Source organism: Angustibacter luteus (genome assembly GCF_039541115.1).
GTDB classification, from domain to species: domain Bacteria; phylum Actinomycetota; class Actinomycetes; order Actinomycetales; family Angustibacteraceae; genus Angustibacter; species Angustibacter luteus.
The window spans coordinates 224,856-281,361 of the sequence record NZ_BAABFP010000004.1; the positions used below are offsets into that span (position 1 = coordinate 224,856).

The window sequence follows — 56,506 nt, forward strand, 5'->3', positions numbered from 1 at the left end:
CCCCAGGGGCTGCTCGCGACCCCGCAGGGCGTGGCCGGCTGCCTGTCCGCCCTGGGCGCGCCGAACGTGACCCCGCTGCTGGTCGACGTCGCCACCTTCGAGGGCAAGCCGGCCGCCGTCCTGGTGCTGCCCGGTGACGGCGGCGGCCGCGAGATCTGGGTCGTGTCGACGACCTGCCGTCCCGACCAGGACGGCATGAAGTACTTCACCACCACTCGCTGACCGCGCCGTTCCCGTCGGGGAACAACCCGGCCGTACGATGGCTTGAATCAGGTGCACCACGCACCCGCACCACCATTGGAAGGCGTTACGTGAGCGACGACGTCCGCGACGTGATCATCATCGGCTCCGGGCCCGCCGGCTACACCGCAGCGGTGTACGCAGCACGGGCGAACCTCAACCCGCTGGTCTTCGAAGGGTCCGTCACGTTCGGTGGCGCCCTGATGAACACCACCGAGGTCGAGAACTACCCCGGCTTCCGCGACGGCATCCTGGGCCCCGAGCTCATGGAGAGCATGCGCGCGCAGGCCGAGCGCTTCGGCGCCGAGCTCGTCACGGACGACGTCGTCGAGGCGCACCTGGACGGTCCGGTGAAGACCGTGGTGACCGGCCGCGGCACCACGCACCAGGCCCGCGCCGTCATCCTGGCCACCGGCTCCGCCTACCGCGAGATCGGCCTGGAGAACGAGAAGCGGCTGTCCGGCCGCGGGGTCTCCTGGTGCGCGACGTGCGACGGCTTCTTCTTCCGCGACCAGGACATCGTGGTCGTCGGTGGCGGCGACTCGGCGATGGAGGAGGCGACGTTCCTGACCAAGTTCGCCAAGTCCGTCACTGTCGTGCACCGCCGCGACGAGCTGCGCGCCTCGAAGGTCATGCAGGACCGTGCGGTCGCCAACGACAAGATCAGCTTCCGCTGGAACAGCGAGGTCACGGACGTGCTCGGCGACGCCAAGGTGTCGGCGCTGCAGGTGCGTGACACGGTGACCGGCGACGAGGACCAGCTGGACGTGACCGGCCTGTTCGTGGCCATCGGTCACGACCCGCGCACCGAGCTGTTCGCCGACCAGATCGACCTGACCCCCGAAGGGTTCGTCTCCGTCGACGGGCGCAGCTCGCGCACCTCGCTGCCCGGCGTCTTCGCCTGCGGTGACGTGGTGGACCACGAGTACATGCAGGCGGTCACGGCCGCCGGGTCGGGTTGTGTCGCGGCGCTGGACGCCGAGCGCTACCTGGCCGACCTCGCCGACCACGCGGTTCCCGAGCGCGAGGAAGTTTCCGCCGGCGTCTGACTGTCGGCCCCACCACCTATCGTCGTTCCCCAGCCAGCCCAGCCCAGCACTACGAGCAGCACCGACCGAGAGGAATCCGCCATGGCGGCCCGCGAGACCACCGACGCGACCTTCGACCAGGACGTCCTGGCCAACGACAAGCCCGTGCTGGTCGACTTCTGGGCTCCCTGGTGCGGCCCGTGCCGTGCGGTGTCCCCGATCCTGGACGAGATCGCTGGCGAGCACGCCGACCGCATCGACATCGTCAAGATCAACACGGACGAGAACCCGCAGGTCGCGGCCCGGTACGGCGTCACCGGCCTGCCGACGATGAACGTCTACGTCAAGGGCGAGCTGGTGAAGTCGATCACCGGCGCCAAGCCCAAGCCGATGATCGTGCGTGAGCTCGCCGACTTCATCGGCTGAGCCATCCCCGCGTCGCCCGGCTACCATCGGGCGAATGCTGTGCGCGACCTACGAGCGAGCAGGGGGTTGACGATGGCGCTGCCCTCGATGCGCGTCGGCGACGTGGGGCCGCAGGTCACGGCGGTTCGCGAGCGCCTGGTGGCGACCGGTGACCTCCCCGGCTCGGCCGCCACCGCGGACACCTTCGACACCGAGGTGGAGCGTGCGGTCCGCGCCTTCCAGCAGCGTCGAGGCATGCTGGTGGACGGCGTGGTTGGCTCGCAGACCTACCGCGCGCTGGACGGCGCGCGCTGGCTGCTCGGCGACCGCATCCTCATGCACACGCCCGGTCACCTGATGGCCGGCGACGACGTGGGAGCGCTCCAGGAGCGCCTGCTCGGTCTCGGGTACCCGTGCGGGCGGGTCGACGGGGTCTTCGGGTCGAGCACGGACGCCGCGCTGCGCGACTTCCAGCGCGGGGTGGGGCTGCGCCCGGACGGGTTGGCCGGTCCGCACACGCTGCGGGGGCTCAACCAGCTGTCCCGGGCGGTCACCGGTGGCGCACCGCACGCGCTGCGCGAGGCGGACCGCGTCCGTTCCGCGGGCACGAACCTGCGCGGGCGCGTCGTCGTCCTCGACCCCGGGCACTCCTCGCTCGACCCCGGGGGCGTCGCCGGCGACCTGCGCGAGGCCGACATCACGCTCGACCTGGCCCGTCGGGTCGAGGGTCGGCTGGCCGCCGTGGGAGTGCACGTCGTGCTCACCCGCGGGCTGACCGGCGACCCCAGCCAGCTCGAGCGGGCTGATCTGGCCAACTCGCTGAACGCCGACCTCGTGCTGTCCCTGCACTGCGAGTCGCTGCAGAACGCCCCGCAGGCGCACGGGGTGGCCACCTACTTCTACGGCAGCCCGAACCAGGGCGGTGCCTGGTCGGCGACCGGCGAGCAGCTCGCGTCCCTGGTGCAGCGCGAGATCGTGGCCCGTACCGACCTCCTCGACTGCCGCACCCACCCGCGCACCTGGGACATCCTGCGGCACACCGTGATGCCCGCCGTCCGGGTCGAGGTCGGTCACCTGAGCCATCCCGGTGACGCCGCGCGCCTCGGTGACCCGGCCTTCCGGGACACCGTCGCCGAAGCCGTGGTCGTGTCCGTCCAGCGGGTGTACCTCGGTGAGACGGACGACAGCACCACCGGCACGCTGAACGTCGCCGACGTGATGGCGCGCGCCCACCAGTTCTGAGTCCTGTTCACGCGCCAGAGTCGTTGTGCCGCAACGGTTTCGGGCGGTCAGGTGCCGGTGAGTGCCGGCTGCCGAACGCTGCCGAGTAGCCGCTCGATGGCCTGCTCGACGTCCTCCCGCCAGGACAGCGTGGTCCGCAGGTCGAGGCGCAGGCGCGGGTGCCGGTAGTGCGGCCGCACGGTCTTGAAGCCGACGCTGCGCAGGAAGTCCGCGGGGAGCAGGCAGCCCGGCGCAGCCGCGTACCGCTCCCCCTCGGGCGGGTCCCCGTGCTCCAGCCCGAACGCCTCGATCGCACGGACTCCCCGCCGGGTCAGGTCCTTCGCGACGCCCTGGACCAGCATGCGGCCGATGCCGCCCCCGGTGAACTCGTCGACGACCCGCCCGGTCATCAGCAGCACCGCGTCACCACTGACCGGCGCGGTCGGGAAGGCCACCGCTCGGGGCACGAGGTGGGCCGGTGCGTAGAGCAGGTAGCCCGCCGGCTGGTCGTCCACGTAGGCGATCCGCCCGACCGAGCCCCACTCCAGCAGGGCGGCGGACAGCCACGCCTCCTTCTCGAACGCCGTGTCGCCGGCTCGCTCGGCCTGCCCAGCCGCGACCGGTGAGAGCTCCCAGAAGACGCAGGACCGGCACGGTGTCGGCAGGTCCGACAACGAGTCCAGGGTGAGCGGTTCGAGGCGGCGTCCGCTCACTCGTGCACCCGCCTCACGTGCGGGTCACCCCACGCCTTCCGGCAGTGCGCTGCGCAGGTCCGGCGACGACCTGCGCTGTCGCCCGGGGACGCCCACCAGCGTCAGGTCGACGTCCGAGGGCAGATCGATGCGCTGCGGCACCGGCGCCTCATAGGTTCCTTCGTGGGCCGGCCGCCGGCGGGGGGTGACCCAGGCGGCGACGTACCCCAGCAGCAGTCCCAGCATCAGCCCTCCGGCAGCCTTCCTCAGGAGGGCGGCCGGAGTCCGATCCGGCTGAGGGCCTTCCGCGCGCATGCGACCTCCCGATGGCTGCGGCGTCTCAGGCATCGTACGGCGCGGGCTCGCCGGGCCGGAAGGCCCAGGAGGATGGCGTCCGTGCCGCGGTCGGCGACCGGCCTAGTCTCGGGGCCGGTCCCCCGCGACGAAGGCGGCGTCACCAGGCGCGAGCAGGGCGACGATTCGGTTCAGGTCCTCGACACTCGCGAACTCGACGCTGAGCCGGCCCTTGCGGCGTCCGAGCGAGATCTGCACCCGGGTGTCGAACCGGTCGGAGAGCCGGTCGGCGAGCTCGTCCAGCTCGCCGTGCCGGGCGCCGGCGCGTGGCCGCTTCGGCCGGGCCTGCGGTTCGTCGTCCCCACCGAGGGCGACGATCTCCTCCACCGAACGGACCGACAGCCCCTCAGCCACGATCCGCTGGGCGAGGCGCTCCATCGCTGCCCCGTCGGGCAGGCCGAGCAGAGCCCGAGCGTGGCCGGCCGAGAGCACCCCGGCGGCGACGCGACGCTGCACCAGCGGCGGCAGCTTCAGCAGGCGCAGCGTGTTGGAGATCTGCGGGCGGGAACGGCCGATCCGGGTGGCCAGCTCGTCGTGGGTGCAGCCGAAGTCCTCCAGGAGTTGGCTGTAGGCCGCGGCCTCCTCGAGCGGGTTCAGCTGGCTGCGGTGCAGGTTCTCCAGCAGCGCATCCCGCAGCAGGTCGTTGTCCGCGGTCTCCCGGATGATCGCCGGCACTGTCTCCAGGCCGGCTGCCTGGCTGGCCCGCCAGCGCCGCTCGCCCATGATCAGCTCGTAGCGGTCCTGCTCCCCCTCGAGGGGGCGGACCACGACCGGCTGCAGGACGCCGATCTCCCGCACGGAGTGCACGAGCTCGGCCATGTCCTCCTCATCGAAGACCGAGCGAGGCTGCTTGGGGTTGGGCTGGATCGAGGTGACGGGCACCTCGGCGAACCTGGCTCCGGGTACGGGGAGCAGCTCCGCCCCAGATGTTTCACGGGAAACATCGACCTCAGGAGCCTCCGGGGTGACGTCGCTGCGCTCGGCGTCGGGCTCCTGCTCGCCGCCGGTCTCCGCTGTCTCGGCAGCCGGGGCCGCCTCGCGACCCGGGAAGAACACGTCGACCGGACGGTCGTTGCCCGTGGCGGCCGGGCTGGAGGGGATCAGGGCGCCCAGGCCGCGACCCAGACCCCGTCGCTTCTCACTCACGCGTCAGTTCCCTTTCGTCGTCCCCGGTCGGCGAGCTCCTTGGCCGCCTCGAGGTAGGTCAGCGCCCCACTGGAACCGGGATCGTAGGTCATCACCGTCTGGCCGTGGCTCGGCGCCTCGGAGATCCGCACCGAACGGGGGATGCTCGTGCGCAGGACGACCTCGGGGAAGTGCTCGCGCACCTGCTCGGCGACCTCGGCCGACAGCCGGGTCCGCGCGTCGTACATGGTGAGCAGGATCGTGGAGACGTGCAGGTCCGGGTTGAGGTGCGCCTTGATCAGCTCGATGTTGCGGAGGAGCTGGGACAGCCCTTCCAGTGCGTAGTACTCGCACTGGATGGGGATGAAGACCTCTCGGGCGGCGACAAAGGCGTTGACGGTGAGCAGGCCCAGGGACGGCGGGCAGTCCACGAGGACGTAGTCGATGCGCTCCTCGCCTGCGTCGACCCGCGCCTGCAGGTAGGTGTTCAGGGCGCGCAGGAGGCGGGACTCGCGGGCGACCAGCGAGACGAGCTCGATCTCCGCGCCGGCGAGGTCGATGGTCGCGGGCGCGCACCACAGGTTGGGGACGTCCGGGCACTCCTGCACCGCGTCGGCCAGGGCCATGCCATCCACCAGCACGTCGTAGATGCTGTTGACCTCACTGTGGTGTGGGATGCCCAGCGCGGTGGACGCATTGCCCTGCGGGTCGATGTCGATGACCAGGACGCGCAAGCCTGACATCGCCAACGCGGCCGCCAGGTTCACCGTGGTCGTCGTCTTGCCGACGCCACCCTTCTGGTTCGCGACCGTCAGGACCCGCGTGTGGTCCGGCACCGGCAGCTTCTGCCCGTGCAGCACGAGCCGACGACGCGCGTCGTGAGCGACTTCCTGCGCCAGCGGAGTGTCGTCATCCGGCGTGGGCAGCGAGCTGGCGAGCTCGTCAGCGATCAGGCCCGCAGCCGCCTGGGCCGCCCGCTCGGCGTCCTCGGTCGCCAGCTCGGCGGTCAGGTCATCGTGGGCGTTGACCCCTGGGTCGGCAGGCAGCTGGGCGGATGTTTCCCGTGAAACATCGGGCCAGCCCAGCGACGACGTGCGCACGTCCACCGGGAGGTCGGAGGCCGAGGGGACGGCGGACTGGTCAGCTGGCCAGCCAAGTCCTGAGGTCGACGGCGGGGTCGCCGTCGTCGGCTCGGTGGTCACGCGGGGCCTCCACGAGGTTGGGGTCGAGGTTCAGTGTCCCCCATGAGGAGGACGGCTGGGTCGCGGGGCGGGAGCCGTCATGCCCGACCGCTGTGCCTACCGGCGGGGACGCGCTCGCCGGGCCTTCTTGGGCGTGGACGATGCTGGGCTCAGTCCCGTCAGCTCCCCCGGTCCGCGGTCGAGCCGGACGACGACCGTGGGCTCGACGAGGAGACCTTCACCGACGGTGATGACACTGGCGGCACACCCGGCGCGGGTCAGGAGGGCTGCCGCCGCGTCCACCTCGTCCTGAGCCGAGCTGCCCTTGATGGCCACCATCGACCCGCCCGGCTCCAGCAGTGGGAGGCCCCAGCGGGCAAGGCGTTCCAGCGGGGCGACGGCCCGAGCCGTGACGAAGGCCGCGGTCAGCTCCCCGGCCACCTCTTCGGCCCTCGCCCGACGGACGACCACCCGGTCCAGGCCCATGGCCTCGAGAACGCTCGTCAGCCACGTGACTCGCCGCAGCAGCGGTTCCACCAGGGTGACCTGCAGGTCCGGGCGGCGAATCGCCAGGCACACCCCCGGCAGGCCCGCGCCCGAGCCGATGTCGATGACGGCCGCCCCTGCCGGGAGCAGGTCCGAGATCACCGCACAGTTGAGGACATGTCGCTCCCACAGCCGCGGGACCTCGCGAGGGCCGATCAGACCGTGCCTGACCCCCGTCGTCGCCAGGTGGCCGACGAACTCCTCCGCGAGGGGGAGCTGGTCGGCGAACACCGTGCCGGCGACGGCGGGAGTCGGGGGCAGATCGACCGGAGACGCATCCTCAGGTTTCACGTGGAACGCGGTTTCACGTGAAACGGGTCAGGAGGGCAGGACGACGACGTGGCGGTTCGGCTCGACGCCCTCCGACTCGGTCTGCAGGCCGAGGGCTGCCACCGCGTCATGGACCACCTTGCGCTCAAACGGGCTCATCGGCTCCAGCGCCAGCGGCTCGGCCGAGGTGCGGACCTGCTCGACGGCCTCACCGGCACGCGCGACGAGGGCCTCGCGGCGGGCAGCGCGGTGACCCGCGACGTCCAACATCAGGCGGCTGCGCTCGCCGGTCTGAGCCAGCACGGCCAGACGCGTCAGCTCCTGCAGGGCCTCCAGGACCTCACCATCGCGGCCCACCAGCCGCCGCGGCACCCGACCCTCTTCGGAGTCGACGATCGCCACCGCCGCACGGTCGCCGTCGATGTCGACGTCGATGTCGCCGTCCAGGTCGGCGACGTCCAGCAGCTTCTCGAGGTAGTCGGCCGCGACGTCGCCCTCACGCTCCAGACGGTCTGCCGCGTCAGTCGATGTTTCACGGGAAACATCGGACTCCCGGCTCTCCGCGTCAGAGACCTGCGATGAGGCCGCAATGGGGTCCACGTCGGCGTCCGCGGCCAGCGTCTCGGTGTCGATGGACGGCACGGAATCAAGGGGCGCCGTGTCAACGGGAGCGGTCTCGACGGGAGCGGTGTCGTGCTCGGTCATGGGGTTCTCCTCTGGGAATCGGTCAGTGACCGTGCCGCGTGGGTGCGGCGGGGATGGTGAGGGACTTGCGGACGTCCGCGGGGCCTCAGCCCTTGGACTTGGGCTTCTTGCGGGCCGGGGTCTTCGCGGTGCCGTTCAGGCCTGGCTTCGCCTCGGGCGTGCCAGGCGACGGTGCCTCGGTCGGCGGCGTCGCTGCGACGTCCGCGTCTGTGGCCGAGGTCGACGGGTCGGCCGTCGTCTCCGCAGCGGAGGCCTGCGCGCCGTCCGCCGTCGTCGCCTTCGTCGTCCGCTTGTTGCGCGGCTGCCGCTTGGGCTGCACCCGCTGACCGATCGGCGCAGCAGGAGCCTCAGGCTCGGCGGTGGCCACGTCCGAGTCGCCGTGGTGGTGCTTGCGCTTGCGCTCGAGCATCGCCTTCTCGGCGAGCGAGCCCGGGGCAGGCATCCGCCGGATCACGTAGAACTGCTGACCCATCGACCAGAGGTTCGTGGTCAGCCAGTAGATGAGGACACCGATCGGGAAGTTGACGCCTGACACCGCGAACACCAGCGGCAGGACGTACATCAGCATCTTCTGCTGCTTGGCAAACGGGTTGTCCAGCGCGGCGGCCGGCATGTTCTTCATCATCAGCTGACGCTGCGTGGTGAACGTGGTGGCCGACATCGCGATGATCAGGATGACCGTGACGATCTTGACGCTCATGTTGCCGTCGGCGTTCAGGAACGTCGCCGACAGCGGCGCGCCGAAGATCGTGGAGTTGTCCGCCTGGGTCGCGAGCTCCTTCGTCAGCGGACCGATCGGCTCGGAGTTGCGGACGTACTGGTTGAGCACCCGGAACAGGGCGAAGAAGATCGGCGCCTGCAAGATGATCGGCAGGCACGAGGCGAACGGGTTGGTCCCCGACTCCTTGTACAGCGCCATCGTCTCGGAGGTCATCGCCTGCCGGGACTCCGGATCCGTCTTCCCCTTGTACTTCTTCTGGATCGCCTGCATCTGCGGCTGGATCAGCTGCATGCCGCGTGATGCCTTGATCTGCTTCACGAACAGCGGGATCAGGATGATCCGGATCACGATGACGAGACCGACGATGGAGAACGCCCACGTCCACCCGGAGGCCGGGTCCATACCGATGCCGGACAGCAGGCTGTGCCAGCCCACCATGATCCAGGCCACGGCGTACTCGAGCGGATAGAGGATTTTGCCCATGCGGTGAGGTCCTCGTAAGGGTCAGGCGGCGGTCTGGTGACCGTCGAGGTGGTGGCATCCCTCGGCTGGTGCCGGGGATCCCTTCGCTGGAACGTGGTCGACGCCGCCCGGGTTCCACGGGTGGCAGCGAAGCAGGCGCCTGGCAGCGAGCCAGGTGCCCTTGATGGCGCCGTGCCGACGCAGCGCGGTGACCGCGTACGCCGAGCACGAAGGATAGAAGCGGCAGCGGGGCCCGAACCACGGCGAGACGACCAGCTGGTAGCCGCGCACGAGCTGGGTGAGCAGCCAGGCAGCCGGGCCGGGACGCTCAGGCGGCGCCTCGGTGCTCAAGTCGGTGCTCATATCGGTGCCCACATCGGTGCTCATATCGCTGCTCATGAGGGCACGGACGATGTCCGGAGCAGGCGACCCAGCACGTGGTCCACCGACTCGGCCAGGTCCGCTGACGTCGCACCGGCGGCCGGCGGCAGCGCCCGCACCACCAGCAGCGAGCCGTTCGGCAGCCGATCCAGCCGGCTGGCCAGCACGGCCCGCAGGCGACGCTTGACCTGGCCGCGCACGACAGAGTTACCCACGGCCTTGGACACGACGAAGCCGACGCGCACCGGGGTGTGCGTCGGCGAGGTTCGTTGGCTGGTCATGTCCCGGCCACGCAGGTCCTGACTCGGCGAGTGCTCGGAACCCGGCAGCAGGTGCGCCACCAGGTGGCTGCTGCCCGCTCGACGCCCGCGCCGGACGGCGAGGGTGAAGTCCTCGCGCCGACGCATGCGGTGCGCTGCGGGCAGCATGCCCGCGGCCTCAGGCCGAGAGCTCGCTGCGGCCCTTGCGGCGACGCGCGGCGAGGATCGAGCGACCCGCACGCGTGCGCATGCGCAGGCGGAAGCCGTGGGTCTTGGCCCGACGACGGTTGTTCGGCTGGAACGTACGCTTGCTCACGGTCTCTCCTACAGTCCCTGGTGCGTCTCCCCGGGAAGCGTGGGATCGGCCACCATCGGACACCAGCGCGGGTCGACGTCAGGAACGACGAGGACACGGTGCGCGGGCATGCGACAGCGGCCGCCACGAGGGGGACCCCTCCAAGGTACGGGCAGGGCGGTGAGAGGGTCAAACCGCCGCCACGCCACCCGGGGGTGGCCAACCCGTCAGTATCGCCCCGGCTCGAAGAAGAGACCCTTCGACACGCCGAATATGCCACCACGACCTGACTGCTCGTGTACCGTTCCCGCTCAGGCTCCGGGGACTTCCGTACCGCCATTCTTTGTCCACAACCTGTGGATGAACGTGTGGACCGTACGCGTAGAGTGGGCGGCTTACGACCACGACGGTGCTGTATTGAGAGGGGCCTCAGGGTGCAGGTGACCGAGCCGGACTTGGCCCGCATCTGGCAGAGCACGGTGGCAGCGCTGGGGGACGCCGGGCTCAACGCCCAGCAGCGAGCATTCCTGCGGCTGGCCAAGCTCGTGGGGCTCATCGACGCGACCGCCCTGGTGGCCGTGCCCAACGAGTACACCAAAGAGGTCCTGGAGCAGCGCCTGCGCGCCCAGGTGATCGACGCCCTCGGTGCCCAGCTCGAGCGCGAGGTCCTGCTCGCGGTGACCGTGGATCCCTCGCTCGCCACCGACCAGCCGCGTCCGGAGCTCACGCTCGAGGACGCCGGCGCCTCGGATCCCGAGCACGTGGAGCACCCGGCCGCGAGCGATCACTCCGTCGTCCCGGACCTCTCGGTCACGCTGGACGACGAGCCCGCGCCCACGCCGTCCACGGCCGAGCTGCGCCCCCGCCCGCGCACCGACCCGGTCGAGGCGGCGCACCTGAACCCGAAGTACGTCTTCGAGACGTTCGTCATCGGCTCGAGCAACCGGTTCGCGCACGCCGCCGCGGTCGCAGTGGCCGAGGCGCCGGCGAAGGCCTACAACCCCTTGTTCGTCTACGGCGAGTCCGGGCTGGGCAAGACTCACCTGCTGCACGCGATCGGCCACTACGCGCGCAACCTCTACCCCGGCATCCGGGTGCGCTACGTGAACTCCGAGGAGTTCACCAACGACTTCATCAACTCGATCCGCGACGACAAGGCGCAGGCGTTCCAGCGCCGGCACCGCGACGTCGACATCCTGCTGATCGACGACATCCAGTTCCTGCAGGGCAAGGTGCAGACGCAGGAGGAGTTCTTCCACACCTTCAACACGCTGCACAACGCGAACAAGCAGGTCGTGATCACCTCGGACCTGCCGCCCAAGCAGCTGTCCGGCTTCGAGGAGCGGATGCGAAGCCGGTTCGAGTGGGGCCTGATCACCGACGTCCAGCCCCCCGACCTCGAGACCCGGATCGCGATCCTGCGCAAGAAGGCGATCCTCGAGCGGATGACCGCCCCGGACGACGTGATGGAGTACATCGCGAGCCGGATCTCGACGAACATCCGCGAGCTCGAGGGCGCGCTGATCCGGGTCACGGCGTTCGCCAGTCTGAACCGGCAGGCAGTCGACCTGTCGCTGGCCGAGATCGTGCTGAAGGACCTGATCCCCAGCGACGGCAGCCCGGAGATCACCTCCGCCGTGATCATCGGGCAGACCGCGTCGTACTTCGGTCTGACGATCGACGACCTGCAGGGCTCGTCCCGCTCGCGGGTGCTCGTCAACGCCCGCCAGATCGCCATGTACCTGTGCCGCGAGCTCACGGACCTGTCGCTGCCCAAGATCGGGCAGCAGTTCGGCAACCGGGACCACACCACCGTCATGCACGCGGAGCGCAAGATCCGTCAGCTGATGGCCGAGCGCCGCAGCATCTTCAACCAGGTCACCGAGCTGACCAACCGGATCAAGCAGCAGAGCCGCTGAACTGCTCTCTCGTCACAGGGCAAATATCACGCTCTGTAGGGGTTTGCCCCGTTGTTGCTCCGTTCGAGTGGAGCACCAGGTGTCCGTTTCTTCCCGAATTGGTGGCCCTCCCTCCACAGGATGTGGGTAACTCTGTGGATCTGTGGACATCGTGTGACGGGCGTCACAATCGGGGCAGGACGACGTGCGCCGCCGTCGTGGACGCAGCCGTGGATATCCACGGGACAACCTGTGGACGACGTGACGTCGGCCGTGGGCAACGAGAAGTTGTCCACGGACGTCCACGGGACCCGGCGCCGCGTTCCACACCTCGTCAACAGGCTGAAAAGTGGGCTGACCTGCAAGAAGGGCCGTCTTCCACAGGATCCACAAGTGCTAAGACTATGAAGAGAGATACCTACTGGAGAGATCCTCCACGAACGACCACTGAGGGCCGATTCTGGGGACAACTCCACCGGAGCAGCCCTCGTGGTGTCGCGTGTCGGCTCTGCCGGATAGGGTCAGGCCACTCGTCGGTCGAGGTGACCGCAGCTGGGCAGGAGAGGGACGGTGGCCGGTGAAGTTCCGCGTGGAGCGTGACGTTCTCGCCGAGGCAGTGACGTGGGCGGCGCGTGGGCTGCCGACCCGCCCGCCCGTGCCGGTCCTGGCCGGGGTGCTGCTCGAGGCCAAGGACGACGGGACCCTGACGCTCTCGGCGTTCGACTACGAGGTCAGCGCACGGGTCACCGTGGCGGCCGAGGTCAGCGAGTCCGGGACGGTGCTGGTCTCCGGCCGGCTGCTCGCGGACATCTCGCGCAACCTGCCGGCCCGCCCGGTCGACGTCGTGACCCAGGACTCCAAGGTCTCGGTGACCTGTGGGTCGTCGCGGTTCACGCTGCTGACGATGCCCGTCGAGGACTACCCGACGCTGCCGAGCATGCCGCAGTCCGCCGGCACCGTGGCGGGCGACGTCTTCACCACCGCGGTCAGCCAGGTCACCACCGCGGCCGGCCGCGACGACACCCTGCCGATCCTGACCGGCGTCCGGGTCGAGATCGAGGGCTCGCGGATCACGATGCTGGCCACCGACCGGTACCGGCTGGCCATGCGCACGCTGGACTGGGCGCCGGAGGGAACCGACGCGTCCACCGTCGCTCTCGTGCCCGCCCGCACGCTGGCGGACACGGCCCGGGCGCTCGGTGCCAGTGGCACGGTCGAGCTCGCGCTCGGCCGCACCGGATCGGGCGACGGTCTGATCGGGTTCGAGGCTGGGGCCCGCCGGACGACGTCCCGGCTGCTCGACGGCGAGTACCCGAAGGTCGCGTCGATCTTCCCGACCACCAGCGACGCCCGCGTGGTGATCGAGACCGCGGTGCTGGTCGAGGCCGTCAAGCGCGTCGCCCTGGTCGCTGAGCGCAACACCCCGGTGCGGCTGAAGTTCAGCGCCGGCGCCGTGGTGATCGAGGCGGGCCAGGGTGACGACGCCCAGGCGAGCGAGCAGCTCGACGCCCTGCTCGACGGTGACGACATCGAGATCGCGTTCAACCCGCAGTACCTGCTCGACGGGCTCGGCGCGCTGCACCACCCGTACGCGCGGTTGGCGTTCACCCAGTCGACCAAGCCGGCTCTGCTCACGGGGCAGGCCGAGCCGGACGGCGAGTCGGACGACAGCTTCCAGTACGTGCTCATGCCTGTCCGGCTGGCCGGCTGACCTCACCCCCGTGCGGCACGGTCCGCACGGACGCGGCAGGCTGACCTCCGAAGCGAACGTCCTGATGAGAGCGAGGGGTCGCACATGAAGATCGGGTTGATCGGCCTGGGCAAGATGGGCGGCAACATGCGGACCCGCCTGCGAGCCGCCGGCCACGAGGTCGTCGGGTACGACCGCAACGCCGACATCAGCGACGCGACCTCGCTCGAGGCGATGGTCGGTGAGCTCGAGGCACCCCGGGTGGTCTGGGTGATGGTGCCGGCCGGCGAGCCGACCCGGCAGACGGTGGAGCAGCTCGGCGAGCTGCTGTCCGAGGGCGACCTCGTCATCGACGGCGGCAACTCGAAGTGGCTGGACGACGCCAAGAACGCCGCCCACCTGCACGAGCGCAACATCGGCTTCGTGGACTGCGGTGTGTCCGGCGGCATCTGGGGCGCCGAGCTCGGCTACGGGCTGATGTGCGGCGGCACCGCGGACAACGTCGCGATCGCCATGCCGATCTTCGACGCGCTGCGGCCCGAGGGTCCGCGCGAGGAGGGCTTCGTGCACGCCGGCGAGGTCGGTGCCGGGCACTACACGAAGATGGTGCACAACGGCATCGAGTACGGCCTGATGCAGGCCTACGCCGAGGGCTACGAGCTGCTGCTCAAGAAGGACCTCGTCACCGACGTGCCCGGCGCCTTCAAGGCGTGGAGCCGCGGCACCGTCGTCCGGTCCTGGCTGCTCGACCTGATGGTGCGCGCGCTCGAGCAGGACCCTGAGCTCGACGAGATCCGCGGCTACGTGGACGACACCGGCGAGGGCCGCTGGACCGTGCAGGAGGGCGTCGAGAACGCCGTCCCGATGCCCGTCATTTCGGGGGCGCTGTTCGCTCGCTTCGTCTCGCGCCAGGACGACTCCCCCGCGATGAAGGCCGTCGCCGCGCTGCGCAACCAGTTCGGTGGCCACGCGGTGAAGGCCGTCGAGGTCGGTCCGTCCGCCCCCGGCTCGCCGTCGTCCGCCGAAACGCCCTGACCGCGCGCACGTGTACGTCGCCCACCTGTCGCTGACCGACTTCCGCAGCTACCCCGCCGCCGAGCTGCCGCTCGACGCGGGCGTCACGGCGCTGGTCGGTCCCAACGGGCAGGGCAAGACCAACCTCGTCGAGGCCATCGGCTACGTCGCGACCCTGGGCAGCCACCGGGTCGCCAACGACGCGCCGCTGGTCCGGTTCGGCGCGGAGCGGGCGATCGTGCGTGCCTCCGTCGTCCGGGACGACCGGCCGACCCTGATCGAGCTCGAGCTCACCCCCGGCCGGGCCAACCGGGCGCGGATCAACCGTGGCCCGGTGCCGCGTCCGCGCGAGGTACTCGGCCTGCTGCGCACGGTCCTCTTCGCGCCCGAGGACCTCGCGCTCGTCAAGGGCGACCCCGGCGAGCGCCGCCGGTTCATGGACGACCTGCTGGTGGCTCGGGCGCCGCGGTTCGCCGGCGTGCGGCAGGACTACGAGCGGGTGGTCAAGCAGCGCAGCGCCCTGCTGAAGTCGGCCGGCGCCGCGATCCGGCGTGGCCAGGGCGACGTGCGCACCCTCGACGTGTGGGACCAGCACCTGGCCACCGCGGGCGCCGAGCTCCTCGCCGGCCGGCTCCGGCTGCTCGGCGAGCTGGGTCAGCCGGTGCGGACGGCGTACGAGCAGGTCAGCAACGGGCAGGGCGAGGCGACGTTCACCTACAAGTCCTCGCTGGGTGACGAGCTGGTCGACGAGGTCGCGGATGCGCCGGCCGGCGGCCGGGAGTTGCTGCAGGCGCGGCTGCTCGAGCAGACCAGCCGGATGCGCAGCACCGAGCTCGAGCGCGGGGTGTGCCTGGTGGGCCCGCACCGCGACGACCTCGTGCTCCAGCTGGGGCCGATGCCGGCGAAGGGGTACGCCAGCCACGGGGAGTCGTGGTCCTACGCGCTCGCGCTGCGGCTCGCGTCGTACGAGCTGCTGCGGCACGAGGGCGGCGGTGACCCGGTGCTCGTGCTGGACGACGTGTTCGCCGAGCTCGACACCGGCCGCCGCGAGCGGCTGGCCGAGCTGGTCGCCGACGCCGAGCAGGTGCTGGTCACCGCGGCGGTGCCCGGCGACGTCCCGGAGGCGCTGCAGGGTGCCCGGGTGGATGTGATGGGCGGCGAGGTCACTCGTGTCCGGTGACCGCCCTGATGCCGATGGCCCGGACGACGCGAGCCCGGCGGACGACGTCCCGGAGCAGCTCTCGGTGGAGGACGAGCTCGAGCGCGCGATGGACGCCGCCCGTGAGGCACTGGCCCGGGCCAAGGCCGGCGCGGCCGCGCGCGGACTGCGGCCCGGCGCTCCCGGCCGGGTGCGCCGCAAGCGGGTCGCCGGTGAGGCGCGCAGCTCGGCGGGCGCCGACGAGCGCGACCCGCAGTCGTTCGGCACCGGGATGGAGCGGCTGGTCGCGGACCGGGGCTGGAACGTGGACGTCGCGGTCGGCGGGGTGATGGGCCGCTGGTCCCGCGTGGTGGGCGACCAGGTGGCCGAGCACTGCACGCCGGAGTCGTTCAACGAAGGCGTGCTGGTGGTCCGGGCGGACTCCACGGTGTGGGCCACGCAGGTCCGGCTGCTGCTGCCGACGGTGCAGCGGCGCCTGGCGGAGGAGCTCGGCGAGGGGGTCGTGGAGCAGATCCGGGTGCTCGGGCCGACGTCCCCGACCTGGCGCAAGGGCGCCCGCACGGTGCGCGGCCGGGGGCCGCGCGACACCTACGGGTGACCGATTCGCCACAGGTGATCCACAATGCTTGTCCACATCCTGTGGACAGCGAATTTTGCGCCGGCGCTGCGCGCCGGGACTGCGGGGCCACGACCGGCCACGAGCGCGTGTGAGGGCCCGGTTGTCGAGGGGGGAGTCATCTGCCCCCGTGCGGGACTGTCCTAGGAGGCATCAGGCGCCCACAAACACGCGCTCCATCGTGGTGCTCGGGCCCCGTTCAGGTAGACTGATACAGATCCACGCTGAGTCCGACCGAGCCCTTCCCTGTGCTCACACCAGGTCGGCAGACCACAAGGAGCCCCGCCCTCGTGACGGATGCCACGCCAGAGCCCGCCGCCGCCCAGCAGCCGGATGCCGAGCAGTCCGCCACGATCGACCGGGATGAGCTCGTCCCCCTGGACACCGAGCGGGCTGCCCCCAGCCTCGCCGAGTCCGGCGGCACGTACGACGCCAGCGCGATCACCGTGCTCGAGGGTCTCGAGGCGGTCCGCAAGCGGCCCGGCATGTACATCGGCTCAACCGGTCCGCGCGGTCTCCACCACCTCGTCACCGAGGTGGTGGACAACTCTGTGGACGAGGCGCTCGCGGGCTACGCGACGCGGATCGACATCACCCTGCAGGCCGACGGCAGCGTCAAGGTCGTGGACGACGGCCGCGGCATCCCGACCGACATCATGCCGGGCGAGGGGCGCCCGGCCGTCGAGGTCGTGCTGACCGTGCTGCACGCCGGTGGCAAGTTCGGCGGCAGCGGCTACTCGGTCTCCGGTGGGCTGCACGGCGTCGGCATCTCCGTCGTCAACGCGCTGTCCACCCGGCTGGAGGTCGAGGTCGCCCAGCTCGGGCACGTGTTCCGGCAGACCTACGTGGACGGCGTCCCGCAGGAGCCGCTCGCGAAGGGCGAGGCGACGGACCGCACCGGCACCACGGTGACGTTCTACCCGAATGCCGAGATCTTCGAGACGGTCGAGTTCGACTACGAGACGCTGCGCGCCCGCTTCCAGCAGTACGCGTTCCTCAACAAGGGCCTGACCCTCACGCTGACCGACGAGCGTCCCGAGCACGAGGACGAGGCGGCCGACCAGCTGGACGACGGCACCGAGCACGAGAAGGCCGCGCCCCGGCACGTCGAGTACCGCTACGACGAGGGCCTGGTCGACTACGTCAAGCACCTCAACGCGAGCAAGCGCGCGGACGTCGTGCACCCCGACGTCATCGACTTCGAGTCCGAGGACGTCGAGCGCCGGCTGTCCGTCGAGATCGCGATGCAGTGGACGAACGCGTACTCCGACAGCGTGCACACCTACGCGAACACGATCAACACGCACGAGGGCGGCACCCACGAAGAGGGCTTCCGCGCGGCCCTGACCAGCCTGATCAACCGGTACGCCCGCGAGAAGGGCCACCTGAAGGAGAAGGACGACAACCTCTCCGGCGAGGACATCCGCGAGGGCCTGACCGCGGTGGTCTCGATCAAGCTCGGCGAGCCGCAGTTCGAGGGACAGACGAAGACCAAGCTCGGCAACACCGAGGCCAAGGGTTTCGTGCAGCGCATCGTCACCGACTCGCTCGGCGACTGGCTGGAGCGCCACCCCGGCGAGGCCCGCGAGATCATCCGCAAGTCGGTGCAGGCGGCAGCCGCGCGGGTAGCGGCCCGCAAGGCGCGCGATGCGACCCGGCGCAAGGGCTTGCTCGAGTCGAGCTCGCTGCCCGGCAAGCTGAGCGACTGCCAGTCCAACGACCCGAGCAAGTGCGAGATCTTCATCGTCGAGGGTGACTCCGCCGGCGGCTCGGCCAAGGGTGGTCGCGACCCGATGACCCAGGCCATCCTGCCGATCCGCGGCAAGATCCTGAACGTCGAGAAGGCCCGCATCGACCGGGTCATGGCGAACACCGAGGTGCAGGCCCTGATCTCCGCGTTCGGCGCGGGCATCGGCGACGACTTCGACGCCGAGAAGCTCAGGTACCACAAGATCGTGCTGATGGCCGACGCCGACGTCGACGGCCAGCACATCCGCACGCTGCTGCTGACGCTGCTGTTCCGGTTCATGCGTCCGCTGATCGACGGTGGTTTCGTCTACCTCGCACAGCCGCCGCTGTACCGGCTGAAGTGGAGCCAGGGCGTGCACGACTTCGTGTACTCCGACCGCGAGCGCGACGCCGTGATCAAGGCGGGGCTCGAGGCCGGGCGCAAGCTGCCGAAGGACAACGGCGTGCAGCGCTACAAGGGTCTGGGTGAGATGAACGCCCACGAGCTGTGGGAGACCACCATGGACCCGGACCACCGCGTGCTCCTGCAGGTGACGATGGAGAACGCCGCCGAGGCCGAGCAGATCTTCGCCGAGCTCATGGGCGAGGACGTCGAGCCGCGCCGGTTGTTCATCCAGCGCAACGCCAAGGACGTGCGCTTCCTCGACATCTAGACCCGAGCGGCGGCTGGTCGACCCAGCCGCCGCCCGACGTCGTCCAGCTGAGTCCCACCCGATCTTCGAAGGACATCCGTGAGCGAGCAGCCCCCCAGCACCCCGGTCGATTCGCCGGCCCACGAGGTCGACCTGCGGGTCGAGATGCAGCGGTCCTACCTGGACTACGCGATGAGCGTCATCGTGAGCCGGGCGCTGCCCGACGTCCGGGACGGGCTGAAGCCCGTGCACCGTCGCGTGCTGTACGCGATGTACGACGGGGGCTACCGGCCGGACCGCGGCTACAACAAGTGCAGCCGCGTCGTCGGTGACGTGATGGGTCAGTACCACCCGCACGGTGACTCCTCGATCTACGACACCTTGGTGCGGCTGGCCCAGCCGTGGTCGATGCGGTACCCGCTGGTCGACGGCCAGGGCAACTTCGGCTCGCCGGGCAACGACCCCGCCGCCGCCATGCGGTACACCGAGTGCCGGATGGCGCCGCTGGCGATGGAGATGGTGCGCGACATCGACGAGGAGACCGTCGACTTCTCGCCCAACTACGACGGCAAGACGCAGGAGCCGAACATCCTGCCGGCGCGGTTCCCGAACCTGCTGGTCAACGGCAGCAACGGGATCGCGGTCGGCATGGCCACGAACATCCCGCCGCACAACCTGCGCGAGGTCGCGTCCGGCGTCCAGTGGTTCCTGGAGAACCCCGAGGCCGACCGCGAGACGCTGCTGAACGAGCTGATGGCGCGGGTGACCGGCCCGGACTTCCCGACCGGCGCGCTGATCATGGGCAAGCGCGGCATCGAGGACGCGTACCGCACGGGCCGCGGCTCGATCACGATGCGCGCGATCGTCGTGGTGGAGGAGATCCAGAACCGGCAGTGCCTGGTCATCACCGACCTGCCGTACCAGGTGAACCCCGACAACCTCGCGCTGAAGATCGCCGAGCTGGTCAAGGACGGCAAGATCGGCGGGATCGCCGACGTGCGCGACGAGTCGTCGTCCCGCACCGGCCAGCGGCTGGTCATCGTGCTGCGCCGCGACGCCGTCGCGAAGGTCGTGCTCAACAACCTCTACAAGCACACCCAGCTGCAGGACAACTTCAGCGCCAACATGCTCGCGCTGGTGGACGGCGTGCCGCGCACCCTGCCGCTGGACGGTTTCGTGCGGCACTGGGTGGACCACCAGATCGAGGTCATCCAGCGCCGGACGCGCTACCGCCTGCGCAAGGCCGAGGAAGAGGCGCACATCCTGCGCGGCCTGCTCAAGGCGCTCGACGCCCTCGACGAGGTCATCGCGCTGATCCGCGCCTCGGCCACGGTCGAGGTGGCGCGCGACGGGCTGATGGAGCTGCTCGACATCGACGAGCTGCAGGCCCGCGCGATCCTCGACATGCAGCTGCGCCGGCTCGCCGCCCTGGAGCGGCAGAAGCTGATCGACCGCTTCGAGGAGCTGCAGGCCCTGATCGCCGAGTACAACGCGATCCTGGCCTCGCCGTCCCGGCAGCGCGAGATCGTCGGCGAGGAGCTCGGTGCGATCGTCGACAAGTTCGGTGACGAGCGCAAGACCGAGATCCGGCCGTTCGACGGCGACATGTCCATGGAGGACCTGATCGCCGAGGAGGACGTGGTCGTCACGATCACCCGCGGCGGCTACGCCAAGCGCACCCGGGTCGACCAGTACCGCTCGCAGCGGCGCGGCGGCAAGGGCGTGCGCGGTGCGACGCTGCGCGGCGACGACCTGGTGGAGCACTTCTTCACCACCACGACGCACCACTGGCTGCTGTTCTTCACCAACCTCGGCCGGGTCTACCGGGCGAAGGCGTACGAGCTGCCCGAGGGTGGGCGCGACGCCAAGGGTCAGCACGTGGCGAACCTGCTCGCGTTCCAGCCTGGCGAGCAGATCGCCCAGGTGCTGGACCTGCGGGACTACCAGGCCGAGCCGTACCTGGTCCTGGCCACGAAGGCCGGCCTGGTGAAGAAGACCCGGCTCACGGACTACGACTCCAACCGCAGCGGTGGGCTGATCGCGATCAACCTGCGCGAGAACGGTGTCGGGGACGACGGCGGTGCGGTCGGCGACGAGCTGGTGTCCGCGCGACTGGCGTCGGCGGACGACGACCTGCTGCTGGTCTCGCGCAAGGGCCAGTCCGTGCGGTTCAAGGCGGCGGACGACGCGCTGCGCCCGATGGGCCGCGCGACGTCCGGTGTGACGGGCATGAAGTTCCGGGACGGTGACTTCCTGCTGGCCATGGACGTCGTGCACGACGACCAGGACCTCGACGTGTTCGTGGTGTTCGAGAACGGCCTCGCGAAGCGGACGCCGGTCGGCGAGTACCGCGTGCAGGGTCGCGGCGGGCTGGGGATCAAGGTCGCCAAGCTGTCCGACAAGGGCGGTGACCTGGTCGGTGCGCTGCTGGTCAGCGACGAGGACGAGGTGCTCGTCGTGATGGAGAAGGGCAAGATCGTCCGGTCGAAGGTGGACGGCGTCCGGTCGACCGGCCGGGACACCCAGGGTGTCCGGTTTGCCACCCCCGACAGTGGGGACTCGATCATCGGAATCGCGCGCTCGGTCGAGCGTGAGGTCGAAGATGGCGTACCGTCGGACGACGAAACGGTTGCATCCGCAGCCGACGAGTCGGTCGCCGGGGCGGCCGATGAGGACACCGGAGGCGAGCAGTGAGTTCACCGGAGCAGGCTTACGGTGCGGGGACGCGTCCCTTCGCCGCTGGCGGGCAGACGGCAGCTGGCTCGACGTCGACGGCTGAGCGACCTGCGGTGCAGGCGCCGGCCGGCGCGGCCCGACCCGCTCCGCGGGGTCCGCGCAAGGTGCGGCTGACGCTGGCAAAGCTCGACCCGTGGTCGGTCATGAAGCTCGGCTTCCTGATCTCCGTGGCCATCGGCATCGCCTTCGTCGTGCTCGTCGCCGTGCTGTGGACGATCCTCGACTCGATGGGCGTCTTCAGCGACATCGACCGGACCGTCAGCACCGTTCTCGGGTCGTCGTCCGGCACGACGTTCGACCTGATGGACTACGTCGGGTTCGGCCGGGTCATCTCGCTCGCGACCGTCATCGCCGTCATCGACGTGTTCCTGCTGACGGCGCTCGCGACCCTCTCGGCGTTCCTGTACAACGTCTGCTCGCAGCTCGTCGGCGGCGTGCAGATGACGCTCACCGACGACTGAGTTCGTGGCCGGCTTCGCCGGCTGATCCGATTTGGGCGCGGCGTGCTCGGCGGGGTACCCTCGTCCGGCGCACTGTTGTGTCGCTGGGGCCTATAGCTCAGTCGGTTAGAGCGCTTCCCTGATAAGGAAGAGGTCACTGGTTCGAGTCCAGTTAGGCCCACGTCTGTCTCGTTCTGCTGCTGCCGGAGGTTCGCGTGAAGAAGCTGCTTCTCCTGACGGCTGCCGCTGTCGGCGCGTTCGCCGTGTGGCGCAAGGTCGAGGCCGACAAGGCCGAGCAGAACCTCTGGGCAGAGGCGACCGACTCGGTCTGACCCACCCTGCCGGGCCCGCCCGGTGGTGTTACCCGGGGCCATGGCGCAATTGGTAGCGCACCTGCTTTGCAAGCAGGGGGTTAGGGGTTCGAGTCCCCTTGGCTCCACCCCTCGTGCAAACGATGGTCAACCCATGACTTCTTCAATTTGGTCATCCCCCGTGCTGATTGTGGACCGCGATCGGGATGGTGTTAGGCGTTGGCGGGCACGTCGATCGACCTCGAGTAGATCAGGAAGTTGTCGATATCTTTCTTCCTGATCATGACCTTGCCCTTGCGGGGCTTGCCGTCAGGTTGCTTGAAGTCCGTCTGGAAGTCCCCGAGGACGATGCCGACGTTGGCCTGATTGACTTCGAGGATCTTCACGCGGACGAATCGCACCGCCTCCTTGAACCTCCCAGCGTAGGAGAGTGGGTCATAATCGCTGCCTCGCCCGACGTGCCCGACCGACCGGCGCCAATCGTTCCACGCGATCGTCGACATGTTGGCGTTGTCCCGCCCGTGCCATGTCTCGTGCTCGTAGATGACGTACCAAAAGCGCCCCGTCTCCGTGAGGCAGCGGTAGAAGTCAGCCGCATCGTTGCCGGGTGAGTCGTTGACAGCAACATTGGAGGCCTTGAGGTCGCCGTAGTGCTCGAGCATGCCGTGATTGAGAAACCGAAGGTCATAGTCGTACTCGCCCTTGCGTTTCTCCTTCTGGACCTCGACGTGGTCGCGCAGGTTGTGCTCGGAAAGGAAGCGGCTCAGTCGGAACTCGACGTAGAAGCCCGCCCACTCGTTCTGGAATTTGTCCCGCCAGTTTGCGGCGTGCATCTCCTGCGCCGCCGCCAGACCCTCGATCCTCGCCCCGTTCAGAAGCACATCGCTAAACCGGTCGAACACTTCGATATGCGGGTTCCTCTCCTTGTAGCCCGCCTGTATGTACGTCGCGAACTGGTCAGCACGCACGCTGGTGAGCCGGTTGCCGCTCTTGTCCTCGCGCGAGAACTGCCCGACCGTCTGCGCCTGGTACAGGTCGTTCGACGAAACGTGGGCGGAGGAATTGTTCGCCTTGCGGGTGACGTACGTGTCAGGGTCGAAGTCGACGAGGATCGTGACAGGTCCGTAGTGGTAGATCCCGACGAACCGCACGGTCAATCCGTCCTCTTCTGCTCGGCTGTAGACGTCCAGCCAGGTCTTCGGGATCTGGATCCGCTTTTTGTACGCCGGCCAGGGAACGCCCAGGTAGGTGACCTGCTTGCTCAGGATGATTTGACCCTCGATGGACACGACCCAGACACCGGCGTACTTCTGGAGCGTCGCGCTAGGTAGCGCCGCGAGCAGGAGCTCGGCTCGACCGCGGCTGGAGAGGGTGGTGTCGACATCCTGAAGCAGGGCGCCACTCGGCCCGATCTGATCGACAACGACGTTTCCCACGCCACCATTGGTATCAGCCGGTGTCCCTAGGGTCGAGCGAGCGCAATGCCCTAGCCCATTCGGCGGATGGGGCCCAAAGGGCGCGTCTTGGCTGGCAGCCTCAGGGCACGGCTGCTCTGGGTGGGAGGGGCTTAGCCAACTGCCGCCTCCGGTGCGACAGCCCTGGCCTCGTGAGCTTTCGCGCCGTCGGCCAACGCATCGCCTGTCGGATTGAGAGGCGATGCGAGGACGGCGCGCACAAGGCGACGGGGCAAGTCGGACGCATCGCGCTCAACGTGTGTGCGGAAGACATGCCAGGCCGCCCCCACTGCGACACCATTACCTACCTGCTTGTACGACGCGGAATCCCGTTGGCCAGCGAAGGAGAGGCTTCGACTGAAACCCTGCAGGCGCGCGGCCTCGTGAGGAGTGAGCCGGCGGCGGCGGCTGCCCATGACCGAGGTTTGCGTAATGGCCACGAGAGCGGGAAGGTACGTGGGCGCCTTTGCGCGGATCCCAGAGGGGCGGAAGTGCATGACCGTTTCCCAGAGCGAGGCGGTGTCCTGGGCCTGCCACTCGAGCTTGCGACGGGAATCTGGGAACGAGGCGAAGGTGGGGTTCGCATGCTTCCATTCGCGGATCACGTCTCGGTGGTCGTCGTAGAAGCGGGCGTTCTTGATCAAGATCTGGGACTTCCACCGGGGCAGTGCTTCCAACTCGAGCGGATCTAGGCCACGCTCCGGAATCCAAGCGTCGGCCCACAGGGGGAAGCCGGGGAGGCGGACGCCGCGGGCTGTCCACATTCTCTGGACAAGGTCATCCCAGACGTTCACCCAAGCAGTCTCGTCAGCCGTGAGCTGGTACTTCTGGATGTTGTCGATATCGACGTCGTCATCCAGGATCCACTCGGCGTTCCAGTCCGCCGCGTTCCACCCATCGACAGGGCCGCGGACCACGGTCGGCGGAACGTCGACCTCCGCCAGCGCCCGTTGGGGGCCAACGTAGGTGCCCAGGATGAAGACGCGGTCCCGGACTTGCGGTGTTCCTCCAAGAGAGGGGGGGAGAAAGTGCGGCGAGAACACAGACGGGGTCGACGACACGCGGTAGCCGATCTCTCGCAACGTCTGGATGATCACGTCCCATTCGTGCGTGTGACGGGGACCCGCGATGTTCCGCACGTTCTCGAGCAGCACAACCGCCGGCGTTCGGTCCTCGAGTATGCGGGCGATGTTCCAGAAGAGCGTTCCTCGCGCCTCGTCCATACCACGCTGGCGCCCGGACTTCGAGAACGGCTGGCACGGAAAGCCGGCCGCGAGCACGTCATGGGGCGGAACGTCGACCGGGCCGTCATCGGGAGTCGCCATGGTGATGTCGGTGTTGACGATGGGGCGCCTGGACGCCGGCAGCGGGTCCACCCAGTTGCGTAAGTAGGTCTGGCGCGCCTCGCGGTCGATCTCCGAGACGTAGACGCAGCGTCCGCCGGCGTGGTCGAGCATGGCGTGGAAGCCGCCGATGCCTGCGAAGAGATCTGCGTACTTGAACGCTGCAGAGTCCTTCGCCATGCCAGCAAGCTTAGCTGAACCGACAGCTAAGTCAAGCTCCCGCGCGGACTGATTGAAGTGGAGCGGCAGGGCATCGTTCATGGGGCAGGTTCCTCTGGTCGTGCGCATCCCACAGGGTCGACCCGATGCGCCAACGCGAAGCATCACCTCGCAAGAGGTACTCCATCAAGAGGGTCCGACAGGCCGCCAAAGGCCGGGTCTGGGTCGGGCCTCCGCGGACTCAAGACCCTGTCGGCTACGGCGCCCGGGTCCCGACGTACCTGGCACTCCCAAACCCTCAAGACGTGCCATCCGTGATGTTGTGCCAGTTGCGTGGACCGCCTGTCGCGTTCCGCGTTCCGCTCCATCTTTTGGGCCCAAAGCGCCGCGTTAGGTCCGGTCCATGGCGTCTTACGGCCGTGTTCGGGGCACCCGTGCCAGAAGCATCCGTCCACGAATACGGCGACGCGGCGCGACGGCAGGACAAAGTCAGGGGTGCAGCCCTTCGCGATCTGTCGGTGAAGTCTGAACCGCCCGCCGGCTGCATGCACCGCCTGGCGCAGCAAGACCTCAGGAGCCGTGTTGACCTTGCGACGCCCAGCGAGGTGCGCGCCTGCCTCAGTGCTGACCCACCGCTCTGCCACCGTGCCAACTTACGTCGGTCGCACTCAGATTCGTACTTCGAGAGGGAAGCAGCCGCACTCCCTGAGTCCACGGCGCTTGACGCGATGAGGCGCTGGCGACCTACACGAGGGCGAGGCCCACGGGCCAGCGCTCGCTGAGGCAACACGCTAGAGGTCTACCTGGACCCGGCGGTCGATGCCGGTGCCGTGAACAGGGTCGCTGCCGCGCACGTGCACGTCGTGCTGCACCACCCGCAGGCGGTACAGCCGAAGCTCGGCCGCGCCGGACAGCTCCTCGGGCGTGAACGGCTTCGCGGCGCCGCTGAGTTTCGCGAAGGCCCGCGCACAGGCAGACTCGAGCTCGTCGTCCGGCACCTGAGCGGCCGTCCCCGTCAGGTACACCGCACTGCCCTGGCCGACCTCCGCAGTGCTGTCGAACACCACCGCCGCGACGTCCGGACGAGCCGCGACGTTGTGCGAGTGGGCCGAGCCGGGCGACGAGACCCAGTAGACGTCGCGATAGCCGTCGTGCGTGAAGTACACCGGCGAGACACGTGGCTGACCGTCGTCCTCGGTCGTCCCCAACGTCAGGTACTGGTTGGTGTCCAGCACCTGACGCGCCTCCTCCGCTAGGTCGTCCGTGCTCATGGGTCCACTGTCCACAGTCGAGGTGTGGAAGCGCTCACCCAGGACGGGTGAAGCGGCTGTCTCACCTCCGCCTCCAAGATCGCGTCAGGGCCACGGGTCGGGAGACGTCATGATCACAGTCATCGAGCGGATGCCAGTCGGCACGATCGGTCTGAAGGCCAGCGGCAAGGTCACCGAGGACGACTACCGCGACGTCCTCGTGCCGGCGGTCACGCTCGCCCGCCAGCAGGGCAAGGTCCGGCTGCTCTACGTGCTCAAGGACGGCTTCGACTCGTTCTCCGCCGGCGCGATGTGGGCCGACGCCAAGGTCTGGGCGAAGAACATGGACGGCTTCGAGCGGATCGCCCTGGTCGCCGACGCCGACTGGCTCGAGCACGCAGCCAAGGCCGTGAACCTGGTGGTGTCGGGCGAGATCAAGGTCTTCGAGTCCGACGACGTGCGCGACGCCAAGATCTGGCTCGTCGGCATCGACGACTGAGGGATACCAACGCCATGGCCCGTCACGAGCTCCGCATCCGACTGAACCGCTCCACGCTCGCCATGGCTGCGGTCGCCGCGGTGGCGGGAACAGCGCTGCTGGCATCCTGCAGCACGGATGACGGTGCGCGCCCCGGCCTCAGCCCCACCCGCTCCGTGTCAGCCAGCATCACCGCCACCGTTCCGACACCGACGGTCACGCTGCCGACGCGCACCACGACGGCCGAGCCCTCTAGCTCAACGACGTCCAGCACGGAGCCCACCAGCGAGCCCACCAGCGAGACCACGACAACCACGTCCGAACCCGAGACCTCGACCTCCACGACGACGACCACCAGCACGACGTCCACGACAACTACCACGACGACGGAACCAGAGACGCCCAGCGAGACCACCACCACGACCACGGTCACCGAGACACCCACCGAGTCGGCTACGTCGAGCCCGACCACCTCCAACCCGGACGCCGCCCCGATCGCGGAGGACTCGCTACCCGTCGGAGTGTGGTGGCTGATCGCGGCCTTGCTGCTCGCGGCGCTGGCTATCGGCATCCCGCTGCTGATCCGGAGTCGCCGTCGCGCCGACTGGCTGGCTGAGCTGGACACCGCTGAGGCTGAGGCGATCTGGTTCGCTCGAGCGCTGATCCCGGAGCTCAAGGCCGCGGGCAGCCATGAGCGCGCGGCCGGAGCCTGGGGCGTCTCGTCGGCCAGGGTCGTCGCCACCGAGGACGCGCTGACCGGTCTGGAAGCCTCCGCACCGGACGACGAGTCCCGCATTCGAGCCACGACGTTGCGCGACGCCGTCCGCAGTGGGCGCGGGCAGGTCGAGCAGCTGGTCCGGGTGGGCGCCGACGCGACCCTCGGGTTCGGGCTGGAGGACGTCGCCGTCGAGCTCGAACGGGTCTTGCCGCCGGCGCCACCGCCCGGATCCCCGTAGGCCGACCTACTCGGCCGAGCAGACCCCAAGTGGCCAGGTTTGCGCTCCGTTAGGGATATGTCCGATCCCCGGCGCGACGTCCCGACGCACGAGTACGCTGAGTGACGAAATCGCGATCACCCCCGGGCGTTCCGTCTGCTGTGTATCTGGCGTGCCCGTTCGGTGCTCCGATTCAGCGACAGGGGGTCGCCATGACCGAAGCCACTTCGCCGCCCGCCGGCGGTGACGCCGACGTCCTGCTCCTGCACGTCCGGCCCGACACGCTGGAATGGGGAACCGAGGACGACGACCGCTGGCGGTCCGACCTCGCCGAGCTGCAGCACCTGTTGCGTCGCGAGCTGCGCGACGAGACGCAGGAGCCGCCGCCCGCCGCAGGCAACCGGGGCGCCGCGGAGATCAGCGACGTCATCGTCGCCCTGGGCAGTGCGGGAGCGATGACGGCGGCGGTCGAGGTCTTCAAGAGCTGGATCAACGCCCGACCGGGCCGGCGCCAGGTCACGGTCACCATCGAGGGTGCCGGCGTCGAGCAGCGCTCCGTCTGCGTCCAGGCCGACGGGCTCGGCGCGGCCGAGCTGCGCGACCTTGCCGCCCAGGCGCTAGGTAGCGGTCCGGGGACACCCCCGGCAGGCGAGGCAGAGGCGCGGTGAGGACGTGGGCTTCCGGGCACTGCTGATCGGGAACTGGAAGTACGCGCACCCCGACGGAGGCATGGCAGAGCTCAGCGGCCCGCGCCACGACATCCAGGCCCTCCGGTCCGCCCTCGTCCACCCCACGTTCGGGCTGTTCAAGACCGAGGACGTCGTGGTCAAGGAGAACCTCACGGCCGACGGCCTGTCCGACGCCCTCGCGCTGGCCGCGGACCAGAGCACGCCGGACGACGTCCTGCTCATCTACTACTCCGGGCACGGCGAGCGCCTCGGCGCCGAGCAGCAGCTGGGACTTCTCGGCGTCGACGTCCCGTACGAGCGGCGGATGAACCGCGCCCTGCACACCCGGCTGCTCCGCGACTGGCTCGACGGCGCCCGCGCCAAGTCGACCATCCTCGTCCTGGACTGCTGCTACGCCGGTCAGTACCGCGCCGACGAGCTCGTGGACGACGACCTGCTGGCGACGTTCGGCCGGGGCACCGTCGTGCTCTCCAGCGGTGGCAACCAGGTCGTCCCCGACGAGGGCGAGGCCGACGGTCCGAGCGCGTTCACCGCAGCGCTCGCCAAGGTGCTGGTCGACGAGAACCTGGTGGGTACCAACGGAGTTCTGACGGCCGAGGACGTGTACGCCGCCCTGGACCGCTTCGAGCCGCGGCTCAAGCCGCGGCCGCACCGCAACCTCGCGGCCGAGGGACGGATCGGCCTGGCGATGCGGCCGCGACCGGAGCCCTCGGCCAGCCCGATGGTCCTGCGTGGGTGGCCGAAGAACCTGCGAGTGATCGACGTCGGCATCACCTTCGCCGGTGAGCTCGTGGTCGCGACGTGGGACCGCGACGGCAACGGCCGGATCACCAACGACGAACGTGATGTCACGGCCCTGGACCCCACCCGGCTCGCTGCCATCCGTCGGCTCTGCCAGCTGGCGGACGCGGTGATGCGCGCCAAGGACTACAGCGACCCGCCGTGGCAGAAGCGGGCTCGTCGCGCGCTGGAAACCGCTGGTGCCAACCTGTTCCAGGCCGCCCTGCCCACCCCGATCCAGAACCTGCTGCACCAGGCCGAGGACGAGGCCGACGTGGTCGTCCAGCTGAACCTCACGTTCGAGCCGCCGTGGACGAGCCTCGCGGAGTACCCCTGGGAGTTCATGCACGTGCCGTCCGACCAGGGTGTCGACCCCACCGGTCTGGCGCAGCGCAAGCTGGTCGTGACCCGCGCTGGTCGATCGACCGACCGGCCGGGCCGGGACTCCGATATCGCGGACGTCGCGGTGGTGAGCAGCGTCGTGCACCCGTACACGCGGCTGTCCAGCCGCCTCGGTGCCGAGCTGGTGGCGATGCCGTCCGTTCGAACGCTCACGACCGCGGACGACGGCAGGCCGGCGGACTGGGCGGACCTGATGGACGCGGTCGACCAGAAGCCGGAGTACCTCGTGATCTGCGCTCCGCTGCTGCGCTCGACGCGCGATGGCATCCCTTCTGCCAAGCTCGGTTTCCGCGGCGCTCGCGAGACCGACTGGCGCACAGCGGAATCGCTGGCCGACGAGCTGCGCAGCGCAGGTGGGCTCAGTGCCGTCGTGGTGGCGTCCGTCGCGGCCGAGACCGGACTCGACGCGATCCGCGCCGCGCCCAGTGCCGCCGCCGCACTCAACGCCGAGCTGGGCGTCCCAGTCGTGTTCATCTGCCACACGCCAGGCCTCGAGGGTTACGTCGATGACGCCGATCCGGAGGAACCGAAGACGTTCGTCGGTCTGCTGCTCGCGGCCCTCACGAGCGGTCACGACCCGGTCCGCAGCATGTGGTTCGCCCGGGACCGAGTGCTGCGCTACATCCCGTCCCACCTGCAGCCGACGTTCGGCGTCCCTGGGGTGTTCTACGGCGCAGGGCAGCGTCGCCGTGCCGGCGGTGCCGGTGAGCGGCAGCCCGGTCGGCTGGGCAACCGGTCCAGTCCAGGGAAGGGCTGACGACCGTGACCACGTGGGATGCGGGAGTCCGCGAGGCGAGGATGCGCCTCGCCCGCGCCCTGATCGGGCCGGGGGCCACGGACCGGGCGATCCGTGAGGCCGAGAAGCAGGCATTGCGAACCCTCGACTCGATCGAGGCGGACGGGCGTGCCGGGCGGGACGTCGAGGGTCCCGCGAAGTGGGAGGTCCTGGAGGAGCTGGCCGGGATCGCTCGCCTTCGCGGCCAGGCTCAACCGGAGATGGAGCGGCTGGTCGAGGCCGTCATCGCCGCACCGCCCGACCCGGCGGCGCGGCTGGCGGACCAGATCGTGCAGCTCCTCGAGAGCTCCGGTGATGGGAGCCTGGTCGAGGGGCTGCCGAACGAGGTCGCGTCCCGACTCTGGGAGGCCGCCCACGACGACGAACGTCCGGACGCCGTCGTCCAGCTGGCCGCCCGGCTCGCCCTCGCGCGCGGGCACGTCACCGCAGCGAGCGAGGTGAGCCGCCAGCGCGACTCCGTCGCCTCCGCTGGCGCTGAGCTGCACGCCGTCAGCGTGGTCGCCGCGGTCCTCGACCTCCTCGCCGAGGGCGACACCGGAGCGGCCGAGGCGCGGTTGGCCGAGGTCGGCCACCTCGACCGTGAGCCGTCCGTGGTGCTGGCCGACGCGCTGCTGCGGTACGCCCGGGGCGATCTCGAGGGTGCCCGCCGCCTGGCTGAGGACTGGTCCGGCGCGGGCGACGTGGGGACGGTCGCGGTGATCGCGCTGCTCCGGCAGGCGGTGGACGAGGCGGACGCCGCGGGGATCTTCAAGGCGGCGCGCAGTGCCGCGACCCGTACGGTCCGGCACGACCCGTCGTCCGGGGAACCGGTGCTGCTGCGGGCCCAGGTGCTGCTCGAGGCCGGGGTGGAGCTCGAGCTCGGGCGCGAGCTGCTGGCCACCGCCGTGACCCGGCTCGGCTCGCCGTACGCGCTGCCGTGGTGGCGGGTCCAGGACCGGGCCCGTGACGACCACCGGTACACCTACTTCCGCGTCGAGGTCGCCGCGGCGCTCGAGAACCCCGGCGAGATCCCCGGCCTGGCCGCGTCCTTCGAGGCGACCAGCCTCACGACGTACGCGCAGGACGCGAGGTTGCGCGAGCTCTGGGGCGGCGCCGCGGACGACCCGGACGAGGCTTTGAGCCTGCTCCGCGCCGCGGCGTCCGACTACCGGAACGCCGACGACATGCCCGCAGCGGTGCGGTGCCTGCGCGCCGTCCGAGACCGCGATCCCGACGCCAGGTCGGGCTTGGAGCTGGTGGATGCGCTGTGGGCCGCCTCGTTCGCCACGACGCCGGAGGTCGGCGACAAGCTCGTAGCCGAGGGGCTCGCACTGATGGGTGCGCTGGAGGGGCAGCACGGACCGGACGCGATCGGTCGGGCGAGCCTGGTGTGGGGGCTGTTGCTGGCGCGGGCGGACGCGATGGCTGCCGCTGATCACCCGGTCCGGACCAGCCAACGGTGGCGACCGCTGCCGCACCTGCTGCTGGCGGCGCTGCTCGACACCGAGGCTTCGTACACCTGGGCGCACCTGGCCTGGGCGTGCGTGGATGCTGATCTTCAGTGGCCGGCCGCGTGGTCCGGTCGGCGGGCGCTCGACCTGCGTCCGGGCGACAACTGGCTGATCGAGACGCGCGTGGTGTCCGAGACGAACTGGTGCGGCGTCCTCGACGACGACCTGCGGGACTGGTTGCAGCAGGTGCCGTCGGACGTCGCCGCCCCAGGCTGGGTGGCCACGGTGCAGGCGTACGACCTGCTGGTCCGCGAGCTGGCGCCCGACGCTGCGGACCTGGTGCCGCAGATGGACTTCGACGCCTGGTGGGCCCGCGAGATCCGGGTGCAGTCCCTCGCGCTCGGCCAGTCCCTGTCGGCGGCCGTCCGCGACCTGCGCGACCTGGTCCAGGAGGCCGAGAGGCGCGGTCAGCTGGTCGACGCGGCCTGGTACTGCCTGCTCGACGACCCCGAGCGAGGGCGAGTACTGGCCGAGGAGGTGGACGCCGGGGGCGAGCGAAGCCCCAGCGCGGAGCTCCGGCTGGCGGCCATCCAGATCATGACGTCCGCTGGGACGGCGGGCGCCGACCGGTACGCGGCGACCCTGCGGCGAAGCCGCCGACCCTCGCGGCTCGTCCAGGAGAGCACGATCGCGCTGCCGCTGCTCACCCTGGCCCAGCAGGACGACGAGCCGTTGTCGGTGTTGCGATCGCTCACCGACCTGGCGCGCTCACTGGCTGACGACGTCGAGCGGGCTCCTGCCCTGACGGTCGAGCTGGAGTCGCAGGAGGCCTGGTGCGACGACAGCGAGCTGGCCGCTCTCGTGCGTCGCCTGCTCGACGTCGCGGACTCCGGGTCACCGGACGACGGCGCGCCGCCCGACCTCCCCTGGCTGCCGGGTGCGGCGACGGTCGCCGCCGCCTGGCAGGCCCTGAAGCCGTAGCAGCCGGTCCCCCACCACCCCTTTCCGCCACTCAGGCCGGTTTCCGCCGACCGAAAGCGGTCTGAGTGGCGGAAACCGGCCTGGGTGGCGGAAGCGGGTGGGGCAGGGGGTCAGTCGAGGGGGTCGGTGAGCGGGTCCTTCTTCGAGGACGCCTTGCCGTTGGCCTCGGCGGCGTCCGTGATGGCCTCCTCCGCCGCCGCGCTGTCCGCGGTCAGACCGGGGACCTCGGCGTCGTCCTCGCCCGCACCGTCGAGCGCCGCCTCGGCGGCACCGGAGTCCAGCGAGTCACCGGCGGACGTGGCGGACGTGGCGGACGTGGCGGCCGGCGTCGACCAGCTGTTCGCCCCCGGGTAGGTGCCCTCGGGAATGGCCCACGGGTCCTCGGCCGGGCCACGGCTCTGCAGCACCGCCCGCGCCGCTGCGGCGCCCGCCGCGATGGCGGCGAAGAACAGGAACACCTTCTTCTTGCTGCGCTTCTTCTTCGCGACTTTCTCGCCCTTGGCGACGGCCACGGCGTCCGCACCGCGGCTCTTGGCGGTGTCCGCGACGTCCGATGCCTTGTCGGACGCCTTCGCGGCGCCGGCCGCACCCGCGGCGGCAGCTGCAGCGGCGGCCGCGTTCACGGCCTCCACGAGCCGGGGCAGCAGGTCGTCCACGATCTTGTCGCGGGCGGCCTCAGCAGCCGGCGGCACGCGGTCGACCGCGGCCTCGACCTTCGGTGCGGCCGCCTCGACGGCCGCCGAGGCCTTCGGTGCCGCCCAGTCCCGCGCGTCCCGGGCCTTCGCGGCGGCAGCCGGAGCCACCGTCTCGCGCAGGGCGTGGCTGGCGCTCGCCACGGCGTCCTGCACCTGGGACTTGGCGTCCTTGGCCTTGTCGGCCGCAGAGTCCTTGACCGAGCTCGCCTGGTCCTTGGCCTTGTCGGTGCGGCTCTTCGTGAACACGGGCCCTCCCTGGTGATGGTCTGTCGACGTCCCATCCTGCCCTGATGTGGGCAATCTCGCCTACCCAGGGGTAGGCACCGGATTCGCCCTCCGTGCGAGGATGTCGCGCATGGACGTCACGCTGCACACGAACAAGGGCGACATCAACATCACGCTCTTTCCCGACCACGCGCCCGAGACCGTGCGCAACTTCGTCGGCCTGGCCGACGGCACCAAGGAATGGAAGGACGCCGAGACCGGCGAGACCAAGACGGAGCCCTTCTACAACGGACTCACGTTCCACCGCATCATCCCCGGCTTCATGATCCAGGGTGGCTGCCCGCGCGGCGACGGCCGCGGTGGCCCCGGCTTCACCTTCGACGACGAGATCGCACCCGAGCTCGCCTTCGACAAGCCCTACCTGCTCGCCATGGCCAACGCCGGCAAGCAGGGTGGCAAGGGCACCAACGGCTCGCAGTTCTTCATCACCGTCGAGCCCACCGGCTGGCTGCAGGGCAAGCACACCATCTTCGGTGAGGTCGCCGACCAGTCCAGCAAGGACGTCGTCGACTCCATCGTCGCGGTGCCCACCGGCCCCGGCGACGCCCCGCGCGAGCCGGTCGTCATCGAGTCCGTCACCACCACCGCCGCCTGACCGCAGCACCACCACCAAGGCAACAGGGGACCGACCGGTGAGCACCTCGGCTGAACCGCCGTCCGGCTCACCGGTCGATCCGTCTGCGGAGCCCGTCTGCCCCCGCCACCCCAACCGGGTGAGCTACGTCCGCTGCCAGCGCTGCGAACGACCCACCTGTCCCGAGTGCCAGCGGCAGGCCGCGGTCGGCATCCAGTGCGTCGACTGCGTGCGCGAGCAGGCGAAGACCGTCCGCTCCGGTCGCACCGCCTTCGGTGGCCAGATCCGCGACGGCAGACCCGTCGTCACCTTCGCGATCATCGGCATCTGCGTCGTCGTCTACCTGCTGCAACGCCTGCCGGGCACCGACATCACCGACCGGTTCGCCTTCGTGCCGGCGCTCGCGGACGCCGAGCCGTACCGGTTCATCACGTCGGCCTTCCTGCACTCCCCGGGCTGGCCGCTGCACATCCTGTTCAACATGATCGTGCTCTACCAGGTGGGCCCGTTCCTCGAGCAGCAGCTCGGTCGGGTGCGCTACCTCGCGCTCTACCTGGTGAGCGCCCTCGGCGGCTCCGTCGGCTTCCTGCTGCTGGCCAACCCGCTGAACCCGTTCTCGTGGGGCGCCAGCGTCGTGGGCGCGTCCGGGGCGGTGTTCGGCCTCTTCGGCGCTCTGCTCATCGTGCAGCGCCGACTCGGCCAGGAGTCCGCCGGCGTGATCGTCTTCATCGTGATCAACTTCGCGCTCGGTTTCGTCGTCCCGAACGTCGCCTGGCAGGGTCACCTCGGCGGGCTGATCACCGGCGCTGCGGTGGGCCTGGTGATGGCGGCGCCGGTCAAGCAGCACCGGACGGCCATCCAGATCGCCGGCACCCTCGCGATCGTGGCCGTCCTCGTCGTCCTGTCGGTGTGGAAGCTGTCCACGGCCGTCTTCTGACGGTTGTCCACAGGGTTGTCCCCACCCTGGGGATGGAATCACACCTGTGTAAGCAGCACCCCGACGATCAGCGGGGGCTCAGCGCCAGCGGGTCGCCATCACGAAGCCGACCATGATGACGCCGAAGCCGAGGATGACGTTCCACGGGCCCAAGGCCTCGATCGGGTAACGACCCTGGCTGATGTAGAACGTGACGATGTACGCCAACCCGATCACGAACAACGCGCACATCACGGGGGCGTACCACGACGGGCTCTGCTTCGGCCCGGCCGACTTCGCCGGCGGGGGCGTGTAGGCGGCCTTCTTGCGGGCCCTGGATTCGGGCACGGCGACTCCTCAGGTTGCTGTGGTCGTCTAGCGTAGTGGTCATGTTCACCCGCCTGCGCCAGTTGCGGCTGACGCGGTGGGGTGTCGCCGCGCCGGTCGTGTTCGCCATGGCCGGGCTGCTGGCCACGACGAGCGCCGCGACCGCCCGCGGGACGGACCTGCGCGCCGAGGGCCGCACCAACACCGCGGACCTCGTCCGTGAGCAGGAGCACCGCGCGCAGGTGCAGGAGAACCAGGTCGCGCAGCTGCGGGCCCAGGTGCAGGAGCTGAGCCGGGCCGGCGCGCCGTCCGGCTCCCAGCTCGAGTCGCTCACCAAGCAGGTCGTCGCTCTCGGCCAGGCCGCCGGCACCCGTCCGGTCCGCGGGCGCGCCCTGCGGGTCTCGCTGGACGACGCCCCGCACTCCGACCAGGTGCCCGACGGCTTCGAGCCGGACGACCTGGTCGTGCACCAGCAGGACGTCCAGGCCGTGGTGAACACGCTGTGGGCCGCGGGCGCCGAGGCCATGATGCTGATGGACCAGCGAGTGATCTCGACCAGCGCCGTCCGCTGCGTCGGCAACGTGCTGATCCTGCAGGACCGCGTGTACTCCCCGCCGTACAAGATCACCGCCATCGGTGACCCGGCGAAGATGGAGCGCGCGCTCGAGGACTCCGAGCAGCTGCAGATCTACCGGCAGTACGTGGACGCCGTCGGGCTGGGGTACAAGGTCGAGCGCCTCGGCCTCACGAAGCTGCCCGGGTACGACGGCTCGCTGCTGCTCGAGCACGCGACAGCGATCCGGTGAACGCGGTGCGGGTCGCCGTCCGGGGGGTCGGCGAGGTCTTCATCACGGCCGGGATCGTGCTGCTGCTGTTCGTCGTCTGGCAGCTGTGGTGGACCGACGTCACCGCCACCCGCGTGCAGACCCAGCAGACCCAGGCGCTGCAGCAGCAGTGGGACGACCAGCCCCCGCACCCCAGCGCCTCGGCCGAGCCGAAGACGATCACCAGCGTCCCCTACGGCAAGGCGTTCGCGCTCATCCACATCCCGCGGTTCGGCAAGGGCTACGCCCGCCCGATCTTGGAGGGCACGTCGCTGGAGGTGCTCGACCGGGGCGTCGGCCACTACGTCGGCGCCGCCTTCCCCGGGCAGGTCGGCAACTTCGCGGTCGCCGGGCACCGGGTCACCTACGCCAAGCCGTTCAACCGGGTCGACGAGCTCAAGGTCGGCGACCCGATCGTCATCGAGACCTCGAACGCCTGGTACGTCTACCGGGTCGTCTCGCACCGGATCGTCACCCCGGACCACACCGAGGTCATCGCGCCGGTGCCGAACCACCCGGGCCAGCAACCGACGGACGCCATGATGACCATGACGGCCTGCCACCCGAAGTTCTCGGCGCGCCAGCGGTACGTGCTGTTCAGCAAGCTCGACCAGACGATCGCGAAGGCGCCGGGCGTCGTCCCGGACGTCCTGAGGGGGTAGCGGTGTACGGCTGGATCTGGCGCCACCTGCCCGGGCCGACGTGGGCGAGAATCGTGCTGTCCGTCGTCCTCGCGTTGGCCGTGGTGGCGGTGCTGTTCGTGTGGGGCTTCGACCTGCTCGCCCCCTACATGCCCTTCAACGACGGGACGGTGAACGAATGAGCGAAGGCCCCCGCGTGCTCGTCGTGGACAACTACGACAGCTTCGTGTTCACGATCATCGGCTACCTGACCCAGCTCGGGGCGGTCTGCGACGTCGTCCGCAACGACGCGCTGTCCGTCGAGGACGGCGCCGGTTACGACGGCGTGCTGCTCTCCCCCGGCCCGGGCACCCCCGAGGACGCCGGGATCTGCGTCGACATGGTGCGCGCCTGCGCCGACCGGGGCCAGCCCATGCTCGGGGTCTGCCTCGGCCACCAGGCCCTCGGCGTCGCCTTCGGCGGCGTGGTCGGCCGGGCGCCCGAGCTGTTGCACGGCAAGACGAGCCTCGTCGAGCACGAGGGCGCCGGCGTGCTGGCCGGCCTGCCGACGCCGTTCACCGCCACCCGCTACCACTCGCTGACCATCGAGCCCGAGACCGTGCCGGACGAGCTCGAGGTCACCGGGAGCACCGCGAGCGGCATCATCATGGCCGTCCGGCACCGCGACCTGCCGCTCGAGGGCGTGCAGTTCCACCCCGAGTCGGTGCTCACCGAGGGCGGGCACCTGCTGCTCGCCAACTGGCTGACCACCTGCGGGGACGACGGAGCCGTCGCCCGCTCTGCGGGCATGGCGCCGCTGGTGCGCAGCTGATCCCGACGCGCTAGGGCGTACTCGTCGGGGTGCCCGTCGGGGTGCCCGTGGGCGTCTCGGTAGGCGTGGCCGGCGCCTTGGCGATCACCAGCTTGATCGTCGTCCCCTGGTCGACGGTCTTGCCGGCGTTCGTCTGCGAGATGACGGTGCCCTCGGGCTGGGTGCTCTCCTCGTACTGGGTCGCGTCGACCTTCAGGTTGGCGTTGGTCAGCGTGGTCGTCGCCTCGGACACCGTCTGGCCGCGCACGTTGGGCACGGTGACCTTGCCGTTGGCGATCTCGACGGCGACCGCAGTGTCCTTGGCCACGGAGTCACCGGCGGACGGGTTGCTCGACACGATGTGCCCCGCGTCCTGCTCGGTCGACTCGACCTCGGTGACCTCCCCGAGCTTGAGCCCGACCTCCTTCAGCGCACTGGTCGCCTGGCTCTTGGTCAGCCCCTCGAGCTTCGGCACCTCGACGGCGTCCGGCCCGGACGAGAGCACCACGTTGACCGCCGAGGCCGGTTCGACCTGCGCGTTGGCGCCGGGGTCCTGGCTGATGACCTTGCCCTCGTCCACCGTGTCGCTGGCTGCGGTCTCGTGGGTGCCGAGCTTCAACCCCTTGGCGGTGAGCGCGCTGACCGCCTGGTCGGCGGTCATCGACGTCAGGTCGGGCACCGCCACCTTGGTGACCGGTGGCGTCTCGTTGCCGCCGAGCATGCCAGGCAGCACGAGCACGGCCACCGCGATCAGTGCCGCGGCCAGCAGGCCGAGCAGGATCCACAGCCCGGTGCGGTTGGGCTTCTCCTCCTCGCCGGCGTCCGGCAGCATGTCCGCCTCGGGCACGGCCGGCGGCAGCGCGGTGGTCGCGGCCGTCGTCGGCACGGTGCCCATCGCCTCGGTCGCCAGCGCCGCACCGGCCAGCGCACCGGCGGCGACGGAGCCGAGCGCGGCGTTGCTGATCCGGCGGCCGGCCAGCGCGGCCTCGACGTCCTCGCGGAAGTCGTCGGCGGTCTGGTAGCGGCTGCCGCGGTCCTTCTCGAGCGCGTGCAGCACGATCGCGTCCACAGCCGGCGGGACGTCGTCCGCGACCGTGCTCGGCGCGATCGCCGCCTCGCTCACGTGCTGGTACGCGACGGCGACCGGGGAGTCCGCGATGAACGGCGGCCGCAGGGTGAGCAGCTCGAAGAGCAGGCAGCCTGCCGAGTAGAGGTCGCTGCGGGCGTCGACGGTCTCGCCGCGGGCCTGCTCCGGTGAGAGGTACTGGGCGGTGCCGATCACGGCCTGCGTCTGGGTCATCGTCGCCGAGGAGTCGGCGATGGCCCGGGCGATGCCGAAGTCCATGACCTTGATGTCACCGGACGGCGTGACCATCACGTTGGCGGGCTTGATGTCGCGGTGCACGATGCCGGCGCGGTGGCTGTAGCCGAGCGCGGCGAGAACCCCGCTGGTCACCCGGAGCGCCTCGCGCCAGCCCATGGGCTGGCCGGTGCTGACGAGCTCGCGCAGCGTGCGGCCCTCGACGTACTCCATGACGATGTACGGCACCGCGACGCCGCCCTCGACCGCGGGCTCCTCGCCGCTGTCGTAGACCGCCACCACCGCGGGGTGGTTGAGCGCTGCCGCGGACTGGGCCTCGCGACGGAACCGGGCCTGGAACGACGGGTCGCGGGCGAGGTCGGAGCGCAGCATCTTGATGGCCACGGCACGACCGAGCCGGGCGTCCCGGCCGAGGTGCACGTCGGCCATGCCGCCGCGTCCCAGCAGGTCGCCGACCTCGTAGCGTCCGCCGAGCAGGCGGGGTGTCGCGTTCACGTCGTGCCCTTCGTGTCGGTGCGGTCGTGGATCATCCTGCCGCCTCGGTGCTGATCGGGTCCCCGGGGTCGCCCGTCGCGTCTGCGGTGCCGGCCGCGTCCCCGGTCGGGGAGGTCGCCGGGGTCTCCGGGGTCGTCGTGGTGGTGGTCGTGGTGGTCGTCGTGCTGGTGGTCGATGTCGTCGGGGTGTTCGTGGGCTCGGACTTTCCCTTCGCCACGTCGAGGGTGACGGTGTCGCCCTCCTGCAGCCCGGACGTCGGCGAGAGCGCGACCACGGTGTTCTGCTCCGCGCCGGTGTCCTTCACCGGGTTCTGCGTGACCTCCAGCCCCATCGCCTTGAGCTCGCGCTCGACGTCCTTCGCCGGACGCCCGACGTAGTCGGCGGGGTCGAGGGTGATCTCGTCCGGGCTCGAGGTGGTCTGCGAGGTCGTCGGGGCGGAGGTCGTCGGGGCGGACGTCGTGGCCGTCGTACCGGGGGTGGGGTTGGTGGTGTCATCGCCCAGCTGGTGCACGGCGAGGGCGACCAGCGCGGCGACGAGCAGCACGCCGAGGACGGCCAGCAGGACGTTGCGCGTGCGGTGGTCGGCCGGCACCGGGCCGGACGCGGCGGTGACCGTGGTCGGCGGCCCGGTGACCGGCACGGGGGCGACCACCGCGGGCATGACCTGGGTGCCCGACGGCGCCGTGTCGACGCCCTGCATGGCGCCGCCGAGGGCCTGCCCGAGCTCGGCCGCGCTCTGCGGGCGGTGCGCCGGGTCCTTCTCCATCGCCCACAGGACGACGGCGGCCACCGACGCCGGGACGTCCGGCGGCAGCGGGTCGGGCGCGTCGTTGACCTGAGCCATCGCGGTGGCCACGGCGGTGCCGTGGTCGAAGGGACGACGTCCGGCCAGGGTCTCGTACGCCACGACGCCGAGCGCGTACACGTCACTCAGCGGGGTGGCCGGCTGGCCGATGGCCTGCTCCGGGGACAGGTACTGCGCCGTGCCCATCACCTCGCCGGTGCGGGTGATCGGCACCTGGTCGCCGGCCCGGGCGATGCCGAAGTCGGTGATCTTGAGCGTCTCGTCGTGGGTGATCAGCAGGTTCGCCGGCTTGATGTCGCGGTGCACCACGCCGCCGTCGTGCGCGGCCTGCAACCCGGCCGCCGCCTGCTGGATCAGCGGCACGGCGGTCGCGGCGGGCAGCGCGCCCTGGCGGGACAGCCACGCGGACAACGGCTCGCCGTCCACCAGCTCCATCACCAGGTAGGCGGTGCCCAGCGTCTCCCCGTAGTCGTAGACCGAGGCGATGCCGGGGTGGCTCAGGGACGCCGTGTGCCGGGCCTCGGCGCGGAAGCGGGTCAGGAACATCTCGTCCTGGGCGAACTCGCGGCGCAGCAGCTTGACCGCGACCTCCCGGCCGAGGATCTCGTCCTGCGCGCGCCACACCTCGCCCATGCCGCCGACGGCGATCCGGGAGGTCAGCTGGTACCGGTCGGCGACCCGCAGGCCGGGCTCGGGGTGCAGGTCGCTCATCGCAGCACCGCCTCCATCACGGACTTGGCGATGGGGGCGGCGATCCGGCCGCCGAACGCCTCGTTGCCGGCCTTGCCGCCGTCCTCGACGACCACGGCCACGGCGACCTTCGGGTCGTCGGCGGGCGCGAAGCAGATGAACCACGCGTGCGGCGGCTCGCCCTTGGCGTGCTGGGCCGTGCCGGTCTTGCCGGCGACCTTGATGCCGGGGATCTGCGCGCGGGTGCCGGTGCCGGACTCGACGACCTTCTCCATCATCCGGGTCAGCTGGTCCGCGACGCTCGAGTCGACGGCGCGGCTGAGCTCCTGCGGCTTCGCCTGGTCGAGGACGTCGAGGTCCGGGCCGCGCACGGTCTTGACCGAGTAGGGCGCCATCACGACGCCGTCGTTCGCGACGCCGGCCGCGACCATCGCCATCTGCAGCGGGGTGACCCGGACGTCGTACTGGCCGATGGCGGCCTGCGCGGTCTGCGGCTTGTTCATGTCGGCCGGGACGATGCTGGGCGCGACCGGCATGGGGACGCCGATCCGGTCGCCGAACCCGAACTTCTCGGCCTGCGCCCGGATCGCGTCGTCGCCGAGGGCCAGGCCGAGCGAGGCGAACGCCGTGTTGCACGAGATCTGCAGGGCGCGGGTCAGGTCGACCTTGTCGTTCGGCCCGCAGCTGCCCGCGAAGTCGTTGCGCAGGTTCGCCGTGGTCTGCGGCAGGTCGAGGACGGCCGGGCCGGGCACCACGGAGTTCTCGGTGTACCTGCCGCTGGACAGGGCCGCTGCCGCGGTCACCACCTTGAACGTCGACCCCGGCGGGTAGAGCGCCTGGATCGACCGGTTGATCAGCGGGTCGTCGTCGTCCGCGAGCAGCCGCTTGTAGTTGGCCTGCACCGTGGTGAGGTCGTGGCCGGCCAGCTCGTTCGGGTCGTACGTCGGGTTGCTGGCCATCGCCAGGATGGCGCCGGTGCGCGGGTCGAGGGCCACGACGGCGCCGCGCTGCTCGCCCAGGCCGTCCGCCGCCGCCTTCTGCGCCGCCGGGTCGACGGTCAGCTCGACCGAGGCGCCCTGCTGCTCTCGGCCGGTCAGCACGTCGACGACGCGGCGGTAGAACAGCTGGTCGGCCTGGCCGGAGAGCAGGTCGTTCTCGGAACGCTCGATGCCGGCGCCCGCGCCGTACACGAACGAGTAGTACCCGGTCAGGTGCGAGTACAGCTCGCCGTTGCTGTACTGCCGCACGTACTTCAGCTCGTCGTCGGTGGCCACCGACCGGGCGACCGGCTTGCCGGTGATCAGGATCGGGCCACGCTGGCGGGAGTAGTTCTCCAGGAGGGTGCGACGGTTGTTCGGCTTCTCGCGCAACGACGACGCCTGCACGAACTGGATGTACGTGGACGACAGCAGCAACGAGCCGAAGAGCACGAGCACGAGGACGGAGAGCCGCCGGATGGGTGCGTTCATCGCAGCTTCACCACCTCGGTGGGCGCGTCGTCCAGCCCGAGGTTGGTGGGCTCGATCGCCGGGGCCGGACGTCGGGCCTGGTCGCTGATCCGCAGCAGCAGCCCGAGGATGGCCCAGTTGGCGACGAGCGAGCTGCCGCCCGCGGACAGGAACGGCATCGTCAGACCGGTCAGCGGGATGACCCGGGTGACGCCGCCGACGACCACGAAGCACTGCAGCGCAACGGTGAACGCCAGGCCGCTGGCCAGCAGCTTGCCGTAGCCGTCGCGCACCCCCAGGGCCGTGCGCAGGCCGCGCTCGACGAAGATCAGGTAGAGCAGCAGCAGGGCGAAGACGCCGACCAGGCCGATCTCCTCGCCGAACGACGGCACGATGAAGTCGCTCTCGGCGTAGTAGGTCAGGTCGGGGTGACCGCGTCCGAGACCGGTCCCCAGCAATCCGCCGTCCGCCATCCCGAACAGGCCTCGCACGAGCTGGTCGCTGACCTCGAGAGCCTTCTGCGAGAACGGGTGCAGCCACAGCAGCACGCGGCGCTGCACGTGCCCGAACATCAGGTAGGCGAGGTAGGAGCCGGCGACGAACAGCACGAAGCCGATGAAGATCCAGCTCTTGCGCTCGGTCGCCACGTACAGCATGGCGACGAAGAGCCCGAAGAAGAGCAGCGACGAGCCGAGGTCGCGCTCGAAGATCAGCACGGCAAGGCTGGCGAGCCAGGCCACGATGATCGGGCCGAGGTCGCGGGCCCGCGGGAACGAGATGCCGAGCACCTTGCGACCGACCAGGGCCAGGGAGTCGCGGGTCTGCACGAGGTAGCCGGCGAAGAAGATCGCCAGCAGGATCTTGGCGAGCTCACCGGGCTGGAACGACAGCGACCCCACGCCGATCCAGATCCGCGAGCCGTTGATGTTCTTGCCCAGCCCGGGGACCAGCGGCAGGAGCAGCAGGCCGAGACCGACGAGCATCGCGGTGAACGTGTAGCGCTGCAGCATCCGGTGGTCGCGGATGACGTAGAGGATCGCCAGGCAGATCGCGACGCCGATGGTCATCCAGATCAGCTGCCGGGCAGCCATTCCGCCGCCGCTGCGGTCCTCCGCCAGGTCGAGGCGGTGGATCATCACGAGGCCGAGACCGTTGAGCAGCGTGGCGATCGGCAGCATCACGGGGTCGGCGTACGAGGCCTTCCAGCGCAGCATCAGGTGCACCGCGCCGACCAGCACGATCAGCCCGACGCCGTACGAGACCATGCTCGGCGGCAGCTCGCCGTCCACCGCCAGGCCGACGTTCGCGTACGCCACCAGCACGATGCCCACCGCGAACACGAGCAGCACCAGCTCGACGCCACGGCGGGTGCGCGGGACGACCGTCGTGATCGTGGCCATCAGCCCGCGCTCCCGCAGTCGGTCGTCGTGCCCGTCGTGGGGGTCGGGGTGGGCGTCGGGGTGGGCGTGGCCGTGGGTGAGGCGGTCGGGCTCGCGCTCGCGCTCGGACTGGGGGTGGTGGTCGGGCTGGGGGTGGCGCTGGGCGTCGGGGTCGCACACACCTGGGTGCGCAGCTCGTCGACCTTGGCGTGCGCGGCGCTCAGGTCGTCCACGGTGATCGCGTCACGGACCCGCTCGGCCGTGTACTCCGGCAGGTCACTCAGCGCCAGGTCCTGCGCCTCGTAGACGTGCGAGAGGCTGATCGGGCCGAGGTCCTGGGGCAGCCCGCGGTAGATGGCGACGTTCTCGCCGTCCGCGCCGACGTAGTACTGCTGCTGGCTCCAGGCGTAGGCCGCGTAGCCGCCGGCCACGAGCACGCCGACCACGAGCAACGCCGCGACGGCACGCATCGCCCGGCGCGCACCGGACACCGGTCGCGCGGTGGGCGGCTCGTCGTCCGGCTCGGTCGGGTCGGGACGGTCGAGCGCGGCGGCCTTGGCGGCGGGCGTGCTGGGCGGGGTGACCGGCGGGACCGTGCCGCGCACCGCGGCCGAGCCGACGACCTGCGGAGCCGAGCTCGGGGCGGCCGACCCGGGGTCGACCACGTGCGCGACCACGCAGGTGATGTTGTCGGCACCACCGCCACGCAGCGCGAGGTCGACTAGGGCCTGTGCGCAGGTGCCCGGGTCGTCCTGCTCGCCGAGCACCTCGGCGAGCGTGTCGTCGCGGACGACGCCGGTGAGGCCGTCGGAGCAGACGAGGTACCGGTCGCCCACCCGGGCCTCGCGCACGGACAGGTCGGGCTCGTCGTCCGGGTCGCCGGTCAGCACCCGGGTGATCACCGACCGCTGCGGGTGCCGCTCCGCCTCGTCCTCGGTGATCTTGCCCTCGTCGACGAGGCGCTGGACGAACGTGTGGTCGTGCGTGAGGCGGGTGATCTCGCCGTCCCGCAACAGGTAGCAGCGTGAGTCGCCGATGTGCGCGAGCGCGATCCGCTGCCCGTGCAGGACCAGTGCGGTGGTCGTGGTGCCCATGCCGGCCAGGTCCGGCTCGGCGCGGACCCGCGCCTGCAGGGCCGCGTTCGCGGCGTGAATCGTCGCGTCGAGCTGCTGCAGCGCGTCGCCGCCGTGGGACTCGCCGTCCAGGGCGACCAGCTCGCCGAGGGCGACCGAGCTCGCGACGTCCCCCGCGGCGTGCCCACCCATGCCGTCGCAGACCGCGAGCAGGTGCGGCCCGGCGTACCCGGAGTCCTGGTTGTTCTTGTAGCGACCCAGCCCGATGTCCGAGCGGGCCGCGTAGCGCAGCGCGACAGCCATCCGGCGCTACCTGCGCAGCTCGAGGACGGTGGTGCCGATCCGCAGCGTCGATCCCACCGACAGCTGCTGCGGCGCGGTGAGCCGGTCGTTGCCGAGGTAGGTGCCGTTGGTCGAGCCCAGGTCCTCGACGAACCACTCCTCGCCCTCGGGGTAGATGCGCGCGTGCCGTCCGGACGCGTAGTCGTCCTCGAGCACCACGGTCGAGCCCGGGTTGCGACCGATCAGCACGGACTGCTGGCCGAGCGAGATCGTCGTGCCCTTGAGAGGTCCCTCGGTCACCAGGACGTGGGACGGCGTGCGCCGGCTGGTGCGGGCGGCCTTCGGGGGCTTGGCCGGGGCCGGCTCCTTGCGCGGGGCGGGCGTGGTGGCGGCCCGCTGGGTGACCCGGGTGCCGAACAGGTCGCCGCGCAGCACGCCGACCACCGAGAAGACGAACACCCACAGGACGGCGAGCAGCCCGAGCCGGATGATCGTGACGGTGAGCTCGCTCATCGCGCTCCGCTGCGGTAGACGGCGCGGGTCCGTCCGATGGTGATCGTGGACCCGTTGCCGAGCTCGGCTGCCCCAATGCGCTGCGCGTCCAGGAAGGTGCCGTTGGTCGAGCCGAGGTCGCGCAGCGTGGCCACCAGGTGGGGGCCGTCCGTGGTCACCCGGATCTCCGCGTGCTTGCGGCTCACGCCGGGGTCGTCGATCACGATGTCGGCCTCGTTGCCGCGGCCGATGACGGTGCTGGACGACGTCAGCGGGTAGGCGTGGCCGTCGATGTCCAACCAGGGGCGTCGTCCAGCCTCGTGGCTCTGCTGGCGCTCGGCGTGCAGCTCGCGGGCGTGCAGGACGCTCGGGCCCGGGGTCTCGGGGTCGCGCGGGATGGGGGCCGGCGCCGGGCCCGCCTCGGGCTGGCGGCCCTTCACCGTGGCGGTGCGAACCCGGAACAGTCCGGTGGCCAGGTCCGGGATCTCCTCGAACTCCACCGACACCGGTCCGACGAACGCGTAGCCCTGCTGCTCGGCGTGCGCGCGCAGGTTGTTGGCGAACTCCTTGGACAGCTCGTCCTCGTAGTCGTAGAGCCGGTCGTGGTCGGTCGAGCCCAGCTCGACGACGAAGGCGTTGGGGACGAGGGTGCGGCCGCGGCCCACGACGGCGGCCTTCTCGTCGGCGGCGCGACGGAGCTGGCTGGCGATCTCGACGGGCTGCACCTCGGACCGGAAGGCCTTGGCGAAGGCGCCGTTGACGGCGCGCTCGATCCCCTTCTCGAACCGGTCGAACACTCCCATGTGGCACCTCCCTCGGGTGGGTCGTGCGTGGCTCACGTCCGTGCTGGCACAGCGGGCACCCAACGGCCGCTCGCTGGCCAGCCGTCATCGTAACGGTGGACGGAGCAACCACCAGCCCGTGCTAGCCTTGTGCGCGAACTTCGGGGGCACTTCTGGGTGTCTGCCGAGGTTCACGCGCGAGTGGCGGAATGGCAGACGCGCTGGCTTCAGGTGCCAGTGTCCGAAAGGGCGTGGGGGTTCAAATCCCCCCTCGCGCACCCTTCACGAAGAGCCCCCGAGACCTTCACGGTCTCGGGGGCTCTCGCGTACCCACCGGCGCACGCTCACCAGGTCGGGACGAGCCCGCCGTCGACGGTGAAGTCGGCGCCCGTGACGTTCGCCGACCGCTCGCTCGCCAGCAGGAGCACGAGGTCCGCGACCTCGTCGGGCGTCGTGAACCGACCGGTCGGCGACTGCCGGGCCGCCTGGTCGACGACCTCCTGCGCGGTGGCGCCGCCCGCCGCGGCGAACGTCTCCGCCACGCCGCCCGCGCCCAGCCACAGCGCCGTCGACACCGGCCCGGGCGAGACGGTGTTGAGCCGGATGCGGCTCGGAGCGAGCTCCTTGGACAGCGCCTTCGAGGCGTTGGCGAGCGCGGCCTTGGCCGCCCCGTAGTCGAGCACCGCCGGGTCGGGCAGCACCGCGTTCACCGACACGACCGTGACGACGGACCCGCCGCCCCCGGCGATCATCACCGGGACCGCGCTGCGCAGGATCCGCACGGCGCTGAGCAGGTTCAGGTCCAGGCTCTGCTGCCACTGCTCGTCGGTGATCGCCAGGAAGCCCTCGGTCCGGGCAGGGGCGTGCCCGACGTTGTTGACCAGGACGTCGATGCGCCCCGCGGCGGCGTCGACGAGCGTCGCGGCCGCCTCCGGACGGCCGAGGTCGACGGCCACGAACTGGACGTCGCCGCCGGCCACCAGCGAGTCGAGCTCGGCGGACGTCGTCCGCGCACCCGCGACGACCCGGGCTCCCTCGCGCACGAGGGCCTGGGTGATCGCCAGCCCGATCCCGCGGCTCGCGCCCGTGACCACCGCCGTCTTGCCGTTCAGCTGCAGGTCCATCACGGGCTCCTCGTCGTCGGCGTGGGCCCGACGCTACTCACCGCCGGCCCGCGGCGGGCGACGGCCAGTCCCGCCGTCCAGCCGGGTGCGCGCCCGCCCAGCGGGGGCGCGACGTCGTCCGTGCCGATGCCGGCGCTCGCGATCAGCCACGACGTCAGCGAGTTCGAGTTCCACATGTCGCCGGTGCCGAGCTCGTCCCGGCCCCAGGTGGCGGTCGGCACTGTCGAGACGAGGTCGAGCACGCGTCGCGCGACGTGCGGGTCCGTGCGCAGGGTCCGTCGTCCGCCGGCGGCCTCGGCCAGGTCGGGGATGCTTCCTCCGCGCCAGCACCGCACCTCGTAGCGGAAGAACCTCGAGCGACCCAGTGCGCGCAGGCCGACCGGACCGGTCGCCACGACCCCTCGGTCACCAGAACCGTTGCCCCACACCGGAGTCATCTCGATGGTGAACCGGACGTCGTCCAGGTGGATCTCGAGCGCCGAGTGGTAGAGGTCGGACGGCATCCGGCGTGTGCGCCTGGCCACGATCGACTCGAACAGCCGGCCGTTCCAGCGCACGCAGCCCGAGCGCTCCCCCGCCCCGAGGGGCAGCCAGTAGAGGTCGACCTGCCCGGTGCTGGTCACGAGGCGCGCAGCAGCGGCCGGTACGCGACCGCAGTGAGGGACGCGAACAGGACAGCGAAGGCGGCGAACCCGCAGAGCAGGGCGACCGAGGCGTCCGGGTCGCCCCGCAGCACCATCACCAGCGCCATCGCGGCGACGGACGTGGCCAGGCAGGCGTAGGCGGTCAGCAGCGGGTACATGACGCGAGGCGCCCAGTCGGCGCCGCGCAGCATGCCGATGCCGGTGACGACGGCGACCGGTACGACGATGCCGAGGTCCATCAGCTTCACCATCCAGAACGGCGTCGGGCTGGGCGCGTACTGGGGCATCGAGGTCGGGTCGCGCCAGGCGGTCAGCATCGTGGGCAGGTGCAGGCCGACGAGGACGAACGCCGCCACGCAGAGCAGGACGACGCCCAGGGTGCGCCCGACCCGCGGCGACAGGGCCGGCAGCACGGCGGGGGTGAGTCGTTGGCCGAGCACAACGGCCGCCCCGCCCAGGACAAACACCGCCAGCAGCAACGGGAAGAACCGCTCGACGTTGCCGGGCAGCCGCAGGTACTCCTGCCCGATCACGACCTGGGCGTACGTGTAGAGCGCGTACGCCCCGAGTCCGGTCGCCAGCAGCGGGGACGCCGGGTGCCGGCGCCACGCGAGGGCGGCGGCTGCCAGGGTCAACGGTGCGATGAGGAACAGGGTTGCCGCGTCGCTGCCCCTGAGCTGGTTCAGCGAGGTGGACGACGTCCGGTACGCCATCGCCCCGAAGCCCACCGGCCCGAGCAGCGAGCAGGCGACCATCCCGCTGGCCAGCAGCACCAGCACCCACGCCAGGGCCCGGCTCGCCCGAGCTGCTTCCGGGGCGCGCGTGAGGGGTGGGGAGTCGAGGAGCGTCATGGCTCGAGCGTGGTGGGTACCGCGCCGTCGCGGCAGTGCCGAACGTCCCCCCCGGTGGCACTGGCCCGGCCGGGTGAACGTCGCCTCGGTGGTCCGCCTGGCCTGTCCGGATGTGGCTAGCATCCGCGCGCACCGTTCGTCCGCCCGCGCCGATCCGGCGTCGGCCAACCTCCCCCAGGAGCCTTCGTGACCACGCCGGACCAGTCCGCGCCCGAGCCCTCCCCCGAGCCCGCGTCCGAGGCCTCCCCCGAGCCCTCCCCCGTGGTGTCGCCCGGGTACTACTCCGGGACGCCGTTCTTCAGCGAGGGGCCGGTGGCGGCGGCCGCCGCGCCGATCGAGCTGCCGCAGGAGGAGCTGGTGTCGCGCGGGCTGGCGTTCTCGCTGGGCGCGATCCCGGTCGGGATGTTCCTGGCGGTGGTGATCTGGAAGCTGGGGTTCGTCGGCGCCATCTCCAGCTTCGTGATCGCTGGCGGCGCGGTGTTCCTCTACTCCAAGGGCGCGTTGACGCCGCCGAAGCGCGGGCTCGTCCCGTTGGTCGGCGTAATCATCGTGGGGGTCGCTGCCTCGTTCCTGGCGATCGTGGCGTCCGACCTGCTCGACTACTACAAGACGCCGTCGGGCCAGGCGCTCGGCTACCCGTCGTCGTACGAGTTCGTGAAGACCAACCTGTTCAACATGGATGTGATCACGTCGTACGGCAGCGACCTGGCGATGTTCGGCGTCTTCGCGCTGCTGGGCATCTTCGGGACGCTGCGCCGGCTGATGACCTCCGCGAAGGGCGCCCCCGCGTAGCTGGTCGAGGTTTACGTCCGCTTCTCGAGGGTCCTTCGCCTCGAGAAGCGGGCGTACACCCACTGAACGTGATCAACGGCGGGAGGCGTCAGCCGGAGCCGCGGCCGGTCGAGGTGGACGCCGCGGCGACCTCGGCGGTGGTGCCGGCCTTGACGACGGTGTCGGGTGAGCGGCCGCTGGACCAGATCGGGTCGGCGATCGCCTTCGTGAAGGCGGCGAGCGACGCCGGCGAGCTGTCCCACTTGTTGTCCGTGGTGATCTTGACCCCGTCGACGGTGTGCACGTCGACCACGGTGTTGTTGAACCACACGAACCCGACGACGCTGGGGTCGGCCGCGAAGCCGGTCAGGCTGTCGGTGATCCACGACGCCTTGCGCGCGGTGTTGCTCACCGCGCCGGTGTTCTCCGCGGCGCCGGTCTCGGCGATCAGGATCGGCTTGCTCGGCGCGACGGCCTTGAGCTGGGTCAGCGACTTGCTGAACGTCTTGCTGAAGGACCAGCTGGTTCCCTTGTAGGAGTAGCCCGACATGCCCACCCAGTCGACGTACTGGTCGCCCGGGTAGTCCTCGGCGATCGACGTCATCCCGTAGGTGACCTGGGAGGTGTTCGTGGTGTTCGGGGTGATCCCGTTGGAGGACACCGGGGTGTAGGCCCAGATCGCCTCGTCGTTCGCGCCGACCTTCTCGAACAGCGACCAGACGTGCTGCCAGGCCGCCCGGTACAGCGCGGGGGTGTTGTAGAACTTCTCGGCTCCGTTGTCTCCGCGCTCGAAGCGCCGGTTGCCGCCGGCGGACCACGGGTACCAGTTGCCGTTGGCCTCGTGCGCGAACCGGATCACGACCGGCTTGCCCTCGCCGACGACGTCCCCGGCGTAGCGCAGGATGTAGTCGTCCCACTCGCCGTCCACGATCTTCTGCAGCGAGGTGTCGGCCGGGTTCTTGTTGCCCTTGTGCGCGGGCATCCAGGTGATGACCGGCAGGGCGCCGCGGGCCCAGGACGCCTGCACCTTGGTGGCGTTGAAGTCCTCGTCCCAGGTGCCGAACCACTCGACCATGCTCGGCGCCTTGCCGACCTGGGTGGACAGCTTGTTCATCAGCGCCGTGTCGCCGGGGACGCCGTCCTCGGCCACCCCGAAGTACTTCGTGGCGGGCGCGACGAGCTGGGCCTTGGTCTTCACCGAGGCCGCGGGGGCGACGTACGCGCCGACCGGCTTGGACGCCGCCCGCGACGGGTCGAGGGGCAGCTGCGTGCACGCCAGGCCGTCCCCGTTGAACGGGCCCTTGGCCCCGTCCAGCCCGAGCGGGTCCGACAGGTTCTTGGCGTAGGCGGCCTGGGCGTCCTGCTGGTACGTGAAGCTCCAGCAGCCCTGGACCTTCGGCTTGCTGGCGGGCTTCACCGCGGGCTTGGCGGCGGCCGTCACGGTGGTGCGCACCGTGGGCCGGACGACCGTCGTGCTGGACGACGCCCCGGCGGTGCCGCCGTGCCAGGAGACCCCGGCGGCGCGGACGGCGGACCCGGTGCCGGCACCCGGCTTGGGCGCCGGCGTGGTGGTCGACCCGGACGGCGGAGCCACCGGCGTGGTGGTCGGCGTGGTGGTCGGGGTGGTGGTCGGTGCCGGCGCGGCGCTCGACCGCGGCTTCGCGGCGCCCGCCGACTGCGCGTCACCGGCCGGGGACAGCCACAGCGCCGTCCCGGTGCTGACGATCGCGAACGAGAGCAGGACGACGTTCAGCTTGCTAGACGAGTTGCGCGTCATAGAGCACTCCCAGGGTCACGGCGGCGACGGCGATCAGGTAGGTCACCAGGGCGCGGGGGTCGCCGGGTTGGCTGCGCGGAGAACGCAGTGGGGACGTCGGTAGGCGGGCGGCGAGGGCCGGCGAGCTGGTCAGACCCTCGGGGTGCTCGCGACCAGGTCGGACGTCGGAGCCAGACGTCGCCTCGCCCTGGTCCGCGACGTAGGCGTCGGCCCTGGTGCCCCAGCCGCCGATGTGCCCGAGTCGCAGGAAGCCGTACATCCGCAGCGGCATCAGGAACACCGAGCTGAACACCGTGTAGACCGGCATCAGCAGCAGGTCGACGGGACGTTCCTCGATGTGCCGGATCTGCCGCAACGCCATGGACAGCGTGGACATCAGGATCGTCAGCAGCACGATCGCGACGATGGAGACCCAGCGGTCGTGCAGGTGCAGCAGGCCGACGTACAGGTTCTGCCCGGTGTGGGTGGCCAGCCGGACGCCCCACGCGATGACGACGACCAGCAGCAGGAACGGCAGGATGATGTCGGCGAGGAAGAAGAACGCCAGGAACGGCGTGTGCACGAGCATCCAGGGCAGCATCCGCAAGGTGTTGTACTGGCTGCCGCGCGACCACCGCAGCTGCTGCTTGCGCATCTTGCGCAGCTCGGTGGGGGCGTCGGTGTAGACGAGGCTGGTCGACTGGTAGACCGTCTTGAACCCGCGCTTGAGGGCCAGGTTGGTCAGCGTCCGGTCGTCCGAGACCTCGAGGAAGACGCCGAGGAACTGCTGCGTCATGAAGTCCTGCATCGAGTCGAGCAGCACCGTGCGGCGGAAGGCGATCGTGCGTCCGGGCAGGCAGCCCACGGACCCCAGCACGCTCTGTGCGGGCATCGAGTACAGCGCGCGGCTGTTCTCCATCCAGTCCGCCCAGCGGGTCAGGAAGCCGCGCTCCGGCTCGAGGATGCGCTGGCGGGTGGTCACGCCGCCGACCGCCGGATCGGCGAACGGCTTCACCAGCTCGGGCAGCGTGTCCGTCGTCCAGATCGTGTCGCTGTCGACCAGGACGACGACGTCGCCCACCGAGGCCTCGGTGCCGAGCAGGACGGCGTTGCGCTTGCCCGCAACCGGCGTCCAGGTCCACTGCACGAGTGGCGCGAACTGCTCGCAGACCTGTTCCAGCACCGGGTTCCGCCGCCCGTTGATCACGACGATCACCTCGGTCGGCTGCTGCTCGACGATGCGCGTCAGGACCTCGGCGAACAGGTCGACGGGCTCGTCGACCACGGGGATCACCACCGAGGTGCTGACCTCGTAGGGTGCGATCCACGGCCGGTAGCGCCACGACAGCGCGACCTTCAGCGCCCAGATCGCCCAGGTGAGAGCGACGAACGCGCTGAACAGGTACAGGTGGCCGTGGTCGGTGATCGTGTGCCGCATCTCGAGGATCGCGATGAACATCCGGCTCACCCCTTCGTCGTCTGCAGGACGGACCTGGCCAGCGGCGCCAGCCAGGTGCTGTACGGCACCGTCATGTGCGAGTCGTCGCGGTAGACCAGGACGTTCCCGACGACCGGCGGGCACTCACTCGCGGTGCAGAACCACGGCTGGGTGTCGATCGTGCGGACCGACAGCGCCTTCATCGCGGGGGCGATGGCCGCGTGCCGGTGCGGGTAGCTGTAGGCCTTGCCCGCGCGGTAGGTGCAGGAGTCGACGGCGTCCAGGTTGCTGGCCACGCACTCCGGCAGGTTCTTGCCGGGGATCGGGATGTCCTGCAGGTAGGCGACCTCACCATCCGTCGCCGCCTTGATCCGGCTGACCGTCGTGGCGGTGGCGGCGGCGAAGTCCTCCGGTGACACGTCCCCGGGTACGACCGTCTCGGACTGGCTGACCAGGACCAGGTCCGGTTGCAGCGCACCGATCCTGGCGATCGTCTGACGACGCCACTGGTCGCACTCGGTGTACGTGCGCTGCAGGCTCGAGTTGCGCACCGTGATCGCCGCGGCCGGGCAGGCGGACTTGGTCCAGCTGACCACCCGCCAGTGGTCGCGGTCGGCGGCGGCGACGAAGGCGGGCAGCCACTGCTCCATGTGCGAGTCGCCGAACAGCACGACCGTGCGCTTGGCGCTCGCGTCGCCGAAGACGCACGCGCCCTGCTGGACCTGGGTGAACTCGGCGTGGCAGCCGGTGCCGCGGTCGCCGGGCAGGCTGTCGGCGGCCGCGGCGGGTCGCGGGGTCAGGTTCCGCGGCGCCTGGGTGGTCTTCGTGCCGGCGGCGATGGCGTCGCGCATGACCGCGGGCACGGTGGATGTCGCCGAGTCCGACGCCGCCAGCGTGACCGCAGCGCCGTTGCCGGTCGAGCTGGGTGGGAACGCCAGGACGACGACCGAGGCCGCCACGATGGCGGCGCTGAGCCCGGCCCCCACCCCGAGCCAGGCCACGCTGGGCAGCCGGAGGGTGCGGGTGGGTTGTTCCACGAGCACGTAGCTGAGCAGCGCGGCGACCAGGGAGAGCCAGACGACGCCCGCCCGCTCGATCCAGCCGAGCTGGTGCCCCAACCCCATCGGGATGATGACGAGCATGGGCCAGTGCCACAGATACCAGGAGTAGGAGACCCGGCCCAGGCACTGCATCAGCGGCTCGGACAGCAGCCGCTCGGCGCCGACCCGGGTGCCGCAGCCCGCGGCGATGACCAGAGCCGTGCCGCCGACCGGGAGCCACGCCGCGTAGCCGGGGAACGGGGTCGAGTCGGTGTAGGTCAGGCCGGCGAGCAGGATCGCGGCCAGGCCGAGCACCGCGGCGCCGCCCCGGATCCGTTGCGGCACAGCGGTCAGCGACCGGGCGGTCAACGCGACGAGCGCGCCGAGCCCCAGCTCCCAGGCCCGGGTGTGCAGCGAGAAGTACGCCCACGGGGCCGAGTGCTCGGTGACCGTGACCGAGTACCAGCCGGAGACCGCGACCACGGTGACCACGACGGCGACGAGCACCTGGTGCGCCCGGCGACGGGCCACCACCATCAGCACGACGATCAGCAGCGGCCAGAGCAGGTAGAACTGCTCCTCGACGCCGAGCGACCAGAAGTGCTGCAGCGGTGAGGCCGCCGCCCCCATGTGCTGGTAGTCCGTACCCAAGGCGGCGAGGCGGTAGTTCAGCCCGTAGAACGTGGAGTACACCGCGTCGGTCGCGATGCCGGGGACGGACAGCACTGGTGCCCACAGGCGGGCCGCGACGACGGTGGCCACGACGACCACGGCGGCGGCCGGCAGCAGGCGCCGGACGCGACCGCCGTAGAACGCCGGCAGCGCGCGGATTCCGTTGCGGCTGATGGCTTTCACGAGGTGCCGGGTGATCAGGAACCCCGAGATGACGAAGAAGACGTCGACCCCGACGTACCCGCCGGGGAAGGCGAGGTGGGCGTGGTAGAGCACGACGAGGACGACGGCGATGGCCCGCAGGCCCTCGATGTCCGGTCGGAAGCCGCGGGGTTCGCGGCGACGGCTGGGCTTGGTTGGTGCGCTGGGCCTCGCGGGGGTGACCCGGTCGAGGACGTCGACGTCTGGAGCACTCTGAACGGTGGTCATGTCGTCTCCGGAGCTGGGCAGGTGCGGATGGCACGAGGAGCAGCGGCGATCCCGGGGGTCGTCTTCGATGGCGACCACCTGGCCGGAGTCTCATCCGGTCCAGGAGCCTCGAACCTAGGCAGCCCATGAGAACGGGACGTGTCCGGGTTTGTCCCTCCGTGTAAAGAGTGGGCACCGGGTGATTCGGACAGGAGCGCCTACGCTGAACCGGTGCGCACCGTGGGCAACATCCTCTGGCTCGTCCTGGCCGGCCTCTGGCTGGCCATCGGCTACGTGCTGGCCGGGATCGTCTGCTTCATCTTGATCATCACGATCCCGTTCGGGATCGCCAGCTTCCGGATGGCCCGCTACGCGTTGTGGCCCTACGGGCGCTCGGTCGTGCGCCGTCCGACGTCCGGGGCGATGAGTGCGATCGGGAACGTGATCTGGTTCGTGCTGTTCGGCTGGTGGCTCGCCCTGGAGCACGTGCTCGCGGGCCTGCTGCTGTGCCTGACGATCATCGGCATCCCGTTCGGCATCGCCTGCTTCAAGATGGCCGGCCTCGCCCTGTTCCCGCTGGGCAAGCAGATCGTGCCCACCAGCGAGCTCCAGGCCGCCGGGGCGCAGGACGCGGTCGTCTCGTTCGGCTGAGGTCGGCTGAGGCCGGCCCAGTCGTGCCCTCAGGCGTCCGGCAGCCCGACCAGCTCGTGCGCGGCCCGGTTGCGGCGGATGCTGCCCAGTCCCAACCCGGCGCGTTGCAGGGTGGGGTGGTCGACCAGGGGTCGCAGGTCGGCGGGCTCCAGGTGCCCGGCCCCGACCAGGCGCAGCACTCGCAGGGCCGGGGCCGTCCGCAGCGGCCCCAGGTCACTCAGCCCGCGCATGGTCTCCAAGTGGATGGTGTGCAGCCGGGTCAGCCGGCTCAGGTCGGGCAGCGCGGTCACCTGCCGTAGCGACTCCAGCCGCAGGGTCTCCAGCTCGTCCAGCTCGCCGATCGCGCTGAGATCGGTCAGTCCACGGACCTGCCAGAGCGCCAGGTGCCGAAGCCGCCCGACCGACGGCAGGGCGCGCAGGTCGTCCGCACTGCCCAGGTTGACGACCAGGGTGTCCAGCCGGTCGAGGGCAGTCAGCGGCTCCAGGGCCTTCGCGTTTACCGAC

General features: G+C 70.6%; 56 protein-coding genes, 3 tRNA genes and 1 pseudogene (2 of these 60 only partly in view). 29 read left to right on the plus strand and 31 right to left on the minus strand.

The annotated features are described in order from the left end of the window. The 4 genes from ABEB17_RS07430 to ABEB17_RS07445 all read left to right on the plus strand — a co-directional run. Positions 1-222 carry the 3' end of an anti-sigma factor gene (locus ABEB17_RS07430; protein WP_345716051.1) on the plus strand. It extends 600 nt beyond the left edge of the window, so the window shows 222 of its 822 coding nt (coding positions 601-822); its start codon lies off the left edge, out of view; it ends in the stop codon at positions 220-222. 89 nt (positions 223-311) lie between these two features. Next, positions 312-1,289 carry a thioredoxin-disulfide reductase gene (gene trxB / locus ABEB17_RS07435; protein WP_345716052.1) on the plus strand — a complete coding sequence of 326 codons (978 nt, stop codon included), beginning with the start codon at positions 312-314 and terminating at the stop codon, positions 1,287-1,289. 81 nt (positions 1,290-1,370) lie between these two features. Further along, on the plus strand, positions 1,371-1,694 hold the full coding sequence (gene trxA, locus ABEB17_RS07440; RefSeq protein ID WP_345716053.1) for a thioredoxin: 324 nt from the start codon (positions 1,371-1,373) through the stop codon (positions 1,692-1,694). Positions 1,695-1,766: 72 nt separating this feature from the next. Next, entirely contained in the window at positions 1,767-2,915 is a 1,149-nt protein-coding gene (locus tag ABEB17_RS07445; protein WP_378227008.1) for an N-acetylmuramoyl-L-alanine amidase, read from the plus strand. A 47-nt stretch (positions 2,916-2,962) separates the two neighbouring features. On the opposite strand, the gene ABEB17_RS07450 is transcribed toward ABEB17_RS07445, so the two are convergent. The 10 genes from ABEB17_RS07450 to rpmH all read right to left on the minus strand — a co-directional run bounded on the left by ABEB17_RS07450 (position 2,963) and on the right by rpmH (position 9,907). Then, the gene (locus tag ABEB17_RS07450) at positions 2,963-3,607 is read right to left on the minus strand and encodes a GNAT family N-acetyltransferase (RefSeq protein WP_345716054.1); all 645 of its coding nucleotides are present in this window, start codon (positions 3,605-3,607) and stop codon (positions 2,963-2,965) included. Between the two features lie 24 nt (positions 3,608-3,631). Next, complete coding sequence (locus ABEB17_RS07455) at positions 3,632-3,832, minus strand: hypothetical protein (RefSeq protein WP_345716055.1); 201 nt, start codon at positions 3,830-3,832, stop codon at positions 3,632-3,634. Positions 3,833-4,003: 171 nt separating this feature from the next. Next, the gene (locus ABEB17_RS07460; RefSeq protein ID WP_345716056.1) at positions 4,004-5,086 is read right to left on the minus strand and encodes a ParB/RepB/Spo0J family partition protein; all 1,083 of its coding nucleotides are present in this window, start codon (positions 5,084-5,086) and stop codon (positions 4,004-4,006) included. After that, positions 5,083-6,267: an AAA family ATPase gene (locus ABEB17_RS07465; protein ID WP_345716057.1), complete on the minus strand. Its 1,185-nt coding sequence runs from the start codon at positions 6,265-6,267 to the stop codon at positions 5,083-5,085. The genes ABEB17_RS07460 and ABEB17_RS07465 overlap by 4 nt, the downstream gene beginning before the upstream one ends. Positions 6,268-6,363: 96 nt before the next feature. Beyond that, on the minus strand, positions 6,364-7,083 hold the full coding sequence (rsmG, locus tag ABEB17_RS07470; protein ID WP_345716058.1) for a 16S rRNA (guanine(527)-N(7))-methyltransferase RsmG: 720 nt from the start codon (positions 7,081-7,083) through the stop codon (positions 6,364-6,366). A 27-nt stretch (positions 7,084-7,110) separates the two neighbouring features. Then, on the minus strand, positions 7,111-7,767 hold the full coding sequence (locus ABEB17_RS07475) for a Jag family protein (protein WP_345716059.1): 657 nt from the start codon (positions 7,765-7,767) through the stop codon (positions 7,111-7,113). A gap of 85 nt (positions 7,768-7,852) precedes the next feature. Then, positions 7,853-8,971, minus strand: coding sequence for a membrane protein insertase YidC (gene yidC / locus ABEB17_RS07480; protein ID WP_345716060.1), 1,119 nt, complete (start codon positions 8,969-8,971; stop codon positions 7,853-7,855). A gap of 21 nt (positions 8,972-8,992) precedes the next feature. Beyond that, a complete protein-coding gene (yidD, locus tag ABEB17_RS07485) occupies positions 8,993-9,313 on the minus strand; it encodes a membrane protein insertion efficiency factor YidD (RefSeq protein ID WP_345716061.1) in 321 nt (106 codons plus the stop codon). 32 nt (positions 9,314-9,345) lie between these two features. Then, positions 9,346-9,759 carry a ribonuclease P protein component gene (rnpA, locus tag ABEB17_RS07490; RefSeq protein WP_345716062.1) on the minus strand — a complete coding sequence of 138 codons (414 nt, stop codon included), beginning with the start codon at positions 9,757-9,759 and terminating at the stop codon, positions 9,346-9,348. Positions 9,760-9,769: 10 nt separating this feature from the next. Then, positions 9,770-9,907, minus strand: a complete 138-nt coding sequence (rpmH, locus tag ABEB17_RS07495; protein WP_345206898.1) for a 50S ribosomal protein L34 — start codon at positions 9,905-9,907, stop codon at positions 9,770-9,772. A 419-nt stretch (positions 9,908-10,326) separates the two neighbouring features. On the opposite strand from rpmH, the gene dnaA reads away from it, so the two are divergent. From dnaA to ABEB17_RS07550, 11 genes and pseudogenes are all read left to right on the plus strand, one after another. Beyond that, positions 10,327-11,805 carry a chromosomal replication initiator protein DnaA gene (gene dnaA / locus ABEB17_RS07500; RefSeq protein WP_378227009.1) on the plus strand — a complete coding sequence of 493 codons (1,479 nt, stop codon included), beginning with the start codon at positions 10,327-10,329 and terminating at the stop codon, positions 11,803-11,805. A 556-nt stretch (positions 11,806-12,361) separates the two neighbouring features. Next, entirely contained in the window at positions 12,362-13,495 is a 1,134-nt protein-coding gene (gene dnaN / locus ABEB17_RS07505) for a DNA polymerase III subunit beta (protein ID WP_345716063.1), read from the plus strand. Positions 13,496-13,534: 39 nt separating this feature from the next. Then, a pseudogene (gene gnd, locus ABEB17_RS07510) lies at positions 13,535-14,509 on the plus strand (phosphogluconate dehydrogenase (NAD(+)-dependent, decarboxylating)); the annotation flags it as partial. Between the two features lie 10 nt (positions 14,510-14,519). Then, on the plus strand, positions 14,520-15,668 hold the full coding sequence (gene recF / locus ABEB17_RS07515) for a DNA replication/repair protein RecF (protein WP_345716064.1): 1,149 nt from the start codon (positions 14,520-14,522) through the stop codon (positions 15,666-15,668). Continuing rightward, positions 15,658-16,245, plus strand: a complete 588-nt coding sequence (locus ABEB17_RS07520) for a DciA family protein (RefSeq protein ID WP_345716065.1) — start codon at positions 15,658-15,660, stop codon at positions 16,243-16,245. The genes recF and ABEB17_RS07520 overlap by 11 nt, the downstream gene beginning before the upstream one ends. Before the next feature lie 395 nt (positions 16,246-16,640). After that, on the plus strand, positions 16,641-18,665 hold the full coding sequence (gene gyrB / locus ABEB17_RS07525; protein WP_345716379.1) for a DNA topoisomerase (ATP-hydrolyzing) subunit B: 2,025 nt from the start codon (positions 16,641-16,643) through the stop codon (positions 18,663-18,665). 78 nt (positions 18,666-18,743) lie between these two features. Next, positions 18,744-21,338: a DNA gyrase subunit A gene (gyrA, locus tag ABEB17_RS07530; RefSeq protein WP_345716066.1), complete on the plus strand. Its 2,595-nt coding sequence runs from the start codon at positions 18,744-18,746 to the stop codon at positions 21,336-21,338. A 95-nt stretch (positions 21,339-21,433) separates the two neighbouring features. Next, a complete protein-coding gene (locus tag ABEB17_RS07535) occupies positions 21,434-21,841 on the plus strand; it encodes a DUF3566 domain-containing protein (RefSeq protein ID WP_345716067.1) in 408 nt (135 codons plus the stop codon). Between the two features lie 86 nt (positions 21,842-21,927). Next, a tRNA-Ile gene (locus ABEB17_RS07540) sits at positions 21,928-22,001 on the plus strand. Positions 22,002-22,035: 34 nt separating this feature from the next. Further along, complete coding sequence (locus ABEB17_RS07545; protein WP_345716068.1) at positions 22,036-22,152, plus strand: DLW-39 family protein; 117 nt, start codon at positions 22,036-22,038, stop codon at positions 22,150-22,152. A gap of 34 nt (positions 22,153-22,186) precedes the next feature. Next, positions 22,187-22,259, plus strand: a tRNA-Ala gene (locus tag ABEB17_RS07550). A gap of 84 nt (positions 22,260-22,343) precedes the next feature. Here ABEB17_RS07550 and ABEB17_RS07555 read toward each other — a convergent pair. The 4 genes from ABEB17_RS07555 to ABEB17_RS07570 form a co-directional block, all read right to left on the minus strand. Then, positions 22,344-23,567: a hypothetical protein gene (locus tag ABEB17_RS07555; RefSeq protein WP_345716069.1), complete on the minus strand. Its 1,224-nt coding sequence runs from the start codon at positions 23,565-23,567 to the stop codon at positions 22,344-22,346. Positions 23,568-23,698: 131 nt separating this feature from the next. Beyond that, the gene (locus ABEB17_RS07560) at positions 23,699-25,189 is read right to left on the minus strand and encodes a DNA cytosine methyltransferase (protein ID WP_345716070.1); all 1,491 of its coding nucleotides are present in this window, start codon (positions 25,187-25,189) and stop codon (positions 23,699-23,701) included. Positions 25,190-25,251: 62 nt separating this feature from the next. Next, a complete protein-coding gene (locus ABEB17_RS07565) occupies positions 25,252-25,731 on the minus strand; it encodes a very short patch repair endonuclease (RefSeq protein ID WP_345716071.1) in 480 nt (159 codons plus the stop codon). Positions 25,732-25,878: 147 nt separating this feature from the next. After that, positions 25,879-26,358: a pyridoxamine 5'-phosphate oxidase family protein gene (locus tag ABEB17_RS07570; RefSeq protein ID WP_345716072.1), complete on the minus strand. Its 480-nt coding sequence runs from the start codon at positions 26,356-26,358 to the stop codon at positions 25,879-25,881. A gap of 109 nt (positions 26,359-26,467) precedes the next feature. On the opposite strand from ABEB17_RS07570, the gene ABEB17_RS07575 reads away from it, so the two are divergent. Next, a complete protein-coding gene (locus ABEB17_RS07575; protein ID WP_345716073.1) occupies positions 26,468-26,836 on the plus strand; it encodes a SpoIIAA family protein in 369 nt (122 codons plus the stop codon). 22 nt (positions 26,837-26,858) lie between these two features. Here the strand turns inward: ABEB17_RS07575 and ABEB17_RS07580 are convergent, their stop codons facing one another. Then, positions 26,859-27,386 (minus strand): hypothetical protein, encoded by a 528-nt coding sequence (locus ABEB17_RS07580; protein WP_345716074.1) that lies wholly within the window; start codon positions 27,384-27,386, stop codon positions 26,859-26,861. Here ABEB17_RS07580 and ABEB17_RS07585 point away from each other — a divergent pair. From ABEB17_RS07585 to ABEB17_RS07600, 4 genes are all read left to right on the plus strand, one after another. Beyond that, complete coding sequence (locus tag ABEB17_RS07585; protein WP_345716075.1) at positions 27,358-27,771, plus strand: hypothetical protein; 414 nt, start codon at positions 27,358-27,360, stop codon at positions 27,769-27,771. The two genes, ABEB17_RS07580 and ABEB17_RS07585, sit on opposite strands and share 29 nt — an antisense overlap. A 191-nt stretch (positions 27,772-27,962) precedes the next feature. Further along, positions 27,963-28,418 (plus strand): effector-associated constant component EACC1, encoded by a 456-nt coding sequence (locus ABEB17_RS07590; protein ID WP_345716076.1) that lies wholly within the window; start codon positions 27,963-27,965, stop codon positions 28,416-28,418. Positions 28,419-28,422: 4 nt separating this feature from the next. Beyond that, positions 28,423-30,378 (plus strand): caspase family protein, encoded by a 1,956-nt coding sequence (locus tag ABEB17_RS07595; RefSeq protein ID WP_345716077.1) that lies wholly within the window; start codon positions 28,423-28,425, stop codon positions 30,376-30,378. A gap of 5 nt (positions 30,379-30,383) precedes the next feature. After that, a complete protein-coding gene (locus ABEB17_RS07600; RefSeq protein WP_345716078.1) occupies positions 30,384-32,828 on the plus strand; it encodes a hypothetical protein in 2,445 nt (814 codons plus the stop codon). 110 nt (positions 32,829-32,938) lie between these two features. Here the strand turns inward: ABEB17_RS07600 and ABEB17_RS07605 are convergent, their stop codons facing one another. Next, positions 32,939-33,769: a hypothetical protein gene (locus ABEB17_RS07605; RefSeq protein ID WP_345716079.1), complete on the minus strand. Its 831-nt coding sequence runs from the start codon at positions 33,767-33,769 to the stop codon at positions 32,939-32,941. 109 nt (positions 33,770-33,878) lie between these two features. On the opposite strand from ABEB17_RS07605, the gene ABEB17_RS07610 reads away from it, so the two are divergent. Continuing rightward, positions 33,879-34,403, plus strand: a complete 525-nt coding sequence (locus ABEB17_RS07610; protein ID WP_345716080.1) for a peptidylprolyl isomerase — start codon at positions 33,879-33,881, stop codon at positions 34,401-34,403. Positions 34,404-34,521: 118 nt separating this feature from the next. After that, on the plus strand, positions 34,522-35,319 hold the full coding sequence (locus ABEB17_RS07615; RefSeq protein ID WP_345716081.1) for a rhomboid family intramembrane serine protease: 798 nt from the start codon (positions 34,522-34,524) through the stop codon (positions 35,317-35,319). Between the two features lie 78 nt (positions 35,320-35,397). Here the strand turns inward: ABEB17_RS07615 and crgA are convergent, their stop codons facing one another. Then, a complete protein-coding gene (crgA, locus tag ABEB17_RS07620; protein WP_345716082.1) occupies positions 35,398-35,646 on the minus strand; it encodes a cell division protein CrgA in 249 nt (82 codons plus the stop codon). 41 nt (positions 35,647-35,687) lie between these two features. Between crgA and ABEB17_RS07625 the strand changes: the two genes are divergently transcribed. The 4 genes from ABEB17_RS07625 to ABEB17_RS07640 are packed head-to-tail and all read left to right on the plus strand — an operon-like array spanning position 35,688 to position 37,901. Continuing rightward, entirely contained in the window at positions 35,688-36,431 is a 744-nt protein-coding gene (locus tag ABEB17_RS07625) for a DUF881 domain-containing protein (RefSeq protein WP_345716083.1), read from the plus strand. After that, positions 36,428-37,111 (plus strand): class E sortase, encoded by a 684-nt coding sequence (locus tag ABEB17_RS07630; RefSeq protein WP_345716084.1) that lies wholly within the window; start codon positions 36,428-36,430, stop codon positions 37,109-37,111. The genes ABEB17_RS07625 and ABEB17_RS07630 overlap by 4 nt, the downstream gene beginning before the upstream one ends. A 2-nt stretch (positions 37,112-37,113) precedes the next feature. Continuing rightward, positions 37,114-37,272, plus strand: a complete 159-nt coding sequence (locus ABEB17_RS07635; protein ID WP_345716085.1) for a hypothetical protein — start codon at positions 37,114-37,116, stop codon at positions 37,270-37,272. Beyond that, a complete protein-coding gene (locus tag ABEB17_RS07640) occupies positions 37,269-37,901 on the plus strand; it encodes an aminodeoxychorismate/anthranilate synthase component II (RefSeq protein ID WP_345716086.1) in 633 nt (210 codons plus the stop codon). The genes ABEB17_RS07635 and ABEB17_RS07640 overlap by 4 nt, the downstream gene beginning before the upstream one ends. 10 nt (positions 37,902-37,911) lie before the next feature. On the opposite strand, the gene pknB is transcribed toward ABEB17_RS07640, so the two are convergent. The 7 genes from pknB to ABEB17_RS07675 are packed head-to-tail and all read right to left on the minus strand — an operon-like array spanning position 37,912 to position 46,668. Next, positions 37,912-39,696, minus strand: a complete 1,785-nt coding sequence (pknB, locus tag ABEB17_RS07645) for a Stk1 family PASTA domain-containing Ser/Thr kinase (RefSeq protein WP_345716087.1) — start codon at positions 39,694-39,696, stop codon at positions 37,912-37,914. Positions 39,697-39,727: 31 nt separating this feature from the next. Beyond that, complete coding sequence (locus tag ABEB17_RS07650; RefSeq protein WP_345716088.1) at positions 39,728-41,212, minus strand: protein kinase domain-containing protein; 1,485 nt, start codon at positions 41,210-41,212, stop codon at positions 39,728-39,730. Further along, complete coding sequence (locus ABEB17_RS07655; protein ID WP_345716089.1) at positions 41,209-42,660, minus strand: peptidoglycan D,D-transpeptidase FtsI family protein; 1,452 nt, start codon at positions 42,658-42,660, stop codon at positions 41,209-41,211. Before ABEB17_RS07655 ends, ABEB17_RS07650 begins: the two co-directional genes overlap by 4 nt. Then, entirely contained in the window at positions 42,657-44,039 is a 1,383-nt protein-coding gene (locus ABEB17_RS07660) for an FtsW/RodA/SpoVE family cell cycle protein (RefSeq protein WP_345716380.1), read from the minus strand. Before ABEB17_RS07660 ends, ABEB17_RS07655 begins: the two co-directional genes overlap by 4 nt. Then, complete coding sequence (locus ABEB17_RS07665; protein WP_345716090.1) at positions 44,039-45,394, minus strand: PP2C family protein-serine/threonine phosphatase; 1,356 nt, start codon at positions 45,392-45,394, stop codon at positions 44,039-44,041. The genes ABEB17_RS07660 and ABEB17_RS07665 overlap by 1 nt, the downstream gene beginning before the upstream one ends. A 6-nt stretch (positions 45,395-45,400) precedes the next feature. Next, positions 45,401-45,886, minus strand: coding sequence for an FHA domain-containing protein FhaB/FipA (locus tag ABEB17_RS07670; RefSeq protein WP_345716091.1), 486 nt, complete (start codon positions 45,884-45,886; stop codon positions 45,401-45,403). Continuing rightward, positions 45,883-46,668 carry an FHA domain-containing protein gene (locus ABEB17_RS07675; protein WP_345716092.1) on the minus strand — a complete coding sequence of 262 codons (786 nt, stop codon included), beginning with the start codon at positions 46,666-46,668 and terminating at the stop codon, positions 45,883-45,885. Before ABEB17_RS07675 ends, ABEB17_RS07670 begins: the two co-directional genes overlap by 4 nt. A gap of 174 nt (positions 46,669-46,842) precedes the next feature. Between ABEB17_RS07675 and ABEB17_RS07680 the strand changes: the two genes are divergently transcribed. Further along, positions 46,843-46,925: transfer RNA gene (locus ABEB17_RS07680), tRNA-Leu, on the plus strand. Positions 46,926-46,991: 66 nt separating this feature from the next. Here the strand turns inward: ABEB17_RS07680 and ABEB17_RS07685 are convergent. The 3 genes from ABEB17_RS07685 to ABEB17_RS07695 are packed head-to-tail and all read right to left on the minus strand — an operon-like array spanning position 46,992 to position 49,266. Further along, positions 46,992-47,771 carry an SDR family oxidoreductase gene (locus ABEB17_RS07685; RefSeq protein WP_345716093.1) on the minus strand — a complete coding sequence of 260 codons (780 nt, stop codon included), beginning with the start codon at positions 47,769-47,771 and terminating at the stop codon, positions 46,992-46,994. Then, positions 47,771-48,394: a hypothetical protein gene (locus ABEB17_RS07690; RefSeq protein WP_345716094.1), complete on the minus strand. Its 624-nt coding sequence runs from the start codon at positions 48,392-48,394 to the stop codon at positions 47,771-47,773. Before ABEB17_RS07690 ends, ABEB17_RS07685 begins: the two co-directional genes overlap by 1 nt. Further along, positions 48,391-49,266 (minus strand): hypothetical protein, encoded by an 876-nt coding sequence (locus ABEB17_RS07695; protein WP_345716095.1) that lies wholly within the window; start codon positions 49,264-49,266, stop codon positions 48,391-48,393. Before ABEB17_RS07695 ends, ABEB17_RS07690 begins: the two co-directional genes overlap by 4 nt. A gap of 186 nt (positions 49,267-49,452) precedes the next feature. Between ABEB17_RS07695 and ABEB17_RS07700 the strand changes: the two genes are divergently transcribed. Then, a complete protein-coding gene (locus ABEB17_RS07700) occupies positions 49,453-50,058 on the plus strand; it encodes a hypothetical protein (RefSeq protein WP_345716096.1) in 606 nt (201 codons plus the stop codon). Between the two features lie 88 nt (positions 50,059-50,146). On the opposite strand, the gene ABEB17_RS07705 is transcribed toward ABEB17_RS07700, so the two are convergent. From ABEB17_RS07705 to ABEB17_RS07715, 3 genes are read right to left on the minus strand one after another with little or no spacing between them, the layout of a single operon-like run. After that, the gene (locus tag ABEB17_RS07705) at positions 50,147-51,814 is read right to left on the minus strand and encodes a glycoside hydrolase family 26 protein (RefSeq protein WP_345716097.1); all 1,668 of its coding nucleotides are present in this window, start codon (positions 51,812-51,814) and stop codon (positions 50,147-50,149) included. After that, positions 51,795-53,252: a glycosyltransferase family 2 protein gene (locus tag ABEB17_RS07710; RefSeq protein ID WP_345716098.1), complete on the minus strand. Its 1,458-nt coding sequence runs from the start codon at positions 53,250-53,252 to the stop codon at positions 51,795-51,797. The genes ABEB17_RS07705 and ABEB17_RS07710 overlap by 20 nt, the downstream gene beginning before the upstream one ends. Positions 53,253-53,257: 5 nt before the next feature. Next, positions 53,258-55,372, minus strand: a complete 2,115-nt coding sequence (locus ABEB17_RS07715; protein ID WP_345716099.1) for an acyltransferase family protein — start codon at positions 55,370-55,372, stop codon at positions 53,258-53,260. A gap of 210 nt (positions 55,373-55,582) precedes the next feature. On the opposite strand from ABEB17_RS07715, the gene ABEB17_RS07720 reads away from it, so the two are divergent. Beyond that, positions 55,583-56,002 (plus strand): YccF domain-containing protein, encoded by a 420-nt coding sequence (locus tag ABEB17_RS07720; protein ID WP_345716100.1) that lies wholly within the window; start codon positions 55,583-55,585, stop codon positions 56,000-56,002. A 29-nt stretch (positions 56,003-56,031) separates the two neighbouring features. Here the strand turns inward: ABEB17_RS07720 and ABEB17_RS07725 are convergent, their stop codons facing one another. After that, positions 56,032-56,506: the 3' end of a leucine-rich repeat domain-containing protein gene (locus ABEB17_RS07725; protein WP_345716101.1), read on the minus strand. It continues 530 nt past the right edge of the window; the window shows 475 of its 1,005 coding nt (coding positions 531-1,005); its start codon lies off the right edge, out of view; it ends in the stop codon at positions 56,032-56,034.

Coding starts and splice junctions, on each gene's coding strand:
- ABEB17_RS07675 (WP_345716092.1), bottom strand. CDS start 46,668: ATGGGAGTGTTCGACCGGTTCGAGAAGGGGATCGAGCGCGCCGTCAAC.
- ABEB17_RS07655 (WP_345716089.1), bottom strand. CDS start 42,660: ATGAACGCACCCATCCGGCGGCTCTCCGTCCTCGTGCTCGTGCTCTTC.
- ABEB17_RS07590 (WP_345716076.1), top strand. CDS start 27,963: ATGACCGAAGCCACTTCGCCGCCCGCCGGCGGTGACGCCGACGTCCTG.
- ABEB17_RS07570 (WP_345716072.1), bottom strand. CDS start 26,358: ATGAGCACGGACGACCTAGCGGAGGAGGCGCGTCAGGTGCTGGACACC.
- ABEB17_RS07665 (WP_345716090.1), bottom strand. CDS start 45,394: ATGGCTGTCGCGCTGCGCTACGCGGCCCGCTCGGACATCGGGCTGGGT.
- ABEB17_RS07580 (WP_345716074.1), bottom strand. CDS start 27,386: ATGCCGATAGCCAGCGCCGCGAGCAGCAAGGCCGCGATCAGCCACCAC.
- ABEB17_RS07685 (WP_345716093.1), bottom strand. CDS start 47,771: ATGGACCTGCAGCTGAACGGCAAGACGGCGGTGGTCACGGGCGCGAGC.
- ABEB17_RS07575 (WP_345716073.1), top strand. CDS start 26,468: ATGATCACAGTCATCGAGCGGATGCCAGTCGGCACGATCGGTCTGAAG.
- trxA (WP_345716053.1), top strand. CDS start 1,371: ATGGCGGCCCGCGAGACCACCGACGCGACCTTCGACCAGGACGTCCTG.
- ABEB17_RS07445 (WP_378227008.1), top strand. CDS start 1,767: ATGGCGCTGCCCTCGATGCGCGTCGGCGACGTGGGGCCGCAGGTCACG.
- ABEB17_RS07705 (WP_345716097.1), bottom strand. CDS start 51,814: ATGACGCGCAACTCGTCTAGCAAGCTGAACGTCGTCCTGCTCTCGTTC.
- ABEB17_RS07650 (WP_345716088.1), bottom strand. CDS start 41,212: ATGAGCGACCTGCACCCCGAGCCCGGCCTGCGGGTCGCCGACCGGTAC.
- ABEB17_RS07660 (WP_345716380.1), bottom strand. CDS start 44,039: ATGGCCACGATCACGACGGTCGTCCCGCGCACCCGCCGTGGCGTCGAG.
- rnpA (WP_345716062.1), bottom strand. CDS start 9,759: ATGCTGCCCGCAGCGCACCGCATGCGTCGGCGCGAGGACTTCACCCTC.
- ABEB17_RS07715 (WP_345716099.1), bottom strand. CDS start 55,372: ATGACCACCGTTCAGAGTGCTCCAGACGTCGACGTCCTCGACCGGGTC.
- ABEB17_RS07670 (WP_345716091.1), bottom strand. CDS start 45,886: ATGAGCGAGCTCACCGTCACGATCATCCGGCTCGGGCTGCTCGCCGTC.
- yidC (WP_345716060.1), bottom strand. CDS start 8,971: ATGGGCAAAATCCTCTATCCGCTCGAGTACGCCGTGGCCTGGATCATG.
- yidD (WP_345716061.1), bottom strand. CDS start 9,313: ATGAGCACCGACTTGAGCACCGAGGCGCCGCCTGAGCGTCCCGGCCCG.
- ABEB17_RS07610 (WP_345716080.1), top strand. CDS start 33,879: ATGGACGTCACGCTGCACACGAACAAGGGCGACATCAACATCACGCTC.
- ABEB17_RS07710 (WP_345716098.1), bottom strand. CDS start 53,252: ATGTTCATCGCGATCCTCGAGATGCGGCACACGATCACCGACCACGGC.
- ABEB17_RS07475 (WP_345716059.1), bottom strand. CDS start 7,767: ATGACCGAGCACGACACCGCTCCCGTCGAGACCGCTCCCGTTGACACG.
- ABEB17_RS07640 (WP_345716086.1), top strand. CDS start 37,269: ATGAGCGAAGGCCCCCGCGTGCTCGTCGTGGACAACTACGACAGCTTC.
- ABEB17_RS07695 (WP_345716095.1), bottom strand. CDS start 49,266: ATGACGCTCCTCGACTCCCCACCCCTCACGCGCGCCCCGGAAGCAGCT.
- ABEB17_RS07560 (WP_345716070.1), bottom strand. CDS start 25,189: ATGAACGATGCCCTGCCGCTCCACTTCAATCAGTCCGCGCGGGAGCTT.
- ABEB17_RS07455 (WP_345716055.1), bottom strand. CDS start 3,832: ATGCTGGGACTGCTGCTGGGGTACGTCGCCGCCTGGGTCACCCCCCGC.
- ABEB17_RS07625 (WP_345716083.1), top strand. CDS start 35,688: ATGTTCACCCGCCTGCGCCAGTTGCGGCTGACGCGGTGGGGTGTCGCC.